Raw genomic sequence first — 57,671 nt, forward strand, 5'->3', positions numbered from 1 at the left:
ATATTCCGCACCTGTGCCGTCAAGCTTCCCGCCATGAAATTCACGCTGTCAGTCAAGTCTTTCCAAGTGCCAGCCACACCGCGCACTTCTGCTTGCACACCCAGTTTACCCTCACTTCCCACCTCACGGGCAACCCTTGTAACTTCCGATGCAAAAGAATTGAGTTGATCCACCATTGTGTTGATGGTATTTTTGAGTTCCTGAATTTCACCTTTGACATCGACGGTGATTTTCTTGGATAGGTCGCCTGTTGCCACAGCAGTAGTCACTTCGGCAATATTCCGCACCTGTGCCGTCAAGCTTCCCGCCATGAAATTCACGCTGTCAGTCAAGTCTTTCCAAGTGCCAGCCACACCGCGCACTTCTGCTTGACCGCCCAATTTTCCTTCTGCGCCTACCTCACGCGCTACTCTTGTGACTTCCGATGCAAAAGAATTGAGTTGATCTACCATGATGTTGACGGTGTTTTTCAACTCTAATATTTCGCCTTTGACATCAACAGTGATTTTCTTAGAGAGGTCGCCGTTGGCTACTGCTGTGGTAACTTCGGCAATGTTTCGCACCTGTCCGGTAAGATTTCCCGCCATTAAGTTAACGTTATCAGTTAAATCTTTCCAAGTCCCAGCTACGCCCCGCACTTCTGCTTGCACACCCAACTTACCTTCGGTTCCCACCTCACGCGCCACCCTTGTGACTTCCGATGCAAAAGAATTAAGTTGATCCACCATTGTGTTGATGGTGTTCTTGAGTTCCAGAATTTCGCCTTTCACATCCACAGTGATTTTCTTGGAAAGGTCGCCTGTTGCCACTGCTGTTGTGACTTCCGCGATATTTCGCACCTGTCCCGTCAAGCTTCCCGCCATGAAATTCACACTATCGGTAAGGTCTTTCCACGTTCCCGCGACTCCCCGGACATCTGCTTGACCGCCCAATTTACCTTCTGCACCCACCTCACGCGCCACTCTTGTGACTTCCGATGCAAAGGAATTAAGTTGATCCACCATGATGTTGACGGTGTTTTTCAACTCTAAAATTTCGCCTTTGACATTAACAGTGATTTTCTTAGAAAGGTCGCCATTAGCTACCGCCGTTGTCACTTCCGCAATGTTACGGACTTGTGCAGTCAAATTCCCAGCCATCAAATTAACGTTGTCGGTGAGATCCTTCCAAGTTCCTGCCACTCCTTTAACTTCGGCTTGCACGCCCAACTTACCTTCAGTTCCCACCTCACGGGCAACTCGCGTTACTTCCGATGCAAAAGAATTAAGTTGATCCACCATCGTGTTGACGGTGTTTTTGAGTTCGAGAATTTCGCCTTTCACATTCACAGTGATTTTTTTGGATAAGTCACCATTAGCGATCGCAGTGGCAACTTCGGCAATATTGCGAACTTGTCCGGTGAGATTTCCCGCCATTAAGTTAACGTTATCAGTCAAATCTTTCCAAGTGCCAGCCACACCTTGCACTTCGGCTTGCACACCCAACTTACCCTCAGTTCCCACTTCCCGCGCAACCCGCGTAACTTCCGATGCAAAAGAACCAAGCCGATCTACCATCGTGTTAACAATATTAGCAGTTTGGAGAAACTCACCTTGCAAGGGTCTGCGATCAATTTCTGTAGCGATCGTTTGGGATAAGTCACCATTGGCGACAGCACGAATCACACGAGTAGTTTCAGCTGTTGGTTGAACTAAATCTGTAATCAGAGTATTGACAGAAGTAACACAATTTAACCAAGAACCACGAACATCTCCCAGAGAGGCGCGATCGGCAATTTTGCCTTCTTTGCCGACAACATTACCAATTCGCTGTAGTTCCGCCGCCATCCGCTCATTTTGATCAATAATATCATTAAGCGTATCAGCTATTTTCCCCGCCACACCAGTATGATCTATAGGCATCCGAGCCGAGAAGTCACCCTGTTTAACAGCATTCAGCGTTCTTAGTAGCTGATTTAAATCTAGATTGTCGCTGTCTCTAGTTAACTGTTCGGTTGCCATAGGTTTATTCTTGAAGAGTTTTTTGTATTTTTTTCGCTCCGTACCTGCTTAAGGTACTATGAGGTAATCCTTAATGCTTCCTGACCTTTGGGCAATAGTTGGATGAAATTATAACCCTCATGCAGTTGTTGTTTAGTTTCTTTTTGGGTTGGGTATTATTTTTCTACAAACTAGGTGATAGTGGAGTTACTAATATTGACTGTTATTTATACTTGCACCTATTTTAGCAACTAAAGGTTTAGATATATTATGGCAGCCTTTAAAAGAATTGAGTTCACCATTAATTAAGATTCTGATGTGATTGTTGTTTTTATTACCTTTCTTAATTTAATTTTCAATTCCAGAGTGTCCCTCTAGTTCAGAATAATTTTGCTATTCGATAAACTCGAATGAGCGCATCAAAGGCTCATTAATGTATCTTAATTAGCTCCCTATCCCGCCCAGCACTCAAAGTACTGGGCTAATACCCTAAGTCCACTCAAGTGGACTGCAATTAATCTCAAAAAATGGCTTAGTCCTCTTTAGAGGAGTTAAGCTATTAGACTGGGATTTCAATCTCAGGCGGGTAATGCAGCCGATGCAAATTACCTAAATGACTGAAACCAACGGGAGACAAAAGCAACCATTCTGCTGAATCAAGGCTGACGATTCCGCCGCAAGTATTCCGATTTTCACCTCATGTGCAAAATGACCTAATAAGAACAAATGAGTTCGCCGAAATAACAAATGAGTTCGCCGAAATAACAAATGAGTCCGCCGAAATAACAAATGAGTTCGCCGAAATAACAAATGAGTCCGCCGAAATAACAAATGAGTCCGCCGAAATAACAAATGCGTTGGCTAGCCCGCCGCAGGCATCGCCATGATAGTTTTTCCGACTTGTGTGTACACAGTAGCCGCTTGCGGGGAGGGGTGCAATGACTGTGGAAATCATAACTAATTAATTATGTGCCTTGTAGGGGAGAGGAATGGAAGCGGGGTTTTCTAGATACCGTAAAAAGTAAAGCATTATGGCAACCTCTGAATAATCGCCTCCCAGGTTTTAGCATTTGTCCAATAAGCACCGTGGGAACGGGGAAAAGGTTATTTGCTATTCACTCGCACATCCTGCACGCGATCGCGGAAAATATTTCCTTGGTGGTTGTTTGCGATCGCACCCTCACGGCAACTTAATGCTGATGTACCCAGGTAACTAACTATACAGCTTTGCCCCCAATAAGCATCCTGCGGCATCACAAAAAAGAATTCTGACAAATCAGCCTTAAGTACTTGGCTAAAAAGAATCTATTTGATATTGTTGATAAACATATCAAACTGATATAGCAAAATGCTGAAGTTGGCAGTATTAGGTCTCTTACAGCGAGAGCCATTAAATGGTTATCGGCTCAAACAGCAACTAGAGATGTTTATGAGTTGCAGTATTTGTGTTAACTATGGTGCGATTTATCCTCTTCTGAAGCGGATGGAAGAACAAGGTGAAGCGATCCTATGTGCAGAACAGGGACAAGAAGCTGGGCAATGTGGAAAGGTATATGAGATTACATTCGTCGGTAAAAAAACTTGGTATCAAGAGATGCTGGCATATCCTCATGAAAGTTGGGTGAATGCGCGATCGCGATTCTTAATCAAATTTTTTTTCTTTGATCATTTATTACCCGAAGAACGAGTGCAGTTAATTGAACATCGATTAATGTCATGTCGGTTACGCCTTGCAGAGAAAAAAGCAATTGAAATTACTGATGATTTATATCAAGCGAAAGTGCAAAGGCGGGCAGTTGAAGTCATCAAATCAGAAATTGAGTGGCTAGTTGAGCAACTCCAAACAGAACAACTTCAATTAGCTCAAACGCCAACTTCAGCAAAACAGCTTTAACCCAAAAAACTTTTGAAGTATCCTAACTAACTATGTGGATCGTCAAAATTGCATTACGTCTTCCGTATACATTCGCGATCGCTGCCTTGATGATTGTGATCCTGGGTGTAGTAACGATATTTGGCACACCAGTTGACATTTTTCCCGCAATCAACATTCCGGTTGTCAGTATAGTTTGGACTTATACTGGTACTACATCTGAGGAAATGGCACAGCGAATCGTGACAATTAGCGAACGTGCCATGACAACAACTGTTGGGGACATTGAACACATTGAGTCTCAATCTTTAAGTGGTGTTAGTGTCGTCAAGGTTTTCTTCCAACCGAGCGTTAATATAGCCTCAGCCGTCGCTCAAATCACCTCTGTCAGCCAAACAATTCTCCGTCCTTTGCCACCCGGGATCACGCCGCCATTCATCATTCAGTACAACGCTTCTAGCGTGCCAATTATCCAGATGAGTGTCAGCAGCAAAAACTTACCGGAACAAGCGCTCAACGACTTTGCTACTAACGTTGTCCGCACCCAGTTAGCAACAGTACAAGGCGCGAGTGTACCTTTACCCTATGGTGGTAAAGCTCGGCAAATTATGGTTGATATCGATCCCCAAGCGATGTTGGCTAAAGGCGTTTCTGCCCAAGACGTGACTAATGCTGTCAGTGCCCAAAACTTAGTTCTGCCTGCTGGCGATATGAAGATAGGCACTCGCGACTTTGCCGTCCGAATCAATAATAGTCCAGATGTAGTGGCAGCCCTCAACGACTTGCCGATTAAGCAAGTCAATGGTAATGTGACTTATATTCGCGATGTCGCCCAGGTACGGGATGGCTTTGCCGTACAGACAAACATAGTACGTGAAAATGGCAGTCGATCGAGCTTACTGAGTATTCTCAAGAGTGGCAATGCCTCAACTATTGATGTAATCGATCGGATAAAAAAAGCTTTGCCTCGTATCCAATCCACTTTACCCCCAGGACTGAATTTAGCGTTTTTGTTCGATCAATCTGTATTTGTTAAAGCTTCGATTCAAGGCGTTCTCAAAGAAGGATTGATTGCAGCCTGTCTCACCGCGCTGATGATTTTGATTTTCTTAGGAAGTTGGCGCAGCACTGTAATTGTAGCTGTATCTATTCCCCTCTCGATGCTGGTTTCGATTATTGTGATGAGTCGTTTAGGACAAACTTTCAACATTATGACTTTGGGTGGTTTGTCCTTAGCTGTCGGTATTCTCGTAGATGATGCCACAGTGGAAATTGAAAATATCCACCGAAATCTCGGACAAGGTAAACCAATCAAGCGAGCAATCTTGGATGGAGCGCAGCAAATCGCAACTCCAGCACTTGTAGCAACATTATGTATTTGTATTGTCTTTGTGCCGGTGGTGTTTTTGAGTGGAGTAGCAAAATACCTGTTTGTCCCGCTAGCGATGGCGGTAGTCTTTGCCATGCTTGCTTCCTATCTGCTATCTCGGACTGTAGTACCGACGATGGCAAATTATTTCCTACCACATGAAGCGCACTTGCATAGAGAAAGCGAGGATCATAATGGTCATGGCGATCGCCATAATATAGATTCACCAGTCCAAAACAATAATGGTCGCGACAACCATAATATAGATTCGCCAGTCCAAAACAATAATGGTCATGGCGATCGCCACACCCATTTACTAGTCGAAATCCATGATAGTCGCGACAACCACCATACTGATTCGCCAGTCCAAAACAATAATGGTCACGATAACCACCACCAAAGGTCAGAAGCAACAACGAAAACTGCCGAACCTGTTAAGAAAGATTGGATATGGCGGCTACACGAAAAGTTTAACCGACAATTTGAGAAATTTCGCAGTTGGTACTACGATGTCCTGACCTCAGCATTAAATCACCGCCGCATAGTCTTTGTGCTGTTTGGTGCTTTTATAGTAAGTGCAGGAGTTTTGTTGCCGTTCGTCGGTCAAGATTTTTTCCCTGAAGTCGATGGTGGTCAGTTTAGCCTACATGTTCGAGCCTTACCTGGTACTCGTTTGGAAGAGACAGAAAGAATTGTCAGCCAAGTCGAAGGCGTTATCCGCCAGACTGTACCGAAAGAAAATCTCTCGAAGGTTCTGGATAACATCGGCTTACCCAACAGTGGCATTAACCTTACCTATGGCTACAACGGTGCTACAATTGGACCGGCTGATGCTGACATTCTTGTGTCCCTGAAAAAATCTGGTTCAACTTTTTCTTATGTCAAGCAACTCCGCCAGAAATTGAAAGCGACATTTCCCAATTACACCTTCTTTTTTGAACCGGCTGATATTGTTACTCAAATTCTGAATTTCGGTTTGCCTGCTGCTGTTGACGTACAAATATCTGGACCTCTGCAAAACTCAAAGGCCAACTTTGAAATTGCCAAACAAATTGAAGCCCGAATGACGCTGATTCCTGGTGCTGTAGATGTACATATGCAGCAAGTTGTCGATGCGCCAGAGTTACGTCTTGATGTAGATCGCACTGAGGCTCAACAACTGGGTATGACCCAGCGTGATGTTGCCAATAGCGTTCTCACTTCCTTAAGTTCAAGCGGTCAAGCTGCAATTAACCAATGGCTCGATCCCAAAAAAGGCGTGAGTTACACCCTTGCTGTACAAGTTCCCCAGTACAAAATTGACTCTATTGACAGCCTGAAAAATACGCCAGTTAGTAACGGTCAAACTGCACCCCAACTTTTAGGTAATTTGGCTAGTGTCAAACGCGACACAGTGATGCAAGTTGTGAATCACTACAACATTCAGCCAGTTTTCGATATCTACGCTAACTCCTACGATCGCGATCTGGGGGGAGTTGCCCGCGATGTAAATCGAATCATCGCTGATTATCAGAAAAAATTGCCTCACGGTAGTCAGATTAATGTCCGCGGACAAGTACAAACGATGAACTCTTCGTTCCTGGGACTTGGTTTCGGACTTGTGTTTGCAATTGTGCTGGTTTACTGCTTAATGGTGGTCAACTTCCAATCTTGGCTTGATCCCCTGATTATTATGATGGCATTGCCAAGTGCTTTAGCTGGTATTGTCTGGATGCTGTTTGTCACCCGCACTACTTTCAGCGTTCCTTCGTTAATGGGTGCAATTATGAGTATAGGTGTGGCGACATCAAACAGTATTCTACTGATTACTTTTGCTAATGACCAGCGTCTGGAAGGTGAAAATGCCTATAAAGCAGCGCAAGCAGCGGGTCACACGCGATTGCGTCCTGTGTTGATGACTGCCTTAGCCATGCTCATTGGGATGGTGCCAATGTCTCTCGGTCTTGGTGAAGGTGGTGAGCAGAATGCGCCCTTGGGTCGCGCTGTAATTGGCGGCTTGTCAGCTGCAACAATTGCTACTCTCATCTTTGTACCTGTTGTATACAGCATGTTACGGCGTAAACAACCTCGTCCTATTGAGCAGGATGATGAGGATTTAAATTTCTCAGATCCACAGACTGCATACTCCTTGTCATCATCCCAAGGCAAGGAGTAAGCAATTCAGGCGTTGCTGAATCATGGGATGATTTCAGGCGATGTTGAGCGAATTATTAATAGTTTCAGTCGCTAATTCATCCTGCATTTATGCAACGCCGCAATTCAAAGTTCAAAATTGCCAAAGCCAATAATGGTAATGACTTTAGCTGCTGAATTTCTGCAAATTAGATAATATGGGACAGCTTACCTATGGATTCTCAGCCTCCTGCATCTCCTGATTTAGAACAACAAACGACTTCTAGAAAACAAAGGCGCGGCATCGGTCGAATTGGTTGGGCTGTAATTGGTGTTGTTTTTTTTGGTAGCCTACTAGCCATAGGTATTCTGCCCCGGTTAAGCCAAAGGTCAGAATTAAAAGCAGCAGTCAAGGAAGCAAGCACTTTAACCTCAGTCAACATTATCACTCCCCGTCGCGCTGCTGCTACTACCAATTTGGAACTACCTGGCAGTGTTGTAGCCCTTAACCAAACGACCATCTACGCTCGCAGTACTGGGTATTTGCGGCGGTGGTACGCAGACATTGGCGATCGCGTCCAAGCTGGTCAATTATTAGCAGAGATTGATTCACCAGACATAGATCAGCAAGTTTTGCAAGCGAAGGCAGAGTTAGCACAAGCACAAGCTAACGTGCTTCAAAGTCGTGCTAGTTTAGCTAAAGGTGTTTCTGATTTGAAGCAAGCCCAGGCTAATTTATTGATAGCACGTCAGAGCTGGCAGCGCTGGCAATTTCTTGTCAAAAAAGGTGCAGTAGCTCAACAAGATACAGATACAAAATATGCTACATATCAGGCTAATCTTGCCAATGTTGAGGCAGCACAAAACACTATTAGTTCTGACTCTGCCAACGTCAAAGCAGCACAAGCTAACGTCTACGCAAGTCAAGCAAACTTCCAGCGTAATACGGTATTGCAGTCTTACAAGAAAGTCACTGCTCCTTTCTCAGGGGTGATTACCGCACGTAATGTAAATACAGGTGTTTTAATTTCAGCAGGTAGTGGCAACAGCAATTCTAGTAGTAACACCAATACCAGCAACACCAACACTAGCAATACCAGCCTTTATACTATTGCTGCTTATGACAAGCTAGACGTGAATGTGAATGTTCCACAGAGTTTATCACCGTCATTTGAGACTGGTCAAACAGCAGAAATTACAGTCAAAGAGTTACCACAACGAGTGTTTACGGGTAAAGTAGTGCGTACTAGCAACGCTATAGATCCAAATACTCGCACTTTGCTGACACAATTAGAAGTGGAGAATTACAACGCGACGCTGCGACCTGGGATGTATGCTACTGTTAAATTTGCGATTAACCGCACTAATACTCCCTTTGTTGTGCCAGATAGTGCCTTAGTCGTTAACGCCGGAGGTACGCAGGTCGCAACTTTAACCAAAAACCAAACAGTGCATTATCAAAAAGTTGTCGTTGGGCGAGATTATGGTACCGAAGTAGAAATTACATCAGGTCTGACAGGAAATGAATCGCTGATTGCCACTCCTACGGTTGATGAGACAGAGGGTTTGCGCGTGCAGCCAGTTGCACAAACAAAGTAGACTCATTCGTGAGAGGTTACAGCTATTTTCAGGTAAATAGACCACGCGGTAGGGGCACAGCAATGCTGTGCCCCTACGATAGATGTGGTTCAAATACTTGAATTCTGCTGTAAGATAATTGCGCTTTTGTCAAGAGTGTGTAGAAAAGGCGACAAATCAAGCTTGGAGACTGGCTTTGGCAGGGCTTTGACTACTAATCCGCTTCTCCATGCCAACGTTGCCCTGTAAACCTCCTGTGTGTAATAGTAGCAATGAATCGCCTCTACGAAAAAATCCCTGCTTGAGTAAATCCATCACTCCGTAAAACATTTTGGCGGTATATACGTAATCAAGGGGTATGCCATGTTCCTCCCGGAATTGCTGGCTGAACTGTAGCAACTTGTCGTTCACTTTTGCATAGCCGCCAAAGTGGTAATCACACACTAATTCCCAGTCAGCCGGAGAGGTATATGGTGCGGGTAAACCAGAGGCGAGGTAATTTGTCAGCAGATTTTCAATTTCTTGTGCAAGAAAAGCCCCATTTTTCAATACTGGAAAAGCGATTGCTCTTTGCTTTTGATCCAACGATAGCGTAATACCTGCCAGTGTGGTAGCCGTACCGCAGGCTACGCATATATGAGCAAATGCGTAGGCGTAGCCAGCCGTAGGCATCGCATCACCAACTATCTCCGTGCAGCCACGCACACCATTTAAATTACAGCCACCTTCGGGAATAATAAACACCTCACCAAAACGTTGTTGCAGATATTCCTGTAGTGCTGCTGTGTTACGCTGTCGATACATCTCGCGGTTCAGGTACACAAGCTGCATACCCTGTTGTACAGCGAAACTCAGCGTCGGGTTGAGTGGTAGCCTTTCCTCCCCACGAATTACACCAATGGTGCGAAAACCGAAAAGATTACCAGCCGCCGCAGTTGCATAGATGTGATTGGAATAAGCGCCGCCAAAAGTAAGCAGCGTCGTGAAATTTTTCTCCTTGGCCTCCAAAAGATTGTATTTCAGCTTGAACCACTTGTTGCCGTTAACCCACGGGTGCATGAGGTCGAGGCGCAGCACATACAGATCAACACCAGCGTGGCGGGTGATTTCGCTGTTGATTTGTTGTAGAGGAGGAATAAAATTTAACGACATGCGTAAACATTCTAACTTAGTATTTATATTTTCTCACATTCATTATTGAAGATAAAAGTAATGATAAACATTAAGTAATTCAATGCTAAGTCAATCAAAATGAAGAATAAATCTTTCTGATGATTAGCTTTAGAAATTCGCATTTTACTAATTGAGTATTTCAGGTAAATATAAGAAACATAACACTCGCTCCAGATAATATCTTTTGGGAGAAAAGAAATGGTTGCACTCACACAGCTTACTCAAGTTATTCCCAATCCAGGACGTTTGACGATTCAAACTGTTGAAATTGCTGCTCAAACGACTGCTATCCGTTGTCTCGACTGGGATCGAGAACGTTTTGATATCGAGTTTGGTTTACGGAATGGGACAACCTATAATTCTTTCTTAATTCAGGGAGAGAAAGTTGCCTTAGTAGACACATCTCACCGCAAGTTTGAGCAATTATATCTTGAGATACTGGTGGGATTAATTGATCCAACTAAAATAGATTACTTGATTATTAGTCACACAGAACCAGACCACAGTGGCTTAGTGAAAAATCTTTTGCAATTAGCTCCCTCGATTACTATTGTCGGTGCTAGGGTAGCTATTCAATTTTTAGAAAATATGGTTCACCAACCTTTTAAATCAAGGCAGGTGAAAAATGGAGAGCGATTAGATTTAGGTAACGGACACGAATTAGAATTTATCTCTGCACCTAACTTACACTGGCCTGACACAATCTTCACTTATGACCACAAAACTTGCACTCTCTACACCTGTGATGTGTTTGGGATGCACTACTGTGATGACCACACCTATGATGAAAATCTTCCCTCAATAGAGGAAGATTTTAAATATTACTATGATTGTCTCATGGGCCCCAATGCCCGGTCTGTTTTGGCAGCTTTTAAGCGGATTGAAAAGTTAGAAATAGGAACAGTTGCCACAGGACATGGCCCTTTATTACAACACTATATCTCCGAATGGCTCGGACGGTATCAAAACTGGAGTTTAGAACAAGCAAAAACAGAGACTTTAGTGGCTCTATTTTATTTTGAAGATTACGGGTATAGCGAGCATTTAGTTCGTACCATAGCACATGGATGTGCGAAAACAGGCGTGGCAGTAGAATTAGTAGTTCTCAATAGTGCCGAGCCTCAAGAAGTTCGAGAATTAGTTGCACAATCTTCTGGTTTAGTAATTGCAATGCCACCCCAATCTTCGGTGATGGCTCAAGCTTCTTTAAGTACCATTTTAGCTGCTGTTCACAAGAAACAGGCAATTGGTTTATTAGAGTCGGGAGGCGGAGAAGATGAACCTCTTTATCCTTTACGTAATAAGTTTCAAGAACTGGGACTAACTGAAGCTTTTCCACCTATCTTAGTTAAGGAAATTCCTACCCAAGCAACGGAACAGCTTTGTGATGAAGCGGGGATAGATATGGGTCAATGGCTGAATCGCGATCGCACGATTAAACAGATCAAATCCATCAATACCGAGCTAGAAAAAGCTTTAGGACGTGTTAGCACAGGATTATATATTATCACTGCCAAAAAAGGAGAAATTCAGAGTGCAATGTTCGCTTCGTGGGTAACACAAGCGAGTCTTGAACCTTTAGGAGTGGCGATCGCAGTATCCAAAGATCGGGCAATTGAATCTTTGATGCATGTTGGCGATCGCTTTGTTTTAAACGTTTTAGAAGAAGGCAAATATCAAGGATTAATGAAACATTTCCTAAAGCGTTTTGCTCCTGGTGCAGACCGCTTTGCCGGAGTGAAAACATATCCAGCTAACAATGAATCACCCGTTTTAGCTGAAGCCCTAGCTTATATGGAATGTGAAATTACTAGCCGCATGGATTGTGGAGATCATTGGGTAATTTATAGCACAGTTCAAACTGGAAGAGTTGCCAAGCTAAATGCACTTACCGCCGCCCATCACCGCAAAATTGGCAATCATTACTAAATTAGCATTGGGCATGGGGCATTGTCTCCCTCATTTTCCCCTGCTCCTCAATTTCTCACTCTTAACTTCTCACTTTTAACTCCGCACTCCCCACTACCTAGTCACAAAAAGCTATGTATAAATCTGTTGAAAATACCCCAATTACCATGTACGAAATCAATCGGGCGCGTCTCGTGCGAACCTTGGAATTTATCCAAGATGTGATTGTGATTTCTTTGTGTATCGGTTTATTTAGCTTCATGGTGCTTCAGGTGAGAGATATGTTTCTCTCCTTACTTCCGCCTCTAGATTTTCATGCTGTTACTGCCGATATTCTCTTTTTACTCATCTTAGTTGAGTTATTCCGACTGCTGATTATTTACCTACAGGAACATCGAGTATCTATTGGGGTAGCTGTTGAAGTTTCCATTGTTTCCGCCTTGCGAGAAGTCATTGTTAAAGGTGTTCTAGAAACAAGTTGGAGTCAAGTTTTAGCAACTTGTGCCTTTTTATTAGTGCTGGGAATACTACTGTTTCTCCGTGTTTGGCTACCCCCGACCTTTGAAGGTATCGACCCGGAACAAGAAGCATCTAAACGCTATAGAAGCCGAGCCAAGTCTGAATTAACACAAACCAATAGTCATTAGGAATAGAGAGCAGGGGAAGCAGAGGGAGACAAGCAAAACAAGGGGGACAAGCGGGAATTATTGAACAAGTCTCTCCCCGAAGTTCTGCTCGCCCCAAGTCGGCGCTCAGACTTCTCTCCTTGTGTACCTTGTCTCTTCTCCATACCCTATGCCCCATACTTCGACGCCGCTCAGTACAAGTGCCCCATGCCCTTTAATTAAGAGAGGTTATTATGTCTGCAAATACTTTAACTACCAGGCATCCTAGAGATGTACAAGTTGCTGAAATTGGTAAAAATACTCTGATTCTACGATCGCGGACTTGGGAACGACTAAAATTTGAGGTTGAGTATTCCCGCCAACGGGGAACTACAGCAAATTCTTATTTGATTCAAGCTGATAAAAAGGCTTTAATTGACCCTCCTGGTGAATCCTTTACCGAAATTTACCTTCAGCAACTGGCACAACATCTAGACTTTACCACCCTAGATTACATTGTTCTCGGTCATGTCAACCCAAACCGCAGAGCCACCTTGCAAATATTGCTTTCTCAAGTTCCTCAAGTCACTCTCATTTGTTCTCGCCCCGCCGCCAATGTTCTAAAAACCGCCTTTCCAGAATGGGAATCACCTATTCAAGCGGTGCGATCGGGAGATACTCTAGATTTAGGACAAGGACATCTTCTATCATTTATCACTGTACCAACTCCCCGCTGGGCGGATGGACTTTGTACCTACGATCCCGCCACAAAAATTCTCTACACAGACAAACTTTTCGGCGCTCATATTTGCGAAGATACTTTGTTTGATGAAGATTGGAAGGGATTAGATGCGGAACGTCGTTACTATTTTGAATGTCTCCATGCACCCCAAGCCAAACAAGTCGAAGTAGCATTAGATAAAATGTCGGCTTTAGGAGCCAGATGTTATGCCCCAGCACACGGCCCAGTTGTTCGTTACAGCCTTAGTCGTTTTAGTTATGATTACCGTCAATGGTGTCAAGGGCAAAAATCTCAAGAATTGAGTGTCGCTTTGCTTTATGCTTCTGCTTATGGTAATACAGCAATTTTGGCGAATGCGATCGCTCAAGGTTTGATTCAAAATGGAATTAATGTAGAATCAATCAACTGTGAACTAGCAGATTCTACGGAGATTAACCGCATTGTAGAAACTTGCGATGGCTTTATTATCGGTTCACCTACCTTAGGCGGACATGCACCTACTCAAATTCAAACAGCTTTAGGAATAGTCCTTTCGGCGACGGTTAAAACTAAGTTAGCAGGGGTGTTTGGTTCCTACGGTTGGAGTGGCGAGGCAATAGATTTACTAGAAAGCAAGCTCAGAGATGCTAATTATCAACTAGGGTTTGAAACAATTCGGGTGCGTTTTAGTCCTACTCCTGAGATTCTTCAGCAGTGTCAAGAAGCAGGTGCATCCTTTGCCCAAAACTTGAAGAAAACCAAAAAACTGCGTACTTCGCGTCAGGTTGTCACGGGAGCTTCTGTAGATCGTACCGAGCAAGCTGTGGGCCAGATCATTGGTTCTCTGTGTGTTGTGACAACTCGTGATCAAGAAACCCACAAAGGGGTTTTAACTTCTTGGGTATCGCAGGCAACTTTTAACCCGCCAGGAATTATGATTGCGATCGCTCACGAGCAGAATGCAGATTTAATGCATCATCCTGGTGATAAATTTGTGCTGAATATCCTCAAAGAAGGAAGAAATGTGCGACGCTATTTTTCTCGTCATAGCACTTTAGGAGATAATCCCTTTGCAAATCTTGCCACACAAACTGCTCTTAATGGTTGTTTGATTGTGAATGAGGCATTAGCCTACTTAGAATGTACGGTGCAAAATCAGCTTGAATGTGGCGATAGATGGTTAATTTATGCCGTCATCAATCATGGTGAAGTGTTAGAAAATGATGGTGTCACTGCTTTGGAGCATCGGAAATCTGGCAGCTATTATTAACCTGACTTTTCACTCTTACAAATTTGGAGAACCTCACTTCCATTCCTCTCCCCTACAGGGCTACCCTGTACACATAAGTCTGTGTTGACGCAATTTACAGTTTATCGAATAGACCAAAGAAACCTCACCCTGGTTATGCTACGCAAAACCTGTCCCTCTCCTTACTAAGGAGAGGGATTAAAGATAGGACAGGGTGAGGTTCTTTTATTATGGGCAATTTAGCGGACATGATATCAATCGATGCATTGGCATTGCAGGTCAAGAGACTTTTGTATACACCGTAGCCTTAGTAAGGAGAGGAATGTCCGTCAGGACAGGGTTAGGTTTTTCAGGAACTTTACCCATTGTCGGCTAATCTTAGTGCCAATCCCCCATACCCAATATCGTGATCTAAGATTGTTGGGTATCCTATAAATTGCGATCGCCACTATACCGATGATCGAAGTTGAACATCTGAGTAAAATATACGGTTCCACCCCAGCGATTACTGATGTCACTTTTAGCGTCGAGCCAGGAGAGATTTTAGGGCTTCTGGGCCCCAACGGCGCTGGTAAAACCACAACCATGCGGATTCTGGCTGGTTATTTACCGGCAACAAATGGAAATGCCCGGATTGCTGGTTATGATGTCCATGAAAATTCCCTGGCTGTACGCCAACGGATTGGTTATTTACCGGAAACACCGCCGTTATATCCAGATATGACGGTGGAGGGATTTTTGCATTTTGTCGCCCGAATTAAGGGAGTATCAGCAGGCGATCGCCCCAATAAAGTCACAGCCGCCATCGAACGCTGCAACTTAGAAGATAAGCGGCGGGTGATTATTCGCAAACTCTCTAAAGGATATCGCCAAAGGGTAGGAATTGCTCAAGCGATCGTCCACGATCCACCAGCGATCATTTTGGATGAACCCACCGTCGGACTCGATCCCCGACAAATAATTGAGGTGCGGAATTTAATTAAAAGTCTCGCTGGGACTCACACAATTATTCTTTCCACGCACATTCTGCCAGAAGTGAGCATGACTTGTAGCCGCGTCGCCATCATCAATCGCGGGAAAGTCGTAGCAACTAATACACCAGAAAATCTGATGACTCAGTTGACAGGTGGTTCAGGGTATGAATTGGAAATAGAAGGAGAAGCTGCTCTAGCAAAACAGGTATTGCAAAAAGTCGCGGGTGTGAGTCTGATAGAATCAATTCCAACAACTGGAATGCACGGTCATCAACTCCAGGAAAACCGCGCTTACCTGCGGGTGATATCGCAACCGGGAAAAGAACCAGGACGGGATATTGCTACAACATTAGTGCGTGCAGGATTCGGTTTACATGAACTGCGGCGTGTTAACGCTACCTTAGAAGATGTATTCTTGCAACTGACCACAGAAGAAAAGAATTTCGATACTGAGGTAGACTTAGCAGCAGACAACGAAAGGGAGGCAGCGTAAATGGGTGCAGTGCTGAGTAATATTATTGCCATTTATCGCCGAGAGTTACAGAGTTATTTTGTATCACCTTTAGCTTATGCGATCGCAGGTATATTTTGGTTCATCTCGGGGTTATTCTTCGTGATGATTTTGCTAGGGCCAGATGGGATTTTGACCGGAGTCGCGGCAATAGATTTACAAGGGCAACAACAGGGAGTGCCAGTACCGCCGATAGATGTCCCCTACGAATTTGTCCGAGCATTTTTGGATCGAATGGGGTGGCTATTGTTGTTTATCCTACCAATTCTCTCAATGGGACTCTATGCCGAAGAACGTAAGCGGGGCACTTTAGAACTATTAGCCACGTCACCAATTACCAATTGGGCGGTAGCTGTAGGTAAATTATTAGGCGTGCTAACATTTTTTACCACGATGGTTGTACCTATGTTAGTGTTGGAAGCGATCGCAATCAACGGATCAAATCCACCAATGGCGCTCTCAATTCCCTTGCTGGGTCATTTGGGATTAATCTTACTAGCAGCAGCAATTTTATCTGTAGGAATGTTTATTTCTTCATTAACAGATAGCACAATTCTGTCTGCCGTTCTCACCTTTGCAGTAATCTTATTATTGTTATTGATTGATTTAATCGGCAAAATTGTCCCTGGCCCCGTGGGCGAAGCATTAGGTTATCTGTCGTTGCTAAAACATTACAACACCTTAATTCAAGGCATTTTTGATACTAGCGCCTTAATTTTATTCGCTAGTTACATTTTTTTGGGCATCTTTCTCACCGCTCAATCAATTGATGCACTGCGCTTTCAAAGGCAGTAGTTATTGGTCATTTGTCATTGGTCATTTGTCATCTGGTACATTGCCAATTGAGTTTAGGTAGGAGTTTAATTTTGGTGCTAGTTCGTTAATGATTATTTTGATTGTATTTATCTGTTCGCTAGTTAAAAGGTTACGAGTTTAAGCCCGTCTTAACCAATGTTGAGTTTCATTCAAAGAACCTCTCGCTATCTTTATAAAACGTCTATTCTCCTGAAAACTACCTCTTCCTACATCTTCCGCTATATTAGCGCCGATACTATCTGCCGAACGGAGAATCTGTTTACCAATCGTATCTTTTGCAAAAAAGTTCCATCCTTCAACAATTTTCCAAATGTCATCTGCTAATAGTTCTGATAATAAATACACCTGTAATTCTTGAAACCGCTTTGTTGCCATTAATTCAGTTGTCTTGCTAATTTTTAGTTCATCAATTCTCGTTGATATATTTTTACTTGTCACTAGTTTTTGACAAATGACCAATGACCAATGACAAATAATATGAAGATAGTTGCAAAAAAGAAACTGTGGAAATATCTATTTTGGTTTGGCCCGTTCCTAATTACAGTCGGCTTAACAGTTGGATTAGTTTCTGAACAGTGGGGATTAATTCCATTAACATTTCTGATTACGGGAATTATCATCAGTGCGTTGGGGATAATATGGCAAAGCTACCAAACTAACTGGTGGAAGCGTCGTTCTACCCAAGCTGGGACTAATGCCCTAGTGGCAACTCTGGCAGTATTGGCAATTTTGGGATTGATTAACTTTTTGGGAACTCGCTATCACTTGCGGGCAGACTTAACAGAAACTCAATTGTTTACCCTTGCGCCCCAGTCACGCGAACTGGTGAGAGTTTTGCCACAGCCAGTTAAAGTGTGGGTGTTTGATATTAACCAGAATCCCCAAGACCGAGAACTGCTAGAAAATTATCAACGGCAAAGCTCAAAATTTAAATATGAGTATATCGACCCCCAAGCTAGACCAGGACTTGCAGAAAAGTTTGGCGTTAAAGATTATGGGGAAGTTTACCTAGAATCTGGGGATAAACGGCAATTAGTACAGACGGTAAATGAAAATGAGCGTCTGTCAGAAGTCAGATTAACTAGTCGCCTGCAACAACTAACAAATTCAACTACAGCCAAAGTTTACTTACTCCAAGGTCATGGCGAACGCCAACTTTCGGCTGGTAAAGGTGCAATATCACAAGCAGTTCAGGGATTAGGTGACAAAAGTTATACAACATCACCGTTGAATCTAGCAGAAACTTCCAAAGTTCCTGAAGATGCGGCTGTCGTAATAGTAGCTGGTCCTAGGCGAGGGCTGTTTGAGGGTGAAGTCAAAGCCTTGCAAGAGTATCTTAATCGCGGTGGTAGCTTACTGCTGATGATTGATCCTAATACCGATCCCAAACTTAACAGCTTGCTACAAGAGTGGGGTGTTCGTCTGGATAATCGTTTAGCAGTAGATGTCTCAAAGGATAGCGTGGGACTTGGCCCTGCTGCGCCCTTAGTGACAGCATATGGACAACATCCAATTACCAAAGATTTCGGTAACGGCATTTCTTTTTATCCAGTTACCCGACCACTGGAAATTACCTCTGTACCTGGTGTTGAGGCGAGACCACTGCTGCGAACCAAACCTTATCCCAACAGCTGGGCAGAAAGCGACCTCCAAAGCGAAAAATTAGAGTTTAATGCGGATAAAGACCTCAAAGGTCCTCTGACCTTGGGCGTAGCCTTAACCAGAAAACAAGCAGCTAAATCTACCTCCAATCCCCAAGCTTCACCGACACCTTCACGCCTACCATCACCAACCACCCAAAGCAAAACTAGCCCAACTCCTTCACCCTCCCCCAAAACTCCGCAAGCTTCACCCCTACCATCACCAACCACCCAAAGCAAAACTAGCCCAACTCCTTCACCCTCCCCCAAAACTCCGCAAGCTTCACCCCTACCATCACCAACCACCCAAGGCAATGCTTCTCCCACTCCCTCATCTCAAACAGCCACCGAATCCCGGTTAGTAGTTTTCGGAAATTCTAGCTTCGCCACCGATGGCTTGTTTCAACAGCAACTAAATGGAGATGTATTTCTCAACTCAGTTACTTGGCTGAGTCAACAGGAGAAGCAACCTCTTTCTATTCGTCCCAAAGAAGCGAAAAACCGTCGAATAACCCTGACAACTACCCAAGCGAATCTTTTAATATTGTCGTCTTTGTTGATTTTACCCTTAATTGGGTTTGCGGCGGCAACTATTATCTGGTGGAAACGACGGTAAGAAGTGAGTTAGAGACGCAATTAATCGCGTCTGTACAGGAGTTAGGAGTTATAAATATTAACTCTTCACCAATGACAAATGACAAATAACAAATGACTAAAAAATGAAATTGCCACGAACGACTTTAATTTTGATACTGCTAGCGCTGGGTTTAGGTGGTTTTGTTTACTTCTATGAAATTAGAGGTGCAAGTGTGCGAGAGGAAATTAAGCAGCAAAAGCAGCAAATTTTTTATTTTGCCGCAGATGATGTCCAGTCTTTAACAGTCAAGACAAAAAAACTTACCCTGAATTTAGAACGTAGCCCTGAATCTAGTAATCCTAAGTGGGTAATCAAATCTCCGATATCGGAACCAGCCAATGATGCTATTGTTTCTTATTTAATGGATTTGTTGGTCAAGGGTAAGAGCGATACCGCTTTATCAACTCCAGCAAAAGAGCTTGGAGAATTTGCCTTAGATAAACCCCAAGCAACTATCAGTATCACCCTGAAAAACCGCCAAAGCCATCAGTTGATTTTGGGTAAATCTAACTTTAACGGTCATTTCTTGTATGCTCAAGCTGACCCTGCTGCTAAACCCGATGGGAATATAAATGTGCTGTTGGTATCAACAGATTTTGCAAATGCCGTGAATCGGGAACTATCAGAGTGGAAGCAACCTGTAGATAATAGTGAGAAACTTCCTCCGCTCACCATTCCTAAACCGAGTCCGACAAACAGCAAATAATTAATTGAAAATGTGGCGATATTCTTATGACAAATCCGACAGCAACATTGCTGATTTCCTGCCCTGACCAACGGGGACTGGTGGCGAAATTTGCCAATTTCATTTATTCTAATGGTGGTAATATTATCCATGCAGATCAGCACACAGATTTTGCTGCTGGGTTATTTCTCACCCGCATTGAATGGCAATTAGATGGGTTTAATTTACCGCGAGAGTTTATTGCCCCTGCATTTAATGCGATCGCACAACCTCTTGGCGCTAAGTGGGAACTACGTTTTTCTGATACAGTACCACGCATTGCTATTTGGGTAAGTCGGCAAGACCATTGTCTCTTTGACTTAATTTGGCGACAACGCGCTAAAGAATTTGTGGCTAAAATTCCTTTAATTATTAGTAATCATTCTAATTTAAAGGTAGTTGCAGAACAATTTAATATCGACTTTCAGCACGTTCCCATCACTAAAGACAATAAATCAGAACAGGAAGCCCAACAACTAGAATTACTACGCCAGTACAAAATAGATTTAGTTGTATTGGCAAAATATATGCAGATTGTTAGTGCAGATTTTATTAGTCAATTTCCGCAAATTATCAATATACATCATTCATTTTTACCAGCTTTTATCGGAGCAAATCCCTATCACCGAGCTTTTGAACGTGGAGTAAAAATTATTGGTGCAACTGCTCATTACGCCACTGCTGATTTAGATGCAGGTCCGATTATTGAACAGGATGTAGTTCGAGTTAGTCACCGTGATGAAGTTGATGATTTGGTGAGAAAAGGCAAAGATTTAGAGAGAGTTGTATTAGCAAGAGCAGTGCGATCACACTTGCAAAATCGTGTCTTAGTATATGGTAATAGGACAGTTGTATTCGAGTGATTTTGAAAATATCGTTTAGAGGTAGAACCTGGAAATCTAGACCATATCCACCTTAGACAGTCAATTTAACGTTAAATCGGCGGTTATAGCGGTTCTCACTTGAGTGAGGTACAAGAACCCCACCCCCAACACCCTCCCCGCAAGCGAGGCGGGGGCTATGATGTACTTCATGTCATTAGGAAACGCTATATAAACCCCGTCTATACAGACAAAACCTGCCTCCGCAGGCTTCAAAACTTTTATTTTGTGTTATTCCGCTTACGCGGACTTGGTTTGTGTAGCCGCGTATTCCATTCGCTAGAACTGTAAGGATTCAGGTCTAATATTTAGAAAGCAGTGATGGACGAGACAGATAATTATTAGAGTCAGCCAGTAATGCTTGTACTCATTTATGTTTTTCAGTCTCTTCTATCAAAAGCTACTAGCGATCGCTGCGGTCGAATGAGAAATGGCTACTGGAGGGGTACACCCGTCAATGGCCCAGGCGGAACTTCAGTTGTGGGATTCTCCACGTATTTTGGGTTAATTGCTTTTTTTAAGAGCTGTTCAAATTTGCCGAACTTGACATCCAGGTTAGTGGCAGATTTGCTACCATTCGGAATCAGAAGCTGAACAGTCGCAGGCGGTTGATCGAGCGTCAACGAAGTCAAATCGCGCAATTGATCGAAGGTTTGTGCGGTGTAAAACGCACGGACGATATACTCGCCGGAGCTTTTCGACTTTCGCAGTTCAAAAACCAGCGATCCGCCTGGTGGGCAGTAGTCTGGCTGATATCCAGGCAAAAGCCAATGCAGATGAAGAAGACCTGCTAACCCGATAACATAGCCGTCGGAACTGTTGATCACAAGCAAGCGTGTCTTTGCCTTTCCGAATGCACCGGGAATTGTTTGGCCAACCACGGCTTGCTCCATAGAGCGAAGTACGTGCGAGGCAGCATTTGAACTCTGGACTTCGTTCAAGTAAGGTGGAAGGATCTCAATATCGAAAAGAAGGTTGATCACCCGGGTTTGCTGGGAAAGAGTATCTAGTGAAAGTTGACCCCAACCCACATTATTGAGCGGTAAACCATCTGTATATTCCATAACAAATGGGTCTGCGGCAATCAAAGTCGAAAAAACTCCACCTGAGTTAATCACGTTTGCGGTTGCGATTCCAGACGTATTGGCAGTAAGAGGAATTGGCAAAGCGGTTGGATCGACTAAGCCTGAAGGGGTCGAAGGTGCTGGTTGTATCCCGTTCTGATAGCCGAAGAGTACACTACGGATCAAGGAGAATTCTGCGCTGTTGGCTGACCTTAATGTCTCTCCATCATTAAAGATTTTTTTAACCTCATTAACAGCGCGGACAGTATCGACGGTCACTACATTTGCGCCAATTGGATCAAATACTGGGTCAGGCTGACCAAGTGGGTAAGAATAGACCGGCACACTGACATTTGGTAGTAGACCACCCGCCAGAGAAGCTGCGCTGATGTTGGAGCGCTGAATGGAATTGGCGCGGAAGTAAGAGCGCCTCGCATCCTCTTGGTTATTGGGCGTTAGCAAACCTTCCTTGAGCAAATAGCCGCGGAAGTAGCTACCTAGGAGAGTCTCTGCGTGGGCACCGTGCGGGGTTAAGTAGCCGGCGGGAACTCCGAAGTTGGGGTAAGGTCGGACTGCAAACGTTGCCAAAGTGGTGTTTGGAGTTACCGGAGAGCGAACGCCATGACGTCCAAAGATGATAATCTGCTTCAGAACTGTGTCATCTGAAGCTTGCTTGACGGAGGTTTGAGCGGCCACTCTAACCGCGACCAAGAGCTGAATGGCTAGGAGAATTGGTAAAATCGTGTGTCGTCTTGTAACTTCGGTGGCCCTAGTTACAACGGAAAAAACCTTTAGGAACATTAACATACCTTTAGATAGACCTTGTGATTTTGCCGTGATGCCTCACGTGCAATTGGGCTTGAGTGGATTGTAATGGCGTCTCTAAAATCCACGTAGAGCCTTCCATTTCAGCAGAACAAACAAGCCAACAGTCTACTGCTGTTACACAGCGACGTAATTTTCAATAATTTAGACTTGACAGATTAAGAAGAAAATAAGAGGTTTTTAAAATTAAGTTTTGGACAACTACACATTGGTTATAAATTTTAGAAAGCCCATCTGCCCTTATAGTCAAATCCCAGTGCGGGAAATTACGTCGTCAAGGGATTTGTAAAGGCACTTGAGATAGAAGGTGTGCTGTATCTACACCGAGCGTAAACATTGCCTCATAATGAAGGAAGATTAAGCTGCACTCAGAAAACTCTCAATGAGCCAAACTAGCCTAAATTTAGTTGCAATATCTATCTTTCTGATCACCATGTCCACCCTGTTGGGGCCATTTATTCACTTGTCGCCCGCAGTACCAGCGATCGCTACCTTCACCATTTTAGGCATAGCTACATTAGATAGTTTCAGCTTGCAAGGCAAGGGTGGTACTATCTTTTTAGATTGGATTGCCGGTTTTTCAAAAGAACACCGCGATCGCATCGTCCACCACGAAGCAGGACATTTCTTAGTTGCTTACCTATTGGGCATTCCCGTTACTGGCTACACACTCAGCGCTTGGGAAGCCTGGAAACAGGGGCAACCTGGGCAAGGCGGCGTTAGCTTTGATGATGGCGAATTAGCATCTCAACTAGAAGTGGGTAAAATCAGTGCCCAAATGCTAGACCGCTACTGCACTCTTTGGATGGCGGGTATTGCTGCTGAAACCCTAGTTTTTAATAATGCTGAGGGTGGATCTGATGATAAAAATAAGCTGATAGGAGTCTTGACAATTTTGGGTTTTTCTGAATCAGTTTATCAGCAGAAACTGCGGTTTCATACTCTCCAGGCAAAAACTCTACTGCAAGAAAATTGGTCTAGCTACGAGGCTTTAGTTAATGCCATGCGACAACGCACTTCGGTAGAAGATTGTCATGCTGAGTTGGGAGTAGGGAGTTAGGAATAAAAATTAAATAACATACAATTTATTTCTCTGGCTTACCTCACCCTCAATCCCTCTCCTTATAAAAAAGAGGGAGGCTAGAGACAGGATGAAGTTTTGCATTTTATTTAATCCACGTTCCTTAGAAGTTAGAGACGCGATTAATCGCGTCTCTACAGGAGTTAGAAGTTTGGAGTGTTTGTTTACTTACAGCAGAATTCATGTATTTGAATCACATCTGTCGTAGGGGCACAGCAATGCTGTGCCCTTAGTGCGTGATCCATTTACCTGAAAATAGCTATAATTCACATCTTTTGTTTAAATTGCGGTAACATCATAAATTTAAAAAACAACGCTAAATAAAAAATTATATGTTAAAGTCTGCCCCTAATGTCGGTAAATTAGTTGGTTTCCGCTTTTTCCACGGGCGGAAATAATCGAAAAAATTCTGTTAGTGTAGCCTAAAATATTAAAATCTGAACTTTTGTGAAAAGCTAAAATCAGATCAATAACCTTCAACAGTGTAACCAGCAGCAACAATTACCTGTTTGATTGACTCCTCAGAAGCTGCGGATTCTACCGTAACAGTTTTAGCATTAACATCGACATCCACCTTGGCTTCAGGTTCCATAACGTGGATAGATTCAGTAATTGTTTCTGCACATCCCTCACAAGCAATATTTGATACTTTCAGTTTTGGTGCCATTTGTTACCTTAATATGGAAATGGAAATTTTCAGTTATTTCTTACGGATTAATCCTAACCATCAAGATGTGAGCGCACATCCTACTAAAGTAAGGCAATGGTGTAAAAGCATCCTAATCACTGCATATAGCTCACCGACAGGCACAATTCGCTAGCAGTAATATGAAACAAAATGCAAGAATATATAAAGCTATTTATGAAAATACCCTATCTAGTGCCGCTACGCCCAAATCTTAAAGTCTAAAGTTAAAAAGCCATGTCTTCAAATCCCCACTACCTAAGCGGTAACGAAATTCGCAACATATTTCTCGACTTCTTTGCCCAACGGGATCACCAAATTCTCCCAAGTGCCTCCCTCGTGCCAGAAGACCCAACCGTACTGTTGACGATCGCAGGGATGCTACCATTTAAGCCGATATTCTTGGGGCAGCGCACACCAGAATTTAAGCGGGCGACGACTTCGCAAAAGTGTATCCGCACCAACGACATCGAAAATGTCGGACGCACTAAACGGCATCACACGTTTTTTGAGATGCTGGGTAATTTCAGCTTTGGTGATTATTTTAAAGAACAAGCGATCGCTTGGGGTTGGGAAATCTCTACACGAGTTTTTGGCTTCTCCCCAAAAAATCTCGTCGTCAGCGTTTTTGAAGATGATGATGAAGCCTTTGGAATTTGGCGTGATCAAATCGGTGTGCCGATAGCAAGAATTAAACGCTTGGGCGAAGATGATAACTTTTGGGTATCTGGGCCGACTGGGCCTTGTGGGCCTTGTTCAGAAATATATTACGACTTCCACCCAGAACGCGGTGACGAAAATATCGATTTAGAAGATGATTCCCGGTTCATCGAGTTTTACAACCTCGTCTTCATGCAATATAACCGGGATGCATCAGGCAATTTAACGCCACTGCAAAACAAGAACATCGACACCGGCATGGGTTTGGAGAGAATGGCGCAAATTCTCCAAAAAGTACCCAATAACTACGAAACTGACCTAATTTTCCCAATTATCCAAACAGCAGCGCAAATTGCTGGCATTGATTACCACAAAAGTGATGAAAAAACCAAAGTTTCCCTAAAAGTTATTGGTGATCACATTCGTTCTGTTGTCCACATGATCGCTGATGAAATTCGTGCTTCCAACGTGGGACGGGGTTATGTGCTGCGGCGGTTAATTCGGCGGGTGGTGCGTCATGGGCGATTAATTGGGATTTCTGGCGAATTTACCACCCAAGTTGCTGAAACTGCGATCGCTCTTTCTGAATCAGCTTACCCCAATGTGCGCCAACGGGAAGCAGCAATTATTGCTGAACTCCAACGGGAAGAATCCAATTTCCTCAGAACTCTGGATAGAGGCGAAAAACTCCTAGAAGAAATCATCCAAGAGGTGAAACAGCAAGGAAAAACCCAAATTAGCGGTGAAAGTGCATTTACCCTCTATGACACCTACGGATTTCCCCTCGAACTTACTCAAGAAGTTGCCGAGGAAAATGATCTCACAGTTGATGAAGCGGGATTCAATGCCGAAATGCAAAAGCAGGTGGAACGTGCCAAAGCAGCACATGAAACCATCGATTTAACTGTGCAAGGTTCCCTCGACAAATTAGCAGAACACATCCAAGTCACCGAGTTTTTAGGTTATACCCAACCTGCGGCGACGGCAAAAGTCGAAGCGATTTTGGTAGAAGGTGTTTCCCAAGAGGAAGCAGAAGCAGGGACACAGGTGCAAATTGTCCTTGACAAAACGCCATTTTATGCTGAATCTGGGGGACAAATCGGCGATCGCGGTTATATCTCTGGTGATGGTATCCTAGTTCGGGTGGAAGACATGAAGAAAGAATCTGATTTCTTTGTTCACTTCGGACGCATCGAACGCGGTACACTGCGCGTAGGCGATAATGTTACAGCCCAAATTGATCCGGCTTGTCGGCGTCGCGCCCAAGCTAACCATACCGCAACGCACCTGTTGCAAGCGGCGTTAAAGAAAATTGTTGATGATGGCATATCTCAAGCTGGTTCCCTGGTTTCCTTTGACAGGTTGCGCTTTGACTTTAACTGTCCGCGTGCTTTGACAGCCGAGGAAGTCCAACAAATTGAGGAACAGGTAAACACTTGGATTGCCGAAGCACATACTGCAAAGGTGGAAGTATTACCTTTAGCAGAGGCGAAAGCTAGGGGTGCTGTTGCCATGTTCGGCGAAAAATACGGGGAAGAAGTGCGCGTAATTGACTTCCCTAACGTATCAATGGAACTATGCGGTGGAACTCATGTCAGTAATACTGCTGAAATTGGCGTGTTTAAGATTATCTCCGAAGCTGGCGTAGCTTCTGGGGTGCGGCGCATTGAAGCTGTTTCGGGGCCGGCAATACTGGATTATCTCAATCTTCGGGATAAAGTAGTTAAGGATTTGAGCGATCGCTTTAAAGTAAAACCTGAAGAATTACCAGACAGAATCACAAGCCTGCAAAGCGAACTCAGAACTAGCCAGAAGGAATTGGAAACCTTCAAGGTACAGTTAGCGATCGCAAAATCTGACAGCTTACTACAAACAGCCGAAACTGTAGGCGATTATAAAATCATCGTCGCCCAATTAGAAGATGTTGATCCAGAATCATTGAAAACCGCAGCCGAACGTTTATTGCAAAAAATCGGTAACGGTGCAGTGGTGCTGGGTTCTGTTCCCGAACCAGGGAAGGTTAGCATAGTTGCAGCTTTTAGTCAAGAAGTGAACAAAAAAGGTTTGCAAGCTGGTAAATTTGTAGGTGCGATCGCTAAAATCTGTGGTGGCGGTGGCGGTGGAAGACCGAACTTAGCCCAAGCCGGCGGACGTGATGCGAGTAAATTACCAGATGCATTGAGACAAGCGGAAAGTGATTTAAAATCCGCCTTGGGTTAATTATCTTCCTCACTTTAAGACTTACTCCCCAACGCTAGCAGGGAAGGGGCTGGGGGTTAGGTCTGTATTATAAATGAAACTAATACAGCGATCGCAAGTGTAGGAGAATCACCGCTATCTAAAGATGAACTTATTTAGTGAACTACTCAGACTTGCCTAAGGCTAAAGTTGATCGCTCCGAATTCATCGGGAATAGCCATCAATTACTCCGTAGTTTTTTTGGTCTGACATTCCCTCCAAGGGCAGGAGTCCTGGTTCCCAAGACCCAAATCTTTACTCTTGCGACATATACCCTTACGGGTTCGGCACTTCCTTCAAGTCGGGGAACCGCAAGGGCGGAGTGCCTCACCTATTAGCTTGATTTTCGCTTGTGGCATTGATGCTCAAGACATCACCTATCTTACCAGAAAATCCTGGGGATTCGTCATACATCCAGAATTTGTTTTTACTCTTCGTTTAAAATCAATTCCAGATGCAATCCTAAAAGCTTGGCTCACAATCCCCACTTGTGCGTGTACGTTGAGGGTGGGGACTTGGGCGTTACGTTAAACCATCTCAAACTCTAATTGATGACTCTTGAGAAAATCATGAGTTAAATGATCCACCACATTTGTATCAGCTAGTTCCAAATTATAAAAATCCACAGCTTCATGGTCAAAATGGGGACCAGCGTGCCAAGTACCCTGATGTAGCTTGATAAAACAATTCCCCGGAATGCGGAAAGCAGCAATCTCTTCTAATGCTGGTTCTTTCACATCATTATCAGGAGGACAAACTGCAATTAACCAATCCTTCCCTGACAAAGAACCCAGACATTGAGTGCATTGCACATGGCGAGTAATTTTGTGAAACTTTCGCCCTCTCTTCTCCAACCGCATAACATAAAATCGGGGAATCCCGTTTTGCAGGTTTAACTGGGCATCTTCCACATCGTAAGCTTTACCATCTTCACTAGCAAAAATCACCTGTCCATAACACCGAAAGTTTTCAGAACTCACCCATTGTGCTTGCAATTGTTGCACTGTCTTTGATGTGCCCATATCAAATCTTTGAGAGAGATTAATTAGGTCTATTTTCCCCCAAAATGACTGAATTTTATACGGCCATTATGGTGACTTCCTAAGTTTAAATGCCCTACATTGTGAAAAAATGACCTCAGCTAGCTAGATAACTACGTACTTGTTCCTTTTGCCGTCGGAGGAGACTGAGAGCTTTTTGCTCGATCTGACGCACCCGTTCTCGACTAATACCCATGCGATCGCCAATCTGTGCTAAAGAAAGTTCATAGCCATCAGTCAGACCAAAACGCAAGGTTAATATTTCTCGCTGCTGGGGAGACAGCTTTGCTAACAAGTCTTGTAAGTCTTGATGGAGAGATTCTTCAACAGCATAGTCTTCGGGAGAAGGTCCATCATCCTCAAGTATGTCCTGCAACTCTGTATCTTGTTGTTCACCAACTCTCGCCTCTAAGGAGAAGGGTTGACGGGCCAAATACAAACACTCTCGAACTTGGGTAGGTGTCAAAGATAACGCCTTAGCAATTTCAGCAGTAGTGGGAACGCGACCCAACTGTTGAGATAATTCTCGCTGCACCCGTTTAATTTTGTTCAGTTTCTCAAAGACGTGGATCGGTAAACGAATTGTCCGTCCTTGTTGAGCGATCGCTCGTGTGATTCCTTGACGAATCCACCAGTAAGCGTAGGTAGAAAACTTATAACCAAGAGCGGGATCAAATTTATCCACCCCTCGCTCTAAACCCAAAGTACCTTCTTGAATTAGATCCATAAATTCCAAGTTGCGGTGCTGGTATTTCTTCGCCACTGCTACCACTAACCGGAGATTAGCCTGAATCATTTTCTGCTTGGCTTGGTGTCCTTTACTTAGCTGTTGCTCTAACACCTCAACACTTAACTCCACTTTATCTGCCCATTCTTGCAGCGTGGGTTGCTCATTTAATTTTACAGCCAATTCTTCCTTAGCAGCTAGTAAATTCATCATTTGCTGCACTTGTTGAGCAAAAATAACCTCTTGTTCGCGAGTCAACAAATCTACACGCCCGATTTCTTGCAGATAACTACGCACAATATCATCTGTACCTCGAGGTTTTTTATCTGCGGCTAAACTTTTTTTCTTCGTTTTTTGAACTTCGGTAGGTGGAGATGTTAAGTTGCTCATGGTTATTTGCTCTTCTGTAACCTCATCAATTTATTGGTATCAAGTCTAGATATTCAGATCCTTAGCCATTTCACACTGCTAATCAATCAATTTATTTGGCAATAATGATGAATTCTGGTCTATGATACATTAAAAGTCAATTGTTGGAGATAATAAACCCAAAATCAACCCACCCATTAATAATAACATCATTACCAGTTACAAATCAATTACTCAAAGTATCATCAGCAGATATTTTAAACTAATTACACTCCTTTTTTATTGATTCTTGCATATTTTTGAACACAATTATTATATTTAGTTTAATTATCCAATATAGTTACTGAAAAAAATTAAGAATCGACCGAACAACGATTTCATCACTTAATAGACAAATTACTAACAGCAAATAACAACATAAATCCGAATTATTAAACCACAGATTTTTTAAGTGTTAATAGTCTGATTATACTTCCATATAATTCTGATTAAATGGAATTAATTAAATATAAAATGCCAATTTTTTACCTCTAATTTTTTGCTAAATAATCCAATCATATCAAGCTGGGTACGTAGCGGGCGATCGTTAACCATGAAAGAAAGCACTTTTCCTGCTCCCCCTGCTCAAGAATAGCTTTCTTTAGGAGTCCGGTCAAATACTTGTAATTAGGGATTTAGGATGATAAAGACGCGGGTATCTGTGACAATTGCACTTGTGTCATAATGCACGCAGATATCTGCATTGGATGCGGTATTATCAATATAATTATTCCGAGAGACATTTTCGGGACTAAAAGTAGTAACAGTGGTAACATTAGCACCAACGATAATACTTGGCAAGACAGCAACACCCCCGTAGCTTGCCGACAAGACTCTTGCTCCCTCTCCTTACCAAGGAGAGGGTTGGGGTGAGGTTTTACATGGCTTTTTACACTCATTGAGATGCTCCCTACATATATCTTCAGCGATCGCTAAAGCAGATGCAGGTGTGCGTCCATGAAAAGAACAAGGTTCAAGAGTTTCTATATCAAAACTTAGTAAGTGTCACACTAATACCAGAATCGAGTTTAGGAACCTTGAGATACTCAATTGGCTCAGTACTTTGAGAACTTTGGGTATTTGTTGGCTTTTGACATTGCTTAAAGAAAGCGTCTGGGTTCTTGATGAACTCAAGCGGGTTAATATTTTGGCAGTCTTGCTCCCGCACTAGCGAAATTGATTCAGCAGTGTGTTTTGAATTATTAGTCTGCCCGATAAAATTACTCCATGTCGTGTTAATCGTGGCTGGTTCCGTCAATAAAACTCCAGCCTGCTGATTGCGATCGTGAAACGGCTCGTTCAGAGCATCGCCTGTTGTCATGGGAAGATTCTCTTGGTTAGCATAGGCACTCTGGGGGAGAGCGAGTGCGCTAATCACAACGACTAAGGTGATACAAGAAGATTTCATAATTCAATCACTTAACATTTAATGTCAGTTTAATAATTACAATTGGCTAGATACAAAAACCAAAAAACAGCAGCCTAGTTTGAGTACCTCAGATTAACACAGCTATTGACATACTCCTCGCCCTTCAAGGGCGAGGATTCTAAGCTCAAACAGCAATTGCAGGCAATGCCCGACTTAGATCACCTAACTTAACGGTTGATGCCCCAACAAGAGAGAATATTTTTAGCGGCGTTTTCATCGCGTCCGTTTACTGACTGACAAGACGGGCAACGCCACTGTCGAATCGATAAATCCAACTCCTTGAGAAGGTGTCCGCAATGGTTACAAGTCTTGGTAGACGGATACCATCGGTCGATAAATATAAGTTGCTTATGTTTTTTTTGGCAACCCATTCCAGGATTTGTAGAAACTGTCCAAAAGCCAAGTCTGATATTTTGCGTCCCCAGAGTCGCTGCATTCCCTTAAGGTTTAACGTCTCAAAACACAGCACATCAGACCGATCAGTGAGATCGTGCGCTAGCTTCCAAAACCAGTCACAGCGCTGATTTGAAATATCCTCATATTTGCGGACTAGAGTCTTTCTTGTGCGTTCCCGATTGGCAGAACCATTAAGCTTTTTGGAGTGTTGCCGACTCGCTTTTTTGATGGCATTAAGCGATTGTTTCAAAAATTGAGGCGATTCAATTTGGGAACCATCAGAACAGGTGAGAAATGTTTTAATCCTGAAATCAAAGCCAGCAATTCTACTCGTCTCGACTTTGATTTCAGGATTAAAAACACCCTCAACTACAACAACTAGAAACAATTCACCCAGAGGTGTCCGCTTAATGGTTAGAGTCTTAACCGTTCCCTCTATTTCCCTAGACTGACAAAATTGATAAACTCTACTCCCGATCTTAATGCGGTTGCCACCCAGAAACTTGTAGCCAGCTTGCTTGAGTGTGAATGACTTGTACTTCCGAACCTTCTTGAAGTTTCGTGGTCTGACTCCCTTTTTATGATTTTTGAAAAATAGTTGATATGCTTTCTCAATGCGCTGACAGATATCTTGCACAGCTTGAGAACCAACCAATTGCCAGAATGGGTTACGTTTCCGTACCTTGGCAATATGAGCCTGAAGTCTTGTACAGTTCAAGTGCTTGCCAAAGATCCGATAATATCGTTTATGAATGGCAATACATCTGTTATAGATCACCCCGGCAGCATTAATTGACCGCTTGAGAAACCTATTTCGCTTGTGACTGTACAATTTGAACTTCAAAGTTTTCATGCTAACATTGTATATCATTTAGATATACAATTGCAATGAATAAGAGTGTATTCTTTAGACTCACCGATCAGGAATTTAAAATTTTAGAAGATTATTGTGATTTATGTGAACGCTCTAAATCCGATGTCCTTAGAAAAGTGATTAGAAACCTAAATAAAAAGAAAAAGCCGTCGTAGAACGACGGGGCTTTAAACCCAATTTTTCTAAATATGGAGAATATTAAAAGAAGATTTTTGAGACACGTAGTGCGATAAAAATCAGCGTCCATGCTTGAAACCCCTCTTTTTAAATATGGGGTTCCCCTTTCCCGGATTTCTCACCACATCTCTCAAAACCTGCGCTTGTCCAGGGGAGCAGAGGAGCAGAGGAGAGTTAAAATACCAAGTTCTTTCCCCTCTGCCCCTCTGCTCCTTCTTCTACTCAAGCTTGTGAGAAATGCCGGCTTTCCCCTTTCCCCCTTCCCCTTCTTCATCTGCGGCTTCTCGTAGAGCGTAGTGGGAAATTCGGGACAGAATCCTCTCTTTTGACTTCTTGCTCTCGTGCTGGTCGGACGATCAGGGATTGGTTGATTGGGATGAGTAGTGATTATCTTTGGGGGCGGGTACGTAATCGTGCAAGTCATCTTGCTTTTCTCGTGAAATTGGCAATTCTGACTGCCGTTGCTGATAATAGTTTCAGAGGTAATTATTCAAGAGGTCTGATTGTGGTCTTTGCTCAAAGCAGTCCCTGTGATGTATTAACAACTCGCCTTACGTTAGACGAGTATCGGGCTATGGAAGAAACCAACGCAGAACGCCACGAATACCGCAGCGGAGAAATTATTATTATGTCGGGAGGAACAGTTGTCCACAGTGCGATCGCCAGCAACTTATTGATTTACTTGGGGTTTTTGCTGAGAGACACCGATTTTCGTTTGTATAACAGCGACTTGCGAGTTTGGATTCCTGAATATCAGTGCGGTACTTATACTGATTTGATGGTTGTGAATGGCGAACCAGAATTCAATGGCAATCGCAAAGATGAAATTCTCAATCCAATACTGATTGTGGAAGTTTTATCGCCTTCTACCGAAGCATACGACCGAGGCGACAAGTTTAGAAAATATCGCTCTCTTGCCAGTTTTTGTGAATATCTGCTTGTCAGCCAAACTGAACCCTACATAGAGCAGTATCATAACTTGGATCGTAACAGTAACGATCGCTGGCTCTGGCAAGTTCATTCTCATCTTGAGCAGGGGATTGTTCTGCACAGTTTAAACAACGTAGAAATACCCCTGTCTGAAATCTATCGTCGCATTAATTTTTAAGAATAGCTCACTTCGTTCAAGAATTAATCAAAAGATTGATACACTATTTCGGATTTATGTAAACCCGAAATAGTGAATTCTTTCATCATCAATTGATTCCCACCAAACTTTTCAATAAGCTTTGTGGTAATTCGTTTACAAATGCCGCCAAAAGTTCTTACTGATAGTCTTGAGACTGACTATCTTATCCACAGCAATTGGGGAAGTATGACTAAGAGCTACCGCAGCAGTTTGTGGTGTAGGTGTAAGTAGAGAATTGAGTAATTCGCGCTGATAATCAACATCTGCTACGCTTTGGTATACCCTCAGGGTAAGCGCATCTCAAATTGGATTGACAAAACATACATTTAATGTATTAACGATAGAATAGGGGTTTATGGTTAGGTTGATTTCTACAGGCTAATAGCGATGTCTACGACGGGCTACGCCTACGCCTAATTTCTTATCAATAAGCGGGGTTTAATGCGATTAATTGGGTCTTTATTGAGATTATGCCTTTCTTATTGACAAGATGCGCTTACCCTGGGTATACCCTGTATGGATCAATTTGCATCCCCAAGGGTGTAGGGACTATTTTCAGATAGCAGTACGCAAAGACTGAGTTTTCGCCGCTTGTACAACAGGACTACTTGCTCTCCGTGCGGTTGATGCCCAAGACTGCATCCGTTCCACCGCAGCAGCATCCTGAACTGCAAGCGGGGTAATGGTTTGACAACAATTCTCCAAATCCCCTAAAGTCACCTGCTGCGGTCGTCCTTCATCGAATGCCAGCAGCGCCGCTTCTGAAGCTAGGGTTTCGAGTTCTGCTCCTGAAAACTTTGCGGTGTTGGCAGCGATCGCTTCGAGATATTCAAGCTGTACTTGAATACCGAATCGCTCTAGGTGAATCCACAAAATCTGTACACGCTCTGGTTCAGTGGGCAGGTCAACGAAAAAATTTTCCTCAAACCTACCCTTGCGTTTCAACTCACTGGGGAGTGCTGAAGGGTCGTTACAGGTAGCAACCACAAACACGCCACTGGTTGATTCAGACATGAAAGTGAGCAGAGTACCGAGGATTCTTTGGCTGACTCCACTGGTGTCACCGCTACCAGAAAGTGCCTTTTCGATTTCGTCAACCCACAAAACGCAGGGTGCGATAGCGGATGCTGTTTTCAAGGCGCGGCGCACATTCCCCTCAGACTCGCCAACCAGACTTCCCAGCATCGAAGCGATATCTAACTGTAGGAGTGGTAAATTGAGTATGTTAGCGATGTTTTTGGCTGTATGGGATTTTCCAGTACCAGGAGGCCCCAGCTAGTAACACACCCTTGGGTTGTGGCAAGGCCCCAGCTAGTAACACACCCTTGGGTTGTGGCAAATGCAGCTCACGCGCTTCTTGGGTGAACAGTCGCCGCCGCCTCGTCAGCCATTCGCGCAAGTTATCAAGTCCGCCTACTGGGATTGTGGCAGGTTTGCCCAACTCGATACCTATTTGAGACAGTAGGCGAGTTTTGTACTCGACGGCTGCTGTTATGAAATGACTATCAATTAAAATCCCATCATCAGTTAGATTCTGTTTGACCGTTAAACGCAGGAAGTCGCTAATCTCCTCCAAGGTTAATCTCAAAGCTGCACGGCTCAAGGTTTCTTTTTCAGCATCTTCTAAAGAGATAGTGAAAGTTAATTGTTGCTCTGTGGCAGACTGTTGTAAGTCATGTAAGTAAGAATTGAGATGAAATAGTATTTGCTCAACATTAGGTAAAGGGACTTCACAGTAAGGAATGAGCCTAATTAAAGACTCGTGTAACTGGATATTTTGACCCAACATTACAATGCGTTTATCTGTGGGTTTTAACCTGTGGTAAAGGTTTTTGACTTTGGATAAAATCTCCCAGGATAATTGAGGTGAGTTCTTGCCGATAAATGGGTGAATATCTCCCAAAATGAAAATCCCAACACCATTAAAATTAGCAATGTAGTCAAACACATATAACAGTGGATCAGCCTGTGGAGGTTTTTTATACTCTCGTACTGCCTTAAATATTAATCCCCCATCTGCTGCAATTAAACATTGCTCCAGGGTGGACACTCCCAGATTCCAGAAGAACACTGGACTGTTTAGCTTGTTGTTAGCTTCAGTAGTCAACCACTGAATAATCGTCGCCAATCGTCGCCGCATCGGGCGAAAGCACGTCAAGGGCAGCAATGGGGATTTGTGAATCGAGTGTAGAGAGCAGATTCGAGAGTTTCATAGCAAGTTTTAGATAACTTCATTCATGTTTTGGCGAAGCCTTTACAATCAGTTACCAGTCGATTTCAGATTGGTAACTGATTACTAATTACTGACGTAAACGTGTTTGACTGCTGTTCGTAGTCCTATGGTGTTGTTGGGCTTCAGGTTTATAAATGCGCTCGCCCTCCACAACCCCCAACGCCTCTTCAAACGGTTGAGTCGCCGCCAAACAAGTTAGCCCTTCAAACCCCTCCGCTTCTACTCGAATTTCACCAGTGACGGAATCGAAATGTATTAGTATTGCGCGTTCCATGCCTTATCTCCTTGTATATTGCGTATATTGCTGTTGTTCCTGATGTCCGGCAAAAGTTAGTCGTAGGGTTTGCACAGTGCCGTTGGTTTCTTCACTAATCGCACACTCGCCAAACTGTTCAAGTAACTGTGCAGCTTTGGCTTTTACCATTCGTTTGCCATAAGCCATCATCAGTTTATGGGTGAAGAAGTCCTGTCCCAGGCGAGGGACTGTCTCATAGCTATCGTCTATCATGTCATACACGCCGCTTGAAGTATTCCACTTGAAACCGATGTCTGCACGGGCTTTTATGGTACGACCAGATACGATGATTTCAGCGCTCTGTCCTTGAGATGACCCGTAGTAGCCTTTTAATGACTGTGGTTTTTCCTGGACTTGTGGTGATAGGTTTAGATCCGTGAGTGCAAAGACAAGGCATTCGCGGTTAGTAAGTTGAGTTTTGACTGTTGAGAAATGTGACACAGGTTTCCCCAAATAGAGCAAGTGGCGTGCGTGGGGAAAGAAAAAGCGAATGGGCGAAAAAGCGAATTGCGAATTGGAGTTGACGTACTTCTTCTTTATAGATTATTTAGCTTGAATATGGAACGCCTCTTTCAACAAGGAAATAGAGCCATCAGAAATAAACCGTACACCAATAGCAAGGATGAAAAAACCAAAAACTCGATTTAAGGCTCCTACACCATTTTTTCCTAATCTCTCAATCAGTGGCTCTCCTAAGACAAGGCACAGGTAAAGGCTAATCCCGATTAAAACAATTCCCACTAAAGATTCTAGATAATCTACCCAATGATTAAAGCTAATCGATAAACTCGTTACTACCCCAATTGCTCCAGGGCCACTGATCAAGGGCACTGCCATTGGTGTAAAAGAAATATCCTCTTTATCTATAGCTTCATCATTTTCTGATGGAGTTAGTCGTTGACGAGCCGTAACCATTTCCCACGCTGTATGAGCAACAAGTAATCCGCCTGCTACTCGCAGCACCTGAAGTGAGATTCCAAAAAATTCTAGTATCCATCTGCCAGCGACTAAAAACACAGCTAAAACTAAAACTACATTTGTGGCAGTTTGTTTTGCCTGCTGATGACGTTCAGATGATGTTTCCCTCGCTGTTAAACTATAAAAAACCGGAATTGCACCGATTGGATTGGCGATTGGGAAAAGAGCCACGAAGGTTGCTAATGTATTTGAAATTAACGACATTATCAAGATTGGATATCTGGGTTCGTAGAAGCAGAGTTTAGCAGACAGTCGGGGTGCGGTTGTACGCAATCATCTCAAGACGTGTCTGCAAAATAAAATCCGGCAGATACTGGCTTCATTGTCTACTACCAGGATTTTTCCTTTATGTCCTGACAAGTTTCTCAATCCTCCCCGACGGCGAGAACTCTTAACTCTCCATTATCAGGCTGAAGTGGCTCAAAAAAGAGATTTGTATCCAATTGATAAATTCCTGAGCAAGGGACTCGTATAATGCATAGATTTGCTGTATCTTATTAATTCCGTGCAATTATTAACACCCAACCTTCCCCAATTTTCTACAGTTCTACTGTCATCCAGATTTTCAGCCAATGCCTTTGGGAAAGTAGTAAATGAAAACTTTTAATAGATAAACTATGAAGATCATCAAAAAATCTGAGAAGCTGACTCTGAAGAAAATGATGGAGATGCAAGATACCGAAGACCAAAATCTTCAAGCTGATACCGTCAATTTTCCAACTCCTGTGGTTGATGAGGAACCAGCAGCGATTCCAGAACCAATAGAACCGAACTACATTTCATTACGCGATAATCCCATAGTGCAGTCGGTGGGGAAATCAGGCTGGCAGATTTCGGATATTTGGCGTGATATTCGCGTAGATGATTTTTACGGGTAAGCAAAACTGTTCACTGCTTGTCTCCAGTTCAGGGTAAGCGCATCTAATTTTGTGCTTTAAAATACAGATAATTTGACTGGAGTATGAATTAAGTACATCTAATTTGAGCATGAAATATGTTAAGTAGTACGCTAATCAGCAGAGCGTTAATCACTGATCGAGGACTGTCTCATGGCATCAGGCTTCAACTCTGCTCGTTCACAACATAAAAACTTAAAACCTGTACGTCTACCCAGTGCCACAGAGATAATAGAACAGATGTACTCACTTGTTAGTGAGATAGAAGATCCGCGATCGCAACGTACCCGTGCCCACTTGTTGACAGACATTTTAATCATCGGTATCTTATCAGTGATTACAGGGGGTAAAGGATGGGAGGATATGGAAACTTATGGGTTTAGCAAGTCTAATTGGTTAGAGCAGTTTTTAGCTCTACCGAATGGCATTCCTTGTCCAGATACCTTTCGGCGAGTGTTTGAACGTATCAACCCAAAAGTATTTGAGCGTTGTTTTCACAGATGAGTACAGTCGATAGTTGAAACAGTTGGGGCACAAGTAATTCCCATTGATGGTAAGACTCTTAAAGGCTCTTACAACAGAGAACAAGGGAGATCGGCAATACATTTAGTTAGCGCATGGGCAAGTGAACATCGCCTTGTTTTGGGACAAGTCAAAGTATCTGAAAAATCGAATGAAATTACTGCAATTCCTGCCTTATTAGAGCTACTTAACTTAGCAGGATGCATCATTACGATTGATGCAATGGGTACTCAACCAGCGATCGCTACACAAATATATAATGCGAAGGCAAATTACGTCCTAGCACTTAAAGCCAACCATCCGACACTTTATGGGCAGGTCAAAACTTGGTTTGAGCAAGCTCAAGCCCAAGGATTTGAGGGCATCACCGTAAGCTACGACGAACGGGTGGAAAAAGGACATCATCGCACGGAAAAAAGACTTGTTTGGAGTGTAAGCATTTCTCAACTACCGACTCTAGATCAACAAGGTGATTGGGTGGGACTTCAAAGTGTCGTGATGGTAGTGCGGGTACGACACTTGTGGAATAAAACTACTCGTGAAGTTCAGTTTTATTTAACTAGTTTGGAAAGTGACGCTTGTAAACTGGGGCAGGCTATCCGTCTCCATTGGAGCATTGAGAACGGTCTACATTGGACTTTGGACGTTACCTTCGCAGAAGATGATTGCCGTGTTCGTACTGGACATGCAATATGAAGGCTCGACTTGGAGTATCGTGCTGCATAAATTATATGTCTCCAACCCTACTAAAGTATCACCATCGCAGAATGCACTTCTGTAATCCGCGCTTATAACTAGGAGTATTTTAGGCTTTTTGCACTTTCTACTTTCCTGCTGCCCTCCACACATACCTGTAGTTTTTTTGTAATTTTATTATAAATTTCTGATGTTACCAGCAATTAATCAAGGAACATTAATCAATAATCGCTACTTGGTTCAGAAACTTCTTGGACAGGGAGGTTGTGGACGGACATACTTAGCATTTGATAATCAGCGTTTCAATGAATATTGTGTTCTGAAAGAATCCACATTAATAACATCTAAAGCCAAGATAGAAAGTAAATACAACGCGCTATTTGAAAGAGAAGCCAAAATTCTATATAAAATTCAACATCCTCAAATCCCCAAATTTTTGGCTTGTTTCACAAATGAAGAACGGCTGTTTATTGTACAAGAATATATTGACGGCAATAATTATTCAGAAATTTTATCTAATCGCCTTTCTGAAACCGCCAAACCATTTTCAGAAGCAGAAGTTAGAGGATGGCTGCTAGATATGTTAGCAGTTTTAGAGTACGTCCACGGGCAGCAGATTATTCACAGAGATATTTCATTGGAAAATGTCATGCTTCCACACAATCAATCTAAACCTGTACTGATTGACTTTGGAGTTGCTAAAGATGCATCAGATCCGATTTCATCGACGGATTCTGTAAGTTTATACTATTCGGTTGATAAGTCAGTAGTGGGTAGAATTGGCTATTCTCCACCCGAACAGTTGCGCGGGGGATATTCTTATCCTTCTAGCGATATCTATTCTCTTGGTATTTGCTCCGTAGTTCTTTTAACTGGAAAAATGCCACATCTATTGATAGATGAATCTCTTAACTGGCAATGGCGCTCTCAAGTTAATATAAGCGATTCTTTTGCCAGCATACTTGAAAAAATGCTGGCAGAACGAGCAAACGACCGCTACCAGTCAGCGACAGAAATTATGCTAAAACTAAATAATTTGCAACATAATTTACTCAATAATAATGTGATGTTTACGCCAATACAGAAACCGATAAAAATAGCTTGTGAAGATTTAGAAGAGTTTTTAGTTTTACAAAAATTAGATAAAAAACTTAGCGGATACAGTCAAAAAAATAGTAATTTATATTTACAAAATCCTATCAATTTTAAACAAAATTTTATCGATTGCTGTCGGCAAGAACTTAAAAATGCTATCGGTATTATCGCGGATATTATTATAGATAATGCTTTAAAAAAATCTTCACACTTTACACCAAAGCAGCTTGTGGAATACTTAATTGCCGAAATCTCTAACAAGAAAATGGCAGAAGAATTTAAGGAGGGTATTTACAAACACCCTGTAGCTCATCTGATGTTATCTCTCTGCGATGAATAAGTGAGTAATAAGATTTGAGATTGTAATTTATTTACCTAAGTAGGTGGGCGTAAATATTTGTCGTTGGGATAAGGCAGGAGGCAGGAGGCAGAAAGCAGGAGGAAAAAGGGTTTTAGCCTCGTTCATTTTTGTTAACATAGTTTGGTTTTATTCTGCCTACCTACTTATTTACTGCATAAACTGAGGGAGGGTGAACCCTAGTATATAACAAGGGTGACAGAAAATCTCCGAATATAAATAATGACTCCAACAAAAAAGACAAATGAAAAACACTAACATCAACTCTAATTTTTCGTGTTTAGTAGAATTACTGCGTAGCCGAAGTTCAGAGCAACCCAATAAGAAGGTTTTTACTTTTTTAGGGGATGGAGAAATCGAAAGTGCGAGCATGACTTACAATCAATTAGACTTAAAAGCTAGGGCGATCGCTGCTAGACTACAGTTAACCTTGGCTCCTGGTGAACGAGCTTTGTTATTGTACCCACCAGGTTTAGAATTTATTGCTGCTTTTTATGGATGTTTATATGCGGGGGTTATTGCTGTTCCTGCTTATCCACCACGTAAAAATCAAACATATTCAAGGTTAGAGGCAATTATTTTAGATGCTCAAGCAACGGTAGCGCTGACCACTAAATCGCAGTTAGCAGATATAGAAAGTCAATTGGCATCTCTACCAAAATTAGCAAAGTTGCAGTGTTTTGCTACTGATGATATCGAAGGAGATAATGCTTTAGGATGGCAGCAACTTAATCTACGCGGGGATAGTTTAGCATTTCTCCAGTATACTTCCGGTTCTACAGGTACGCCAAAAGGAGTAATGGTTAGTCATGGAAACCTGCTGCATAATTCAGAGTTAATTCGTAAATATTTTGGGAATACATCTAATAGCAAAGGTGTGATTTGGCTGCCCCCATATCATGATATGGGGCTGATTGGTGGGGTGTTGCAGCCTATTTACAGTAATTTCTCTGTTGTCTTGATGTCTCCGGTTTCATTTGTACAAAAACCTCTACGATGGTTGGAAGCGATTTCACGTTATCAAGCTACTACCAGCGGTGCCCCGGATTTTGCTTATGATCTTGTTTGCCGCAAAGTTACTCCCCAACAACTAGAAAATATTGACCTTAGCAGTTGGGAAGTAGCTTTTACAGGTGCTGAACCAGTCCGTCATCAAACTTTGGTAAATTTTGCCAGTACTTTTGCTAATTTTGGCTTCCAGTCTAAAACATTTTACCCCTGTTACGGAATGGCAGAAACAACTTTGATTGTGTCTGGAGGATTGAAATCTGAAGCACCTGTTGTCAAGTTTTGTCAAGGAGCAGCTCTTGAGCAAAATCGCGTACTGTTGGTTGATGAGAACCACAAGGGTGCAAGAGGAATTATTGGTGTTGGAACTAGCAAAGACCAAAAAGTTCTAGTTGTCAATCCCGAATCTCGAACTCGATGTCTTGATAATCATGTGGGAGAAATTTGGGTATCAGGGTTGAGCATTGCAGCTGGATATTGGCAAAAACCAGAACTAACAAAAGAAACTTTTAATGCTTTTTTAGCAGATAGCAAGGAGGGTCCATTTTTACGCACCGGAGATTTAGGCTTTTTAGACAATGGTGAATTGTTTATCACCGGAAGAATCAAGGATGTAATTATTATTCGAGGTCGCAATCATTACCCTCAAGATATTGAAGTGACGGTTGAACAAAGTCACCCAGCACTGCGAGCAGGTGCCGGAGCAGCTTTTTCTGTGGAGGTAAATTCCCAAGAAAAATTAGTAGTTGTTCAGGAAGTCGAGAGGGCTTATTTACGCAATCTCAAAGGTGATGAAGTAATTAAAGCTATCCGTAGTTCTATCTCAGAGCAGCATGAATTGCAAGTCTATGCTGTGGTGCTGCTCAAGACAGCTAGTATCCCCAAAACTTCGAGTGGTAAAATTCAGCGTCATGCTTGTCGGACTGGTTTTCTCAATGCAAGTTTAGACGCATTAGATGCTTGGAAGTTGAATCCTCAACAAGATTTACTGCAACTACATTCTAATCTAGATAGTTTGTTAGAACAAATACAATTTTCTACATTGCATGGGTTTAAAGAACCTGCAATTGAGGAGATAAATCAGGATAATCACTTTGATGATAGTCCTACAAGAGAAGCTATTACTACATGGTTGATTTCGCATTTAGCTATGTTACTCGAACTAAGTTCAGATGAAATTGATATTCATGAACCTTTTGCTGCATATGGTCTTGATTCTTCTGTTGCTGTTAACATTACATTCGAGCTAGGACAATGGCTCGGCTGTGAGTTAGAACCAACATTGTTCTGGTAATATCCAAATATTGAATCTATTGCTGAATATTTAGAAGTAGAATTAAAAAACGAAAATTTGCGGAAAAAAATCTCGATTTAACCTCTTCTCTTGATATTCTCTGGTTCTTTGAAAGTTGGTTACACTGCACCAAGTATTGAAGGTCAATCTGCGGTAATTTCCGAAGCTCAAGCAGTTGCAGAAGTTGATGTCGAAACAATTTCTTATGTTGAAACCCACGGTACAGCAACAGTTTTAGGAGACCCGATTGAAGTTGCTGCACTGACTCAAGCTTTTCGTTACAGTACGCAAAAGAAAGCTTTTTGCGGTATTGGTTCTGTAAAAACAAATATTGGACATTTAGGTGCAGCAGCAGGTGTCGCTAGTTTAATTAAAACTGTTTTGGCTTTAAAACATAAACAGATACCACCAAGCTTGAATTTCGACCAACCGAATCCGAAGATTGATTTTGCCAATAGTCCTTTTTATGTTAATAGCAAGCTATTGGCATGGGAAACCGACGGAAACCCCCGACGTGCTGGTGTTAGTTCTTTTGGGATTGGTGGTACCAATGCTCATTTAGTTTTGGAAGAAGCACCTACTATTGTAGCTTCTCAAGTATCGCGTCCTTACCAAATTTTAAAGTTATCTGCAAAAACTAGCTCGGCTTTGGAAACAGCAACTGCTAATTTAGTGGCACATCTCAAGCAGCATCCAGATAGTAACTTGGCAGATGTGGCATATACATTACAAGTTGGTCGTCAAGATTTTCAGCATCGACGTGCGGTTGTTTGTCGTGATATTGCCGATGCTGTAGTTGGATTAGAAGATCCAAAACGAGTTATCAGCAGCATTTGCGAAACAAGCGCACGACCCGTTGCTTTTATGTTTACTGGTGTGGGTACTCAATATGTGAATATGGCCCATGAATTGTACCAAGTCGAACCAGTATTTAGAGAAAATATTGACCGTTGTTGTGAGATTATTAATCCTCTGTTAGGTGAAGACCTTAGAGATATTTTATACCCTAAATCTGTAGTTCAGAGCAAACCTTCAGGGGGTTTAGATTTACGTAAGATGCTCGGTCGCAATCAAAACGTAGATGCGTAAGCCAGGGACATAGAGCGTTTTTCAGGTAAATGAGGTATACAGGTAGGGGCACAACAATGTTGTGCCCTTATAATAATCTGTACAGAGGTGCTTGTTGCAATCTGCTGTAAATTGTATGTTATTTAATTCTTATTCCTTAGCTTAGGAAAATCAGATGATACTAGACAAATGCTCAGTTTATTGGAATTTGGGCTTTTGAGCCAAAATAGCAGGTAAAAACTAAACACCCGCAAATTATTTTTGCGCTTCGCAAGCAAATTGGCAATTGATGTGATAGTCTTTCTTATATGGGGAATCACGACAGCGAAAGCACAGTCATGTCGTCAAAGAGAAATGATCTAAACTCAAAGACCAGACTTTCGCCTTGGCAGATGCTTTGTTAAATCCGCTACGGCTTTTTGAAACTAAGAGACAAAGCCAATGAAGCAGGATAGTGACCTACGTAATAACTTGAAGTCAATCAGAACCCGTCTAGGCATGAGCCAACAAGATTTGGCTAACATCGCTAGTGTGACTCGTCAGACTATTAGTGGTGTAGAGTCGGGACAATATGCTCCCTCAGTTGCCATAACACTTCGCTTGGCCAAAGCGCTTGGTTGTCAAGTTGAGGATCTATTCTGGTTAGAGCGGGATTTACCTGAAATTGAAGCCGTTCTTGCCAAACCTGTTCCGAATGGTCAGCAACTACGAGTTAGCATGGCTCGTGTAGGAGGACAATGGATAGCTTATCCCTTAATTGGTAAAGATGCTTTTCGCCAAGATATGATTCCGGCTGATGGTGAAGCAGTTGCGGTGGTGAGGCAGTCCTCTCTTGGGGGTTTCCCCCAGGAGGAACTGCCGAAAGGGTTCCCCGGCATAAGCAAACTGTCGAACCCGAAGGGTGAAGGCACTAGCCAAACAGGTACAAATAAAGTTCGAGTCCGTCTTTTAGACGATAATTTCGACACACTTCACAACACAGTTGTGATTGCTGGTTGTGCCCCTGTGATTTCACTATGGGCAAGAGCCACCGAACGCTGGCATCCCCAACTGCGAGTTCAATATAACTTCGCCAATAGCATGGCTGCATTGCACAGTCTATGCAGAGGTGAGGCGCACATTGCTGGGATGCATCTGTATGATCCTGAAACTGGTGAGTATAATACTCCCTTTGTTCGAGATGTTCTGGCTGGGAGGGAAGCAGTTCTGATTACCCTTGGTGTTTGGGAAGAAGGACTTTTGTTGAAGTCTGGCAACCCGATGGGAATTAGAACAGTTAATGACTTAGTTGCAGGGGGAGCGACTATTGTCAACCGCGAAATAGGTTCTGGTAGTCGGATGCTTTTGGAACAAACACTCCAAAAAGAGCAGATACCGTTCGATGCTATTCAGGGCTTTGACAATATACTCAAAAGTCACCAAGATGTTGCCCAAGCTGTAGTCGGAGGAGTTGCTGATGCTGGTATGAGTACGGCATCTGTAGCTACCGCTTTTGGGCTGGGATTTATCCCTTTACATCAGTCACGATATGATTTGGTGATTCTCAAGAAATATTTGGAAGAAGCACCAGTACAGCAGTTGCTTAGTACTTTGGGACATCGGATGGTTCACTCACAATTTGAAATTCTCGGCGGTTACGATATCAGCAAAATCGGGGAAGTTGTAGCGACTGTTTAGAGTGGATTGCAATGGTTGGTTGTGTGCTTAAAGGAAAACTCTGCATAAATTTAAATTCCTCCTGCAACCACTCTTTAGGTATGAGTGACACATTCTGAGGTTATCTGCGGCGGGTGAGTAATATCATGTCCGCCAAATTACCCATAATAAAAGAACCCCACCTCCAACCCCTAAGAGCCTGCGGGGAACTCGGGATACCCTCTGGGGATTAGGGGCAGGGAGACAAAGCATAGCTTTGGCAGGGTGGGTTCTTCGGGTTTAATAAGTAATCAAGCGGACATGATATAACGCCATTTTTTCTAAACAAAATGTGCATCTTTAGGATTGAATGCCAGCTTAATTATTTCATGGGGATATACATTGCCGAATATATGACTCCGGGGCACTCTGGCGATTAAAGTTTGTTCTCCCACCTTAACCCAAATACTACAAATCCCAATACCATTTAAAACCCGTTCTACTAGCCCTTCAATAATTACTGACCAAGGTTTATGCAACATTGAAGAACTTGCATCGAAAAGATTGAAAGTATCGCCAGATAAACAACATGCAGTAATTGGCTTTGTGATTTCCCCAGGATATAAAAACTCTATCCCATTTGCAAGTTTGATAAAATTTCCACGGCTACTCTGTTCTACCCGACACGGAATAATATTATCTATCCCTACCAGTCTGGCCAACTGCTCGTTAGCTGGTCGGCGGATGATGGTTTCCAAGTTATCATCCTGTACAATACAACCGTCAAATAAAGCGATCGCTCTATCAGCAAAATGCAGTATATCTGTAAAATTATGACTGACTAATATGACTGCTGATCCCCTAGCTTGGGCCCATTGTCTAATTTTCTCGATTATCTGGGGACGTATTCCCACATCTAAAGAGGCAGAAGGCTCATCCAAAAGCAGTAATTCGGAATCAGCAACTAAACCGCAGGCAATACAAACCCGTTTCGCTTCACCACCAGACAGTGAACGAGCTGAACGTTTTGCCAAGTGTTCGCAGCCAAAAGTTGCAAGTGCAGTATGTACCCTTTGCGGAATCTTGTGTGTTGGTGTTCCGCGAAACTTTAATACCTTGGCAACATTATTAAAAACAGTTTCATCCAGTAGTAAGGTTTCCTGAAATACCAAAGCCGAACGACGACGCAACAATGTTTTATTGGTATTATGGACATCCAGCCCAAATAATTGCATCTCACCACGGTAAGGTTGCAAAAGATTGATTGTTCTTAACAAAGTGCTTTTACCAGCGCCATTGGGGCCAAGCACAGCAACCAGTTCTCCTGGACGGACTGCAAAATTTTCAATTGACAGGATATTTTTACGTGTTTTGCTATCGACGCTCACCTGTCGCATATTAAGGACATACTCGTTAGTATTCATAGAATTTTCCTGTCATGCTGTAGGATAGTCAGCAACACGATAACGGTATATGTGATGATCAGAAGAATATATGCGATCGCCATTGCAACATCGTAATTTCCTTTCCCTACCTCCGTAACGATCGCTGTTGTCAGAACTCTTGTCTGTCCCTTGATATTACCCCCCACCATCATAGATGCACCAACTTCCGAGATGACGCGACCAAAACCGGCGATGACAGCAGCCATTAACCCTAAACGTGCTTCCTTAATCAGCAACAAGTTTGCTTGCCACTGTGTCGCCCCCATTGACAAAAGTTGCCAGCGTAGTTTCGGATTAATACTAATAATTGCTGTAAAACTGAAGCCAGCTACAATTGGAAAAGCAATGATTGCTTGGGCGACAATCATTGCTGTGGGCGTATAAATTAAATCAAGGTTTCCCAATGGGCCAGACCGCCACAAAAATACACTGACCACTAAGCCGATTACGACGGGTGGCAATCCCATACCAAAGTTAATCAAACTATTCAGAGTCTGCTTGCCGGCGAAATCCACTAATGCCAGCCACATTCCTAATGGTAGTCCCAGTAAAACGCTAATGGCTGTAGCTGTTCCAGATACAAACAATGTCATTGTCATGACTTGAAAAACGTCACTATCGCCACTTGTTAATAGCTCAAGAGCTTTCACAGCCCCTTGGATGATTGTATTCACAAATACAAATCTCTGAAAAAACTGGAAAAGAATACTCAAATATGCAGTAAAGCAACCCTTAATGATCTGATACTCAAGTTTTTTTTAAAAGCCGTAATCTTTCTCCGTTCTACCCGCATCAACATAAAATAGCGGTTGTTTGAACTCTTTTTTCCCGTGGGCTGCAATTAGTGTCTGTCCTTCAGGAGATAAGACAAAATTAATAAACGCTTTAGCTCCTGCACTATTCACCCTGGAGAATTTCTGAGGATTCACTTCCATGACATGGTAGAGATTCAACAGTTTCTTGTCTCCTTGCACCAGTATTGGCAAAGACAGGTTTTTCTTCTGAAATATATAGGTTGCTCGATCTGCTAAGGTATATCCCAGTTTTTGATTGGCAACTTGCAAGGTTTGAGCCATTCCTGAACCTGTTTGCTGATACCAACTGCCAGATGGTGTGATATTTGCCAATTGCCATAAATCTTTTTCTAATTTGTTAGTACCTGAGTCATCACCCCGCGATATAAACAATGCTTGATTTTTCGCAATCAGGGAGAATGCTTCCACGGCATTCTTTTTACCTCGGATCTTTGCCTTATCAGCATCTGGCCCGACGATCACAAAGTCATTGTGCATTACCAAGTGACGATTAATCACTGCACCACCTGCCAAAACTTTCCGTTCAGCTTTCGGTGAATTGACGAACAGTGCGTCAACTTCACCCTTTTCAGCTAAAGCTAAAGCCTGTCCTGTGCCGACTGCAACCTTTTTTAAAGTGTATCCTGTTTTCTTTTCAATCGCTGGAACCAAATCATCTAGCAGCCCACTGTCCTCAATGCTCGTTGTCATTGCCACGATTACATTTTTATTCGCTGGGGATTGGGCAATAGCTGGGTTTTGCTTGACCAGTATATCACTCGCTTCAGCACTCAGAATCGCCAAGCAACAAGCCAAACATGCAATGAAAATTCTCCGAATCATGGAACCTCCAGGAATATATAATTTATGTCATGCTGTAGGATAGTCAGCAATACGATAAGAGTGTATGTGATGATCAGTAGAATGTATGCGATCGCCATCGCAACATCGTAATTTCCTTTCCCTACCTCCGTAACGATCGCTGTTGTCAAAACTCTTGTCTGTCCCTTGATATTGCCGCCCACCATCATGGATGCACCAACTTCTGAGATGACGCGACCAAAACCGGCGATGACAGCAGCCATTAATCCTAAACGTGCTTCCTTGATCAGCAACAAGTTTGCTTGCCACTGTGTCGTCCCCATTGACAACAGTTGCCAAGCGTAGTTTCGGATTAATACTGACAATTGCTGTAAAACTGAAGCCAGCTACAATTGGAAAAGCAATGATTGCTTGGGCGACGATCATAGCTGTGGGTGTATAAATCAAATCAAGATTTCCTAACGGCCTAGACCGCCACAAAGACACACTGACCACCAAGCCGATTACAACGGGTGGCAATCCCATCCCGAAGATTTATCATTGCACTCTCCTACCAATCTATATGCCAATATTTTTTACTATAGCAAGTAAAGCTTACATTGCGAAGTATAAGCAAGATTGAGTAGGAAATCAACTATTTATGTTCTTTTCCAGACAATTCTGATGCTCAGAAGGATTCTAGATATTACAAAGTTGTACAATCTGTCCATGTATATTAGCCCAAGTCACTTTTAACGGACTAACACCTTGATAACCACCGCGTTTTAACTGACTTTTGCGATGGAATTTCTATTTTCTAGGATTGAAGTTTATTTACTACTATTTTGGCTACTATAAAGTAAGAAAAATAGAATTACCTTTTGGTAATACCATGCCAGCTGAAAAACTATCCATTTCCTTACCAGCATCTTTGATAGAGTTTATTGAGAATTACAAAGTGACAAAGGGGTGTAAATCTCGCTCCCAAGTCATTGAGTTAGCACTGGAGTTACTGCGCTATCAGGAATTAGAGCAAGCTTACAGCCAAGCTTCAGCGGAAGTTGACCCAGATTGGGATTTGACGATCGGGGATGGGTTAACAGATGAAACGTGGTGAAATTTACTATGCTAATCTCAGTCCAGTAGTAGGGGCAGAAATGGATAAACGCCGACCTGTGCTAATTGTGAGCAATGATGCTAATAACAGTGCTGCTAGTACGGTGACAATTTTACCGATTACGTCTAACGTTAGTCGTCTTTATCCTTTTGAGGTTTTATTGAATCCAGAGGAAAGTGGTTTATCTAAGCCTTCTAAGGTACAAGCGCAGCAGATACGCACGATTTCTAAGCAGCGCATTTTAGGAGATGGGGTAGGTTGTTTGAATCAGCATTTGATGCAATTAGTTGATGCTGCTCTCAAGCTGCATTTAGGTTTGGGGTAGACAATAAGAAAAGAGCCGCCCCGCCAGATTTATTCGAGACGTATGCGATAATTTTGCTGACATCTTATCTAGTAAAGTTTTTTGTGGTTGCAGTCATAGCGATCGCAATCCTCATCAATGACTTAATCCAGTTATTCTACGCTCAAACCAAAGGTGATGCAGTATGGTAAATCTGCAATAGTAATGATTATGATTGTGATTTACTAGTGATTTCATTTTTTGGAAGTCCTTTAAACCAAACTCAACTCAAAATAATTCAAAATATTCTCTTTGCTCCCAGTTAGTCACCTGCTTTAAATAGTCTTCTGGTGGCTGTGAAGCGACGGACTCTAAAAAGCGATTAATTTCACTCTGTTTCATCTTAATGATGAAGTTGATGAATTCCTGCCCCATTTTTTGAGAAAAAAGTTCGCTTTGACTCAAATATGAAATCGCCTCTGGCAAACTGTTGGGTAAGGTCGGACTTTCTGTAGCGTAAGGTTCCTCTGTTGGGGAGCCAGGGTCAACTTTATGATCTACACCATCTAACCCAGAAATCAATTGCGATGCCATATACAGATAGGGATTGGCTGCTGGTTCTCCAACTCGGTTTTCAATGTGGGTGGTGGGATCATCAAAACCGCCTTGTAATCTAATCATTGCTCCTCGGTTTTCCAATCCCCACCCTGCACGATCAGGGGCTAGGGAATAAGGTCTAAATCTTTTGTAGCCGTTAATTGTCGGGGTTGTGAATACAGAAGCAGCATTGGCGTGTTTCAGAAGACCACCAACGAAGTGTTTACCTAAATCTGACATTAGGCTTTTGGAGTTTGCAGACATGAAAACGTTCTGGCCTGTGGTTCGGTCTACAAGGGATTGGTGCAAATGCCAACCATTTGAAGAACAACCTTGTAATCCTGGACGACACATAAATGATGCGATGTAACCTTGTTGACGGCAGATTTGCTTGGTCGCCATTCGGAATATCATCATTGTATCCGCAGCTTGCAATGCCGGAATTGGGTCAAAGGTAAATTCAAATTGACCAGCACCTCCTTCGTTTTCTACACTCCTTAAAGGCAATCCCATTTCAACTAAGTTTTCTGCCAGAACGCGCAACAAGTCGTGAATCTCTGGATTGTGGGATTCTAAAAGGTATTGAAAGCTATGCTCTACAGCGCTAACTTTGGCAGGTTCACCAGGTTTTCCAGAAGTACCAACATCAGCGATCGCTAACATCGGATCTGACAACTTTGCCAGATACCACTCAACTTCTAAGCCGACAATATGCTCCAACCCTCTTTGATCTAACTCTACCAATGATTGGCGCAAAATACCGCGACTGGAAAAGGGCATTACCTGGCCATTTTGAAAGTACTCGTCACAGAGGATAAAGCCAGTGCGTTTTGCCCAAGGCACAATTTTGAAGGTATGAGGGTCAGGAACAGCCACAAGATTTGGCGCACCTGTCATCAGAGGCATGTCTAAGCTACCGCCGGGAACGAAGGGGTTAAATACTATTGCACCACCAGTATCAAACAGGAATGTCCCTGTACTGATTTGCATACCGTTTTCTAAGGCGCTTAAAAACGCTTGGGGTAAGAGCGACTTACTGCGAACAATGCCATGCTGGTCTGACCAAGCGGTACGAATCAACAATAGATCCCGTTCTTTGACAACAGCCTTGATCTTTTCAGATGCTTCTTTTTGGATTTCTGTCCACAGGTGATGACGCTCAATAAATCCAGGTCTTTTCATTTCGATTGCCTAATCATGTTCAACACTCAACTATGTCACCTCTTAACCACTGGATTGTATTCCAATGCGGGACGATCCCATTGTGCTAAATTAGCGGCTGCTTCGTATGTACTTTGTAGAAATACAAGCGCCATTGCATCTGGGTCGTTAGCCTGCCGCACCGCTTCATAGGGCAGGATGAATTCTTTCATCTCTAGGCTATAGAAAGCTGACTGCGGCTGAATTGGGTAATCTTTGAATCCCTCTGGCTCCGGGTAAGCATACGCATAGAATAGGGCTTCGACCGAGCCACCTCCAAACCAAAAACCACAACTGCTGACCTGATGTGAATAGGCTTCTCTCGTCACCCAATCTGCCATATTGGGCACACCACCCGGATGTTCTGGAGCACGTTGCCCAGAGAACCGAGTTACCGCTAGGTCAAAGCTGCCCCAGAAAAAATGTACTGGGCTACATTTTCCAGCATAGTGAGAGCGGAATCGGGTCAAGATCCGCTCGGCTTGAATCAGAATTTGCCAAAATCGTTGAGCATACTCGCAGTCGTAGACAGCATGTTCCTCATCTTGCTCAAAGGGAATTGGAGCAGCGACTTCCTGCGGCATTGTCCAGATCCGCACTTCGATTCCGATTTCTTTCAAGGTATTAAGCACCGCTTGATAGAAGTCAGCCACAGAGCGGGGAGCCAATTCAATGCTTCTCGTCGTGCCATCACTTGTCTCAATTAGGAGTTGATGAAGAAGAAAATCAAAGGTAATTTGAAAATTGCGGGTTCGGTAGGGAATTGTCGAGGTTGTGAGTCCACGGGGCGTGACATACAACGTTGAGTGCCACCAATGATTGATTTTGGGAGCTAATGCTAACCGAATTTTGCCAACAATCTGAGTCCATAGATGCAGCGTTTTATAAGTATCCTGCCATGCAGCAACAGGTAGCGGCAGCCAGATATCAGTCGTTGAACGGTGCAGAGTAGCCATGATCTTTACCTCTATGCAAGAAATTGGCGTTAAATACGATAAACCAATAAAAGTTTATGTCATTTTGCCTCAATGGTATGACTATAGCAATCCGAGTTCACCCAATCTTCAGCAATAGATATTTGTTAACTATAGGGAAAAAATAGCTAATCTTAAGGTCCTGTTGAGTATTCAAGTTGGTTATTTGTGGGATTACTGATGCGATGTCTTCTCAACTCTTGGAGAGGCTGCGCCAACGACAAGCCGCAAAGGATTGCGATTGCCCGAAGCACTGTGCTTCGGGCAATCGCTTTTGTAACGAATGCTGACATTGCATCAAGTAATACATCTTTTGCTATCCAAAAGATATGGGTATCGGCTGCGATCGTTTGTAGTTAGGTGCTGTTTTTCTAGTTCATGGAACAAAGCCAGCGATATACTGAGTTATTAAAGTATGTAATATCTATCTGGTTTGCCCTTGTTTTTTGCTAGCGAAACTCACATAATCCGTAAAGCAAAACTACTAATCATTTCATATTTTCTTGACGCACTTATGACAAACTTATAACAAAAGTATGACCAGAGATTTTTGCTGAACAGCCTGTTTAAAATCAGGAAATTAAAGAAACTTATCCAGATGAATAATGGTCATAAAATTTTGACAATCAAGACTCATAAATGAGGAAATTTATTATATGAATCGGATTTTTTCTAATAGCTTACTGGGGCTAGCAGGTGTATCATTTTTACTTTGTTCGTCTCAATTAGCAATGGCGCTTGTACCCAATAACATTGCGATTATCCTCAATAGTGGCTCTACAAATACGATTGGATACCGCATTTACGTATCACCAAATGGAGAAGTTAATTATGTTGATGGCAAAGGGTCTAATCAAGGTAAATTGTCCGAAAAATTGACGAAAAAGTTTTTGGGCGACCTGAAAGTTGCTGAACCTTTATCTAACTTGCCAAAACAAAGTTGCGTCAAATCTGTTTCTTTTGGTACAACTACTACCATTAGGTTAGCTGATCAGCAATCGCCAGATATTAGCTGTCCTGGCAATGCTAAAGCTCAACGTTTAGATAATGACGTTATTGCAATTGCCAAAGCTTTAAACGTAGTTAATGTTCCTAAGAGCCAAGGAAAACCACTGCCACCCCAAAACTTTTAGTCAAACCACCGATTTGACTGTTTTTAGCTGGGGTTAGAGAGCCTGTGTAAAAGCTATTCGAGGTTTAGCTTTTGGTGCAATTAGTTGGAAATCGCGATCGCCCTGCCGCGCAGTATTGTGTAGAGACAGGGCTACGTCGTCCAAATAATGTCGTCTCTCGCCGACTCCTAGCTAGGTTGAGTGGGCTGGATTTTGGAAGTTGTACTTAGCGAGAAGAGTTTGTCGAGTGCCGCTCGCTTTAATTAAATCGGCTGCTTTTTCGCCGATCATAATAGTAGGTGCGTTCGTATTTCCTGTGGTGATTGTTGGCATGATGGATGCATCAACGACACGCAACCCCTCAACCCCATGTACCCGTAGTTCCGGGTCTACCACCGCCATTGTATCAGTGCCCATTTTGCAGGTGCCGACCGGATGATACACAGTATTACAAACTTCTCGGACGTAAGCAACGAGTGCTTCATCGCTCTGCTTTTCTGCACCGGGAGCGACTTCTTCACCGCAAAACTCATCAAAGGCACTTGCATAGAACAAGTTACGCATTAATTTAATCCCGGCAACGAGCTTTTGCACATCGGCTTCACTTTGCAGATAGTTTAGCCGAATCATTGGTGCGTCCTTGGGATCAAGCGAACGCAAACTAACACTCCCAATGTTTTGGGGATGGGTCAAACAGACTAGACTTGTGAATCCTGAACCAGAGTGGGCATAGCCCGGGGGTGCTAACACAATCGGACCGAAGAGAAACTGTAAATCTGGTGTAGCATCCAGATTACCCTGAGTATGTAAAAACAAACTAGCTTCAGCAATACTACTGGTACTTGCAGTGTGTAAATCCTTAGTTGCTTGGTGTACCACGGGCACGACAGGGTGATCCTGAAGATTTTGACCGACACCTGGTAACTCAACCAGTACCGGAATTCCCAATGCTTGCAGGTGTTCTGCATTCCCAATGCCAGAAAGCATCAGCAGCTTGGGCGAATCGAACGCGCCAGCGCTTAAAATCACTTCCTGGTTAACCCTGACTTGATGCAGCGTGCCCTCGTGCAGGTATTCCACCCCAACGGTGCGGGTGCCCTCAAACAACAATCGAGTCACCAAAGCTGTTGTCATTACAGTCAAATTGGGACGCTCAAGAATGGGTAAGAGGAAAGCAGCAGCAGCACTGTGACGCTTACCATCCTTGATTGTCAACTGATAGAGTCCTGCACCTGACTGCTGCATTCCATTGGAATCAGGATTGTTGGGATATCCCATTGCTATGGCTGCATCGACAAAGCGTTGGGATACCACAGCAGGGGCAATGAGATCAGTCACGCTCAATTCCCCATCAACCCCGTGGTATTCGGAGGCACCACGTTGCTGATGCTCGGATCTCTTGAAATAAGGCAGTACATTTTGGTAACTCCAGCCGGGATTGCCCAATGACTGCCAGTGGTCATAATCGTGATGATTACCCCGCAGATAAATCATGAAATTAATCGAACTGCTGCCACCCAAGACTTTCCCCCGGGGACAAAAGATTTTGCGATCGTTCAGGTATGGTTCTGGCTCAGAGAAGTATGCCCAGTCCACTTCGGAGCCTAGTAAGCTGATGCATTTCGCTGGGATTTGAATCTCTGGTTTCGTATCTGGGTTCCCAGCTTCAAGTAATAACACGGTTGTTTCACTGTCTTCTGTCAGACGGTTAGCGACAACGCAGCCTGCCGAGCCTGCACCAATTACAATGTAGTCATATTGAGTCATGATAGACATCCTCATTTTCCGTTGTTTGTAGTAGATAAATGCACATGAGGCTCTTCGATGAAAGGAATACTTAGCGTTTCTAATGCCCATCGTGCTTTTTCACAGTAATGACTGATCGCAAAAGCGATCAGGCGGGTAGGTTTTTCTTTGGAATTAGCTTGCATAATTCAACTCCTCATTGGTAGTTGGTAAGTCCTGGGTCTGCACTTGCTGCCTGCTTACAACTTTGAAAACAGCATATTTAAACCTTCGGTCATCGTGGGATGAGTCAAAACTCCATCGCGCAGAACGGTGTAGGGCATCTGAGCTTGCATCACCATCTGCACCGTCGAAATCACTTCACCCGCTTCATGACACAAGAGCGAACACCCTAGAATATGACCTGTCTCGGTATCCACGATCGCCTTCAGTAGTCCATCGGTTTGACCGAGTGTTTTCGCTCTGGGAATGGCTGATGCTTCCAGCTTCGCCACTCGGATAGCATACCCTTGTTGCTGTGCTTTGGTTTCGGTCAAACCTACATGAGCCAGTTCTGGATCAATAAACAGACAGGATGGAACCAGGCGATCGCGTCTACTGCGGTTGCCCCCATTAATCAGATTCGCTTTGACAATGCGATAATCGTCGAGGGACACATGGGTGTATTGCGGGCCACCATTGATATCGCCTAACGCCCAAATCCCCGGTATGTTCGTCTCCAGGCGATCGTTGACTTGAATAAATCCGCGTGTATCGGTTGCCACACCAGCAGCAGCTAAATTTAAGCTATCGGTGTTGGGCGCACGACCAACAGCTACGAGCAAATGCGACCCCTGGAGGCTGATCTGACGATCAGCAACTTGGATTTGAAGGATGGTTTCATTACCAGCGCCATCGACCCTTAACACCTTCGTCTTCAGCAAGAATTCAATACCGTCTCGTTCCAGTAGCCTTTGAACCGCGATCGCCATATCTGGATCTTGCTGTGACAGGATTTGCTCACTTTGCCCAATGACAGTAACGCGACAGCCAAAGCGCCGGAACATCTGGGCAAACTCCAAACCAATGTAGCCACTACCGAGAACCATCAGATGCTCAGGCATCTGTTCTAGCTCCATGATCGACTCACTCGTTAAAAACCCAGCTTCTGTGAGTCCGGGTACGGATGGAATTAAGGGTCTTGTGCCTGTATTAATAAACAACCGTTCGGCGGTGAGTAAGCGAGTGGTATCAAGAGCCGTCGTCACTTCAATCGTTTTGGGAGCAACAAAGCGGGCTGTTGCAATGATCAGTTCGTGACCCAGAGCAGTTTCTAAATTGTGCAAGTTGATTTCACGCATCCCTTGCACAACCATTCGTTTACGTCGGATCACATCTGCTAGGTCAACAGTGAGTCCATTGGCTTTAACACCATAAGCGGCACTGTTTCGCACTGTGTTTGCCACATTGGCACTCGCCACCATAGTTTTTGTAGGAATACAGGCAATATTGATGCACCCGCCACCAATCATATTTAAGCTGCGTTCTACCAGAGCGGTTTTACGTCCATCAGCGACCAGCGCTGGTGCAAGTGTTTTACCCGCTTTGCCGCCGCCGATAATAATGTCGTCATAGTGTTGAGTGTCCACTTCCATATTCTTTGAGTTTGACAAGGTGAATACGATGTCTAGAAGTTCCTGGCTATTGCCACCTAGTTACTGAATGCAGGTATGAAGCAGCTTTGCACTGATTAGGCAGGGATGGGTTGCAACCGTGACGTGAGAAATTGACGTATATGGTTTGCGATCGCCTTGCCCTCTTCCTCTAGCGCAAAGTGCCCGGTATCAAACAAATGAAACTCAAGGTTCTGCAAGTCGCGTTTGTAGGCGTAGGCTCCCTCGACTAAAAAGCCCCGATCGTTTTTGCCCCACACCACCAGCGTGGGTGGTTGATACTGACGCAGGTAAGCTTGCCATTGGGGATACAGCAACAAATTGGACTGGTAGTCGTATTTCAGTGCCAGTTGAATCTCCTGGTTGCCAGGGCGATCGAGAAGCGCTTG

Annotated in this window: 45 protein-coding genes and 4 pseudogenes (1 of these 49 running past the window's edge); 24 read left to right on the forward strand and 25 right to left on the reverse strand. The window is 43.2% G+C overall.

Translation table 11 applies throughout. The features are described 5' to 3' along the window. Both V7K36_RS23175 and V7K36_RS23180 read right to left on the reverse strand, forming a co-directional pair. The coding region (locus V7K36_RS23175) for a HAMP domain-containing protein (protein ID WP_335119668.1) at positions 1-2,000 on the reverse strand (2,000 nt) is incomplete at its 3' end. Positions 2,001-3,083: 1,083 nt separating this feature from the next. Beyond that, the gene (locus V7K36_RS23180) at positions 3,084-3,254 is read right to left on the reverse strand and encodes a hypothetical protein (protein WP_335119670.1); all 171 of its coding nucleotides are present in this window, start codon (positions 3,252-3,254) and stop codon (positions 3,084-3,086) included. Positions 3,255-3,327: 73 nt separating this feature from the next. Here V7K36_RS23180 and V7K36_RS23185 point away from each other — a divergent pair, with 73 nt between their 5' ends. The 3 genes from V7K36_RS23185 to V7K36_RS23195 all read left to right on the forward strand — a co-directional run bounded on the left by V7K36_RS23185 (position 3,328) and on the right by V7K36_RS23195 (position 8,932). Continuing rightward, positions 3,328-3,873 carry a helix-turn-helix transcriptional regulator gene (locus tag V7K36_RS23185; RefSeq protein WP_335119672.1) on the forward strand — a complete coding sequence of 182 codons (546 nt, stop codon included), beginning with the start codon at positions 3,328-3,330 and terminating at the stop codon, positions 3,871-3,873. 32 nt (positions 3,874-3,905) lie between these two features. Next, the gene (locus V7K36_RS23190) at positions 3,906-7,376 is read left to right on the forward strand and encodes an efflux RND transporter permease subunit (protein WP_335119674.1); all 3,471 of its coding nucleotides are present in this window, start codon (positions 3,906-3,908) and stop codon (positions 7,374-7,376) included. Between the two features lie 191 nt (positions 7,377-7,567). After that, a complete protein-coding gene (locus V7K36_RS23195) occupies positions 7,568-8,932 on the forward strand; it encodes an efflux RND transporter periplasmic adaptor subunit (RefSeq protein WP_335119677.1) in 1,365 nt (454 codons plus the stop codon). A 156-nt stretch (positions 8,933-9,088) separates the two neighbouring features. Here the strand turns inward: V7K36_RS23195 and V7K36_RS23200 are convergent, their stop codons facing one another. After that, the gene (locus tag V7K36_RS23200; protein WP_335119679.1) at positions 9,089-10,063 is read right to left on the reverse strand and encodes a 1-aminocyclopropane-1-carboxylate deaminase/D-cysteine desulfhydrase; all 975 of its coding nucleotides are present in this window, start codon (positions 10,061-10,063) and stop codon (positions 9,089-9,091) included. Positions 10,064-10,282: 219 nt separating this feature from the next. On the opposite strand from V7K36_RS23200, the gene V7K36_RS23205 reads away from it, so the two are divergent. The 5 genes from V7K36_RS23205 to V7K36_RS23225 all read left to right on the forward strand — a co-directional run bounded on the left by V7K36_RS23205 (position 10,283) and on the right by V7K36_RS23225 (position 16,847). Beyond that, on the forward strand, positions 10,283-12,013 hold the full coding sequence (locus V7K36_RS23205) for a diflavin flavoprotein (protein ID WP_335119681.1): 1,731 nt from the start codon (positions 10,283-10,285) through the stop codon (positions 12,011-12,013). A 113-nt stretch (positions 12,014-12,126) separates the two neighbouring features. Further along, positions 12,127-12,639, forward strand: coding sequence for a phosphate-starvation-inducible PsiE family protein (locus tag V7K36_RS23210; protein ID WP_335119683.1), 513 nt, complete (start codon positions 12,127-12,129; stop codon positions 12,637-12,639). 212 nt (positions 12,640-12,851) lie between these two features. Beyond that, positions 12,852-14,588, forward strand: a complete 1,737-nt coding sequence (locus V7K36_RS23215) for a diflavin flavoprotein (protein WP_335119686.1) — start codon at positions 12,852-12,854, stop codon at positions 14,586-14,588. A 435-nt stretch (positions 14,589-15,023) separates the two neighbouring features. Beyond that, the gene (locus V7K36_RS23220) at positions 15,024-16,034 is read left to right on the forward strand and encodes an ABC transporter ATP-binding protein (protein ID WP_335119688.1); all 1,011 of its coding nucleotides are present in this window, start codon (positions 15,024-15,026) and stop codon (positions 16,032-16,034) included. Continuing rightward, positions 16,035-16,847 (forward strand): ABC transporter permease, encoded by an 813-nt coding sequence (locus tag V7K36_RS23225; RefSeq protein WP_335119690.1) that lies wholly within the window; start codon positions 16,035-16,037, stop codon positions 16,845-16,847. A gap of 21 nt (positions 16,848-16,868) precedes the next feature. Here V7K36_RS23225 and V7K36_RS23230 read toward each other — a convergent pair. Further along, a pseudogene (locus tag V7K36_RS23230) lies at positions 16,869-17,243 on the reverse strand (four helix bundle protein). A 102-nt stretch (positions 17,244-17,345) separates the two neighbouring features. On the opposite strand from V7K36_RS23230, the gene V7K36_RS23235 reads away from it, so the two are divergent. From V7K36_RS23235 to purU, 3 genes are all read left to right on the forward strand, one after another. Then, positions 17,346-19,124 carry a GldG family protein gene (locus V7K36_RS23235; protein ID WP_335119871.1) on the forward strand — a complete coding sequence of 593 codons (1,779 nt, stop codon included), beginning with the start codon at positions 17,346-17,348 and terminating at the stop codon, positions 19,122-19,124. A 103-nt stretch (positions 19,125-19,227) separates the two neighbouring features. Then, positions 19,228-19,851, forward strand: a complete 624-nt coding sequence (locus V7K36_RS23240) for a DUF4340 domain-containing protein (RefSeq protein ID WP_335119692.1) — start codon at positions 19,228-19,230, stop codon at positions 19,849-19,851. Between the two features lie 26 nt (positions 19,852-19,877). Beyond that, the gene (purU, locus tag V7K36_RS23245) at positions 19,878-20,732 is read left to right on the forward strand and encodes a formyltetrahydrofolate deformylase (protein WP_334831307.1); all 855 of its coding nucleotides are present in this window, start codon (positions 19,878-19,880) and stop codon (positions 20,730-20,732) included. Positions 20,733-21,184: 452 nt separating this feature from the next. On the opposite strand, the gene V7K36_RS23250 is transcribed toward purU, so the two are convergent. Continuing rightward, positions 21,185-22,615: a histidine-type phosphatase gene (locus V7K36_RS23250; protein ID WP_335119694.1), complete on the reverse strand. Its 1,431-nt coding sequence runs from the start codon at positions 22,613-22,615 to the stop codon at positions 21,185-21,187. Between the two features lie 406 nt (positions 22,616-23,021). Here V7K36_RS23250 and V7K36_RS23255 point away from each other — a divergent pair, with 406 nt between their 5' ends. Then, positions 23,022-23,699, forward strand: coding sequence for an ATP-dependent Zn protease (locus V7K36_RS23255; protein ID WP_335119696.1), 678 nt, complete (start codon positions 23,022-23,024; stop codon positions 23,697-23,699). Positions 23,700-24,186: 487 nt separating this feature from the next. On the opposite strand, the gene V7K36_RS23260 is transcribed toward V7K36_RS23255, so the two are convergent. After that, the gene (locus V7K36_RS23260; RefSeq protein WP_335119698.1) at positions 24,187-24,387 is read right to left on the reverse strand and encodes a heavy-metal-associated domain-containing protein; all 201 of its coding nucleotides are present in this window, start codon (positions 24,385-24,387) and stop codon (positions 24,187-24,189) included. Positions 24,388-24,642: 255 nt separating this feature from the next. On the opposite strand from V7K36_RS23260, the gene alaS reads away from it, so the two are divergent. Next, positions 24,643-27,285: an alanine--tRNA ligase gene (gene alaS / locus V7K36_RS23265; protein WP_335119700.1), complete on the forward strand. Its 2,643-nt coding sequence runs from the start codon at positions 24,643-24,645 to the stop codon at positions 27,283-27,285. 545 nt (positions 27,286-27,830) lie between these two features. Here alaS and V7K36_RS23270 read toward each other — a convergent pair. The 5 genes and pseudogenes from V7K36_RS23270 to V7K36_RS23290 form a co-directional block, all read right to left on the reverse strand. Then, a complete protein-coding gene (locus V7K36_RS23270; RefSeq protein WP_335119702.1) occupies positions 27,831-28,325 on the reverse strand; it encodes an ureidoglycolate lyase in 495 nt (164 codons plus the stop codon). A gap of 115 nt (positions 28,326-28,440) precedes the next feature. Further along, on the reverse strand, positions 28,441-29,460 hold the full coding sequence (locus V7K36_RS23275; RefSeq protein ID WP_334948847.1) for an RNA polymerase sigma factor, RpoD/SigA family: 1,020 nt from the start codon (positions 29,458-29,460) through the stop codon (positions 28,441-28,443). A 645-nt stretch (positions 29,461-30,105) separates the two neighbouring features. Continuing rightward, positions 30,106-30,309: a DUF3172 domain-containing protein gene (locus V7K36_RS23280; RefSeq protein WP_335119704.1), complete on the reverse strand. Its 204-nt coding sequence runs from the start codon at positions 30,307-30,309 to the stop codon at positions 30,106-30,108. 157 nt (positions 30,310-30,466) lie between these two features. Continuing rightward, positions 30,467-30,886, reverse strand: coding sequence for a hypothetical protein (locus tag V7K36_RS23285; protein WP_335119706.1), 420 nt, complete (start codon positions 30,884-30,886; stop codon positions 30,467-30,469). A gap of 145 nt (positions 30,887-31,031) precedes the next feature. Then, positions 31,032-32,156 (reverse strand): annotated as a pseudogene (locus V7K36_RS23290) (RNA-guided endonuclease InsQ/TnpB family protein). Between the two features lie 703 nt (positions 32,157-32,859). On the opposite strand from V7K36_RS23290, the gene V7K36_RS23295 reads away from it, so the two are divergent. Next, positions 32,860-33,462, forward strand: coding sequence for a Uma2 family endonuclease (locus tag V7K36_RS23295; RefSeq protein ID WP_335119873.1), 603 nt, complete (start codon positions 32,860-32,862; stop codon positions 33,460-33,462). A 576-nt stretch (positions 33,463-34,038) separates the two neighbouring features. On the opposite strand, the pseudogene V7K36_RS23300 reads toward V7K36_RS23295, so the two are convergent. The 4 genes and pseudogenes from V7K36_RS23300 to V7K36_RS23315 form a co-directional block, all read right to left on the reverse strand. Then, a pseudogene (locus tag V7K36_RS23300) lies at positions 34,039-35,696 on the reverse strand (AAA family ATPase). Positions 35,697-35,783: 87 nt separating this feature from the next. Next, on the reverse strand, positions 35,784-35,990 hold the full coding sequence (locus V7K36_RS23305; protein ID WP_335119707.1) for a DUF2997 domain-containing protein: 207 nt from the start codon (positions 35,988-35,990) through the stop codon (positions 35,784-35,786). Between the two features lie 3 nt (positions 35,991-35,993). Then, positions 35,994-36,452, reverse strand: coding sequence for a DUF1257 domain-containing protein (locus tag V7K36_RS23310; protein WP_335119708.1), 459 nt, complete (start codon positions 36,450-36,452; stop codon positions 35,994-35,996). 102 nt (positions 36,453-36,554) lie between these two features. Beyond that, entirely contained in the window at positions 36,555-37,193 is a 639-nt protein-coding gene (locus V7K36_RS23315) for a MarC family protein (protein WP_335119710.1), read from the reverse strand. A 413-nt stretch (positions 37,194-37,606) separates the two neighbouring features. Between V7K36_RS23315 and V7K36_RS23320 the strand changes: the two genes are divergently transcribed. The 7 genes and pseudogenes from V7K36_RS23320 to V7K36_RS23345 all read left to right on the forward strand — a co-directional run bounded on the left by V7K36_RS23320 (position 37,607) and on the right by V7K36_RS23345 (position 45,603). Then, complete coding sequence (locus tag V7K36_RS23320) at positions 37,607-37,867, forward strand: hypothetical protein (protein WP_335119712.1); 261 nt, start codon at positions 37,607-37,609, stop codon at positions 37,865-37,867. Between the two features lie 171 nt (positions 37,868-38,038). Then, positions 38,039-38,389, forward strand: a complete 351-nt coding sequence (locus V7K36_RS34275) for a transposase family protein (protein WP_442948507.1) — start codon at positions 38,039-38,041, stop codon at positions 38,387-38,389. 9 nt (positions 38,390-38,398) lie between these two features. Next, entirely contained in the window at positions 38,399-39,103 is a 705-nt protein-coding gene (locus V7K36_RS23325) for an ISAs1 family transposase (RefSeq protein ID WP_442948509.1), read from the forward strand. A 190-nt stretch (positions 39,104-39,293) separates the two neighbouring features. Continuing rightward, positions 39,294-40,538 (forward strand): serine/threonine-protein kinase, encoded by a 1,245-nt coding sequence (locus V7K36_RS23330; RefSeq protein ID WP_335119714.1) that lies wholly within the window; start codon positions 39,294-39,296, stop codon positions 40,536-40,538. Positions 40,539-40,800: 262 nt separating this feature from the next. Next, positions 40,801-42,858, forward strand: a complete 2,058-nt coding sequence (locus tag V7K36_RS23335; protein ID WP_335119716.1) for an AMP-binding protein — start codon at positions 40,801-40,803, stop codon at positions 42,856-42,858. Positions 42,859-42,960: 102 nt separating this feature from the next. Continuing rightward, positions 42,961-43,932 (forward strand): annotated as a pseudogene (locus V7K36_RS23340) (CurL C-terminal domain-containing protein); the annotation flags it as partial. 435 nt (positions 43,933-44,367) lie between these two features. Beyond that, positions 44,368-45,603, forward strand: coding sequence for a substrate-binding domain-containing protein (locus V7K36_RS23345; protein ID WP_335119718.1), 1,236 nt, complete (start codon positions 44,368-44,370; stop codon positions 45,601-45,603). A gap of 299 nt (positions 45,604-45,902) precedes the next feature. Here the strand turns inward: V7K36_RS23345 and V7K36_RS23350 are convergent, their stop codons facing one another. The 4 genes from V7K36_RS23350 to V7K36_RS23365 form a co-directional block, all read right to left on the reverse strand. Beyond that, a complete protein-coding gene (locus V7K36_RS23350; RefSeq protein ID WP_335119720.1) occupies positions 45,903-46,985 on the reverse strand; it encodes an energy-coupling factor ABC transporter ATP-binding protein in 1,083 nt (360 codons plus the stop codon). Continuing rightward, the gene (locus V7K36_RS23355; RefSeq protein ID WP_335119722.1) at positions 46,982-47,680 is read right to left on the reverse strand and encodes an ABC transporter permease; all 699 of its coding nucleotides are present in this window, start codon (positions 47,678-47,680) and stop codon (positions 46,982-46,984) included. Before V7K36_RS23355 ends, V7K36_RS23350 begins: the two co-directional genes overlap by 4 nt. An 84-nt stretch (positions 47,681-47,764) precedes the next feature. Continuing rightward, entirely contained in the window at positions 47,765-48,643 is an 879-nt protein-coding gene (locus tag V7K36_RS23360) for a substrate-binding domain-containing protein (RefSeq protein ID WP_335119724.1), read from the reverse strand. Next, the gene (locus V7K36_RS23365; protein WP_335119726.1) at positions 48,640-48,987 is read right to left on the reverse strand and encodes an ABC transporter permease; all 348 of its coding nucleotides are present in this window, start codon (positions 48,985-48,987) and stop codon (positions 48,640-48,642) included. The genes V7K36_RS23360 and V7K36_RS23365 overlap by 4 nt, the downstream gene beginning before the upstream one ends. Before the next feature lie 506 nt (positions 48,988-49,493). Between V7K36_RS23365 and V7K36_RS23370 the strand changes: the two genes are divergently transcribed. Next, positions 49,494-49,718 carry a CopG family transcriptional regulator gene (locus V7K36_RS23370; protein WP_334834121.1) on the forward strand — a complete coding sequence of 75 codons (225 nt, stop codon included), beginning with the start codon at positions 49,494-49,496 and terminating at the stop codon, positions 49,716-49,718. Next, positions 49,705-50,043: a type II toxin-antitoxin system PemK/MazF family toxin gene (locus V7K36_RS23375; protein ID WP_335119727.1), complete on the forward strand. Its 339-nt coding sequence runs from the start codon at positions 49,705-49,707 to the stop codon at positions 50,041-50,043. The genes V7K36_RS23370 and V7K36_RS23375 overlap by 14 nt, the downstream gene beginning before the upstream one ends. A 246-nt stretch (positions 50,044-50,289) precedes the next feature. On the opposite strand, the gene V7K36_RS23380 is transcribed toward V7K36_RS23375, so the two are convergent. Next, on the reverse strand, positions 50,290-51,780 hold the full coding sequence (locus tag V7K36_RS23380; protein ID WP_335119729.1) for a glutamine synthetase family protein: 1,491 nt from the start codon (positions 51,778-51,780) through the stop codon (positions 50,290-50,292). 35 nt (positions 51,781-51,815) lie between these two features. After that, positions 51,816-52,754, reverse strand: a complete 939-nt coding sequence (locus V7K36_RS23385) for a DUF5996 family protein (protein ID WP_335119731.1) — start codon at positions 52,752-52,754, stop codon at positions 51,816-51,818. Between the two features lie 674 nt (positions 52,755-53,428). On the opposite strand from V7K36_RS23385, the gene V7K36_RS23390 reads away from it, so the two are divergent. Beyond that, complete coding sequence (locus V7K36_RS23390) at positions 53,429-53,905, forward strand: hypothetical protein (RefSeq protein ID WP_335119733.1); 477 nt, start codon at positions 53,429-53,431, stop codon at positions 53,903-53,905. A gap of 171 nt (positions 53,906-54,076) precedes the next feature. On the opposite strand, the gene V7K36_RS23395 is transcribed toward V7K36_RS23390, so the two are convergent. The 4 genes from V7K36_RS23395 to V7K36_RS23410 all read right to left on the reverse strand — a co-directional run. After that, positions 54,077-55,651 (reverse strand): GMC family oxidoreductase, encoded by a 1,575-nt coding sequence (locus tag V7K36_RS23395; protein ID WP_335119875.1) that lies wholly within the window; start codon positions 55,649-55,651, stop codon positions 54,077-54,079. A gap of 11 nt (positions 55,652-55,662) precedes the next feature. Further along, positions 55,663-55,815, reverse strand: coding sequence for a hypothetical protein (locus V7K36_RS23400; protein ID WP_335119735.1), 153 nt, complete (start codon positions 55,813-55,815; stop codon positions 55,663-55,665). Positions 55,816-55,869: 54 nt separating this feature from the next. Then, positions 55,870-57,264, reverse strand: coding sequence for a mercuric reductase (locus V7K36_RS23405; RefSeq protein ID WP_335119737.1), 1,395 nt, complete (start codon positions 57,262-57,264; stop codon positions 55,870-55,872). Between the two features lie 95 nt (positions 57,265-57,359). Then, positions 57,360-57,671: the 3' portion of an alpha/beta fold hydrolase gene (locus V7K36_RS23410; RefSeq protein ID WP_335119739.1), read on the reverse strand. It continues 558 nt past the right edge of the window; 312 of the gene's 870 nt are visible here — the last part of the coding sequence; the start codon falls outside the window, past its right edge — the gene reads right to left on this strand; it ends in the stop codon at positions 57,360-57,362.

This window comes from Nostoc sp. (genome assembly GCF_036919555.1).
Lineage (GTDB): Bacteria > Cyanobacteriota > Cyanobacteriia > Cyanobacteriales > Nostocaceae > Nostoc.

Bases quoted from the DNA above. Each gene is read 5' to 3' on its own strand.
- V7K36_RS23185 (WP_335119672.1), top strand. From the start codon at position 3,328: ATGCTGAAGTTGGCAGTATTAGGTCTCTTACAGCGAGAGCCATTAAAT.
- V7K36_RS23190 (WP_335119674.1), top strand. From the start codon at position 3,906: ATGTGGATCGTCAAAATTGCATTACGTCTTCCGTATACATTCGCGATC.
- V7K36_RS23195 (WP_335119677.1), top strand. From the start codon at position 7,568: ATGGATTCTCAGCCTCCTGCATCTCCTGATTTAGAACAACAAACGACT.
- V7K36_RS23200 (WP_335119679.1), bottom strand. From the start codon at position 10,063: ATGTCGTTAAATTTTATTCCTCCTCTACAACAAATCAACAGCGAAATC.
- V7K36_RS23205 (WP_335119681.1), top strand. From the start codon at position 10,283: ATGGTTGCACTCACACAGCTTACTCAAGTTATTCCCAATCCAGGACGT.
- V7K36_RS23210 (WP_335119683.1), top strand. From the start codon at position 12,127: ATGTATAAATCTGTTGAAAATACCCCAATTACCATGTACGAAATCAAT.
- V7K36_RS23215 (WP_335119686.1), top strand. From the start codon at position 12,852: ATGTCTGCAAATACTTTAACTACCAGGCATCCTAGAGATGTACAAGTT.
- V7K36_RS23220 (WP_335119688.1), top strand. From the start codon at position 15,024: ATGATCGAAGTTGAACATCTGAGTAAAATATACGGTTCCACCCCAGCG.
- V7K36_RS23225 (WP_335119690.1), top strand. From the start codon at position 16,035: ATGGGTGCAGTGCTGAGTAATATTATTGCCATTTATCGCCGAGAGTTA.
- V7K36_RS23235 (WP_335119871.1), top strand. From the start codon at position 17,346: ATGAAGATAGTTGCAAAAAAGAAACTGTGGAAATATCTATTTTGGTTT.
- V7K36_RS23240 (WP_335119692.1), top strand. From the start codon at position 19,228: ATGAAATTGCCACGAACGACTTTAATTTTGATACTGCTAGCGCTGGGT.
- purU (WP_334831307.1), top strand. From the start codon at position 19,878: ATGACAAATCCGACAGCAACATTGCTGATTTCCTGCCCTGACCAACGG.
- V7K36_RS23250 (WP_335119694.1), bottom strand. From the start codon at position 22,615: ATGTTCCTAAAGGTTTTTTCCGTTGTAACTAGGGCCACCGAAGTTACA.
- V7K36_RS23255 (WP_335119696.1), top strand. From the start codon at position 23,022: ATGAGCCAAACTAGCCTAAATTTAGTTGCAATATCTATCTTTCTGATC.
- V7K36_RS23260 (WP_335119698.1), bottom strand. From the start codon at position 24,387: ATGGCACCAAAACTGAAAGTATCAAATATTGCTTGTGAGGGATGTGCA.
- alaS (WP_335119700.1), top strand. From the start codon at position 24,643: ATGTCTTCAAATCCCCACTACCTAAGCGGTAACGAAATTCGCAACATA.
- V7K36_RS23270 (WP_335119702.1), bottom strand. From the start codon at position 28,325: ATGGGCACATCAAAGACAGTGCAACAATTGCAAGCACAATGGGTGAGT.
- V7K36_RS23275 (WP_334948847.1), bottom strand. From the start codon at position 29,460: ATGAGCAACTTAACATCTCCACCTACCGAAGTTCAAAAAACGAAGAAA.
- V7K36_RS23285 (WP_335119706.1), bottom strand. From the start codon at position 30,886: ATGAAATCTTCTTGTATCACCTTAGTCGTTGTGATTAGCGCACTCGCT.
- V7K36_RS23305 (WP_335119707.1), bottom strand. From the start codon at position 35,990: ATGGAACGCGCAATACTAATACATTTCGATTCCGTCACTGGTGAAATT.
- V7K36_RS23315 (WP_335119710.1), bottom strand. From the start codon at position 37,193: ATGTCGTTAATTTCAAATACATTAGCAACCTTCGTGGCTCTTTTCCCA.
- V7K36_RS23320 (WP_335119712.1), top strand. From the start codon at position 37,607: ATGAAGATCATCAAAAAATCTGAGAAGCTGACTCTGAAGAAAATGATG.
- V7K36_RS34275 (WP_442948507.1), top strand. From the start codon at position 38,039: ATGGCATCAGGCTTCAACTCTGCTCGTTCACAACATAAAAACTTAAAA.
- V7K36_RS23330 (WP_335119714.1), top strand. From the start codon at position 39,294: ATGTTACCAGCAATTAATCAAGGAACATTAATCAATAATCGCTACTTG.
- V7K36_RS23335 (WP_335119716.1), top strand. From the start codon at position 40,801: ATGAAAAACACTAACATCAACTCTAATTTTTCGTGTTTAGTAGAATTA.
- V7K36_RS23345 (WP_335119718.1), top strand. From the start codon at position 44,368: ATGAAGCAGGATAGTGACCTACGTAATAACTTGAAGTCAATCAGAACC.
- V7K36_RS23350 (WP_335119720.1), bottom strand. From the start codon at position 46,985: ATGAATACTAACGAGTATGTCCTTAATATGCGACAGGTGAGCGTCGAT.
- V7K36_RS23360 (WP_335119724.1), bottom strand. From the start codon at position 48,643: ATGATTCGGAGAATTTTCATTGCATGTTTGGCTTGTTGCTTGGCGATT.
- V7K36_RS23370 (WP_334834121.1), top strand. From the start codon at position 49,494: ATGCCAGCTGAAAAACTATCCATTTCCTTACCAGCATCTTTGATAGAG.
- V7K36_RS23375 (WP_335119727.1), top strand. From the start codon at position 49,705: ATGAAACGTGGTGAAATTTACTATGCTAATCTCAGTCCAGTAGTAGGG.
- V7K36_RS23380 (WP_335119729.1), bottom strand. From the start codon at position 51,780: ATGAAAAGACCTGGATTTATTGAGCGTCATCACCTGTGGACAGAAATC.
- V7K36_RS23385 (WP_335119731.1), bottom strand. From the start codon at position 52,754: ATGGCTACTCTGCACCGTTCAACGACTGATATCTGGCTGCCGCTACCT.
- V7K36_RS23390 (WP_335119733.1), top strand. From the start codon at position 53,429: ATGAATCGGATTTTTTCTAATAGCTTACTGGGGCTAGCAGGTGTATCA.
- V7K36_RS23395 (WP_335119875.1), bottom strand. From the start codon at position 55,651: ATGACTCAATATGACTACATTGTAATTGGTGCAGGCTCGGCAGGCTGC.
- V7K36_RS23400 (WP_335119735.1), bottom strand. From the start codon at position 55,815: ATGCAAGCTAATTCCAAAGAAAAACCTACCCGCCTGATCGCTTTTGCG.
- V7K36_RS23405 (WP_335119737.1), bottom strand. From the start codon at position 57,264: ATGGAAGTGGACACTCAACACTATGACGACATTATTATCGGCGGCGGC.